Genomic DNA, 56,906 nt, shown 5'->3' with positions numbered 1-56,906 from the left:
CTGCATGTGCACGCGCGCGCTCGGCCAGGCCTTGCCCGCCCAGCGATCCGAGACGCCGGAGGCGACGCGGCGGCAGCACGACTCGTCGGGGCACGTCGAGGTCGCGCGCTTCTGCGTCTCGCGTCCGCGGAACCACCGCGCGTCGTCGAAGGGCACGCCCACCGTGATCGAGAACTCGCCCTCCGCGGTGGTGCCGGTCTGCGTCGAGCACCAGTAGGTGCCGGCGGGGGTGTCGGTGTACTGGTAGTGCTCGGTGGTGCGGTTCTGCTCCGAGAAGGCGGCGCGCGCCGAGAACTTTCGGCACGCGATCTGGCCGTCCACGGCGCCGGTGACGTCCATGGGGAGCGGCAGGTCGTCGTTCTCGTAGACACGCGAGATCGCCCCCGACCCGTCGACGCGCAGGAAGTGCAGCTTGATCCCCAGGTGGTGCGTCGCGAGGTTGGTCAGGCGCATGCCCGCCGCCTCGTGCGTCACGCCGAACGCGTCGCGGAAGTCCTCGACGGCGAGGTTGCGATCCTTCTTCGCCTGCTGCAGGAACGACACCGACGCGGTCTCGGGCATCAGGCAGCACGCGGCGTAGTAGTTGATCTCGAGCCGCTGCTGCAGGAAGTCGGCGTAGTCGGTGGGCCGCTTGTGGCCGAGCAGCCGGTGCGCCATAGCCTGCAGCGCCATCGACCGGAGGCCATGGCCGCCGGGGATGGACGCCGGGGGCAGGTAGATGCGCCCGTGCTCGAGGTCGGTGACCGAGCGCGTCGAGTGGGGCAGGTCGTTCACGTAGATCAGCTCGAAGCCGAGCTTCTCGGCCATGATGCTGACGGTGCGGTGGGTGAGGGCGCCCGACACGTGCCCCGCCGACTTCAGCTGCTTCTCGGCGAGCTTCTCGATGTCGGGGAGGTAGTTGTCGCGCTCGCGCATCATGAGGCGCAGTTCGGTGTTGGCGCGGCGCGCCTCCTCGGGCGTCGCGATGGCTTCGCGCTCACGACGCTGCAGCTCGCGGTGCAGGCCCAGGATCGACTCGATCGTGTCGTCGGACATGCCCTTGGTCACCTTGATCGGCGTGACGCCGAGCTGGCGGAAGACCGACCCCGACTGCGCGCGCTCGAGCTCGATCTCGAGCGCCGCGCGGCGATTGGGCGGCTCGGCCGAGAGGAGGTCGCCGACGTCGACACCCGTCGTCGAGGCGATCGCCTGCAGCAGCGACAGCTTCGGCTCACGCTTGCCGTTCTCGATGAGGCTGAGCTGGCTTCCGGCGACCCCGACCAGCGCGCCCAGCTCATCGAGCGTGTACCCGTGGGCGAGACGCTGATGACGGATGCGGTGGCCCAGGGTCGACAGTTCGAGTGACGTGGGGGGCATTCCTTGATGCTAGCGAAAGAATTGCAACTCTTGACACCAGATTTCGTGGGAAGACCCGCCTGTTACGTCCGAAAGTAGAGGAAGAGCACGAATCTGCATCAACGAGGAGCGACACCATGGCCCTTGCCGACATCTTCCCCCGAACCGAAGGCTCCACCACCGCCCGTCCCACCCTCACCCGGACGTATGGCGAGCTGCCCACCGTTCAGGGCGAAGGCATGGCCGGGCTGCGCGCGTGGGTCGACGAGATCGCCGCGCTCACGCAGCCGGCGCGCATCCACTGGGTCGACGGCTCGCGTGCCGAGAACGACATGCTCCTTCGCGAGATGGTCGACGAGGGCAAGCTCATCAAGCTCAACCCCGAGTGGCGCCCGGGCTCGTACCTCGCCCGCTCCCACCCGAGCGACGTGGCGCGCACCGAGGCGCGCACGTTCATCGCGTCGGAGCGCGAGGAGGACGCCGGCCCCACCAACAACTGGGCCGCGCCCGACGAGATCCGCGCCACCATCACCCCGCTGTTCGAGGGCTCGATGAAGGGCCGCACGATGTACGTCGTGCCCTTCTCGATGGGCCCGGTCGGCGGCCCCCTGTCGCACGTCGGCGTGCAGGTCACCGACAGTGCCTACGCCGTCACGTCGATCGGCATCATGACGCGCGTCGGCACCGACGTGCTGCGCGAGATCGCGGGTGGCGCCCACTGGGTCAAGACCGTGCATTCGGTCGGCGCCCCGCTGCAGCCGGGCCAGCAGGACGTCGCGTGGCCGTGCAACGACGAGAAGTACATCGTCCACTTCCCCGACACCCTCGAGGTCTGGTCGTTCGGCTCCGGCTACGGCGGCAACGCGATCCTCGCCAAGAAGTGCTTCGCGCTGCGCATCGCCTCGGTGATCGGCCGCGACGAGGGGTGGCTCGCCGAGCACATGCTCCTCATCCGCGTCATCGACCCGGCAGGTCGCGCCTACCACATCGCCGCCGCGTTCCCGTCGGCGTGCGGCAAGACGAACCTCGCCATGCTCCGCCCGACGATCCCGGGGTGGCGCGTCGAGACCCTCGGCGACGACATCGCGTGGCTGCGTCCCGGTGAGGACGGTCGCCTCTGGGCCATCAACCCCGAGGCCGGCTTCTTCGGCGTCGCACCCGGCACCGGCCAGTCCACCAACGTCACGGCGGTCGAGACGCTGTGGGGCAACACCATCTTCACGAACGTGGCGCTGCGCCCCGACGGCGACGTGTGGTGGGAGGGCCTCACCGACGAGCCGCCGGCACAGCTCACCGACTGGGAGGGCAACCCCTGGACGCCGGCATCCGGTCGTCCCGCCGCCCACCCGAACTCGCGCTTCACCGTCGCCGCGGCCCAGTGCCCGCAGATCGCCGACGACTGGGACGCCCCGCAGGGCGTGCCGCTCGACGCGATCCTGTTCGGCGGCCGCCGCGCCACCAACGTGCCGCTCGTCGTCGAGGCCACCGACTGGACGCACGGCGTCTTCATGGGCTCCAACATCTCGTCGGAGAAGACGGCGGCCCAGGAGGGCACCGTCGGCGAGCTGCGCCGCGACCCGTTCGCGATGCTCCCGTTCTGCGGCTACAACATGGCAGACTACTTCGGGCACTGGCTCAAGGTCGGCCAGCAGCTGCGCTTCGACCGCGCACCGCGCGTGTTCCAGGTGAACTGGTTCCGCAAGGGCACCGACGGACGCTTCCTGTGGCCGGGCTTCGGTGACAACTCGCGCGTCATCGACTGGATCATCCGCCGCATCGAGGGTGAGGTCGGCGCCGTCGAGAGCCCGATCGGCCGCCTGCCTCGCACCCAGGACCTCGACGTCGACGGCATCGACGTGCCGCAGGCCGACCTCGACGAGCTGTTCGCGGTCGACCCGCAGCTGTGGCTGCACGAGGCCGACCTCACCGAGGAGTTCTACCGCACCTTCGAAGGCCGCGTCCCCGCTCCGCTGTGGGCCGAGCTCGCGGCGCTCCGGTACCGCCTGCAGCGCGCCTGACCCGGTTCCGACGCCTCGGCCCCGCCTGTGCGAGGGGTCGAGGCTTCGGTCTCGGTTGCGACCGGCGAAAGTCGCACACAGACCGGCGCCCGGCCCTCTTCTTGGCAGAGGGGCCGGGCGCCTATTCCTTCTCCGACTCGGGCTGTTCCGCAGTCGCTTCCGGCGGGTCCGCGGCCCCGCCGAGCGCACAACGCGACTGCGGAACAGTGGGGATTCGGTCGGGCGGGGGCGAGGAGGATCAGACCAGCAGCTGGTGCTTGGCGAGGTCGCGGTAGAGCGGCGTGGTCTGTACGAGCTCGGAGTGCGTCCCCTGGCCGACGACGCGGCCGTGCTCCATGACGACGATGTGGTCGCTGTCGACGACGGTCGACAGGCGGTGCGCGATCACGACGAGCGTGCGGCCGGCCGCGACGGCGTCGATCGCCTCGCGCATGCGCTGCTCGTTGAGCCCGTCGAGCGACGACGTCGACTCGTCGAGCAGCAGGATCGGGGGAGCGGCCAGCAGCGCCCGCGCGATCGCGAGGCGCTGGCGCTCGCCGCCCGACAGCATCACGCCCGACTCGCCCACGGGCGCGTCGACGCCCAGCGGGTTGCGGTCGAGCACCTCGCCGAGGTTCACGGCGCGCAGCACGGCCTCGCACTCGGAATCGGATGCCTCGGGCGAGGCGAGTCGAAGGTTGTCGCCGATCGTCCCGGCCAGCGTCGGGGCGTCCTGCTCCACGTAGCCGAGCTGCGCGCGCAGCGCGTCGCGGTCGAGCGTGCGCACATCGGTGCCGTCGAGGAGGATCGCCCCGCCGGTCGGGTCGTAGAAGCGCTCGATCAGCGCGAGGGTCGTGCTCTTGCCGGCACCGGACGGTCCGACGAGGGCGACGCGCGCCCCGCGCGGGACCGAGAACGACACGCCCCGCAGCACATCGGCATCGGCGGAGACGGATGCCGCGGCATCCGCCAGTCCTTCGAGGCCGGTGTCGTCAGCCCCGTCGCCGAGCACGATGGTCGAGGTATCGACGTGGGCGCTCTCGAGCACCGCCAGCGCCTCGGACTCGGCCTTACGGCGCGCCTCGACGACGTTCGCGGGGTAGTGGAAGCGCACGTCTCGGAACTCGATCGCGGCGGGCTCACCCGGTGCTGCGGCCGGGGCCGAGGCGCTGCCGGCCACGCGTGCGGCGATCGCCGCGTCGTCCTGTGACTCGGTCGGGAGGTCGAGCACCTCCTGGATGCGGCCGAGGGCACCGAGAGCCTGGCTCACCGACGTGATCGCGCCGAAGAACGACCCGAGCGGGGCGATCAGCATGAAGAGGAACATGATGAAGGTCACGAGGCTCGCGATCGACAGGGCGCCGGTCGCGACGCGGAAGCCGCCGAGGCCGATGACCACCAGCAGCGACACCTGCAGCGCGATGTTGGCGATCGGCACCACGAGCGCCGACACCTTCGCGATGCGGACACCGACGTCGTAGGCATCGGTCGCCTGCGAGGTGACGGCGTCGATCTCGCGCTGCGTCGCGCCCGACGCGCGCACCGTGCGGATCGAGCCGACGGCTCGTTCGACCCCGGACGCGAGCGCGCCCACCTTCTCCTGCTGCTCCGTCGAGGCTGTGCGGATGCGACCGCTCAGCAGCACCACGCCGAGCACCGAGACGCCGATCACGAGCACGATGATCGCGAGCAGCACCGGATCGATGATCGCCATCGCGATGAGCGCACCGGCGAACAGCAGCCCGTTGCCGATGGAGTCGGCCAGGCCCTGCGTGAGCGCGGCGTAGAGGAGCGTGGTGTCGCTGCCGACGCGAGAGACGATGTCGCCTGTGCGGCGTGCATCGAACTCGCTGATCGGCAGGTGCAGGATGCGGGCGATGAGGCGGCGTCGGCTCGAGTACACGACAGCGGTGCCCGTGCGCTGCAGCAGGTAGTGCTGCCAGCCCGAGATGAGCGACGCGAGCAGCACGAAGCCGACGAGCGCCCAGACGAGCATGCCGAGGTCGAGGTTCTCCTGCACGCGCGTGATGACCTGGCCGACCAGCAGCGGCTGGATCAGCGACGCCCCGGCGCTCAGGATGCTCAGCACCACCACGACGGCGAGCGTGCGCTTGTGCTCGAAGAGATAGGGGAGCAGCTGCGAGAACGTCGCGCGCGGCCCCTCTTCTCCCTTGCCGCGGCGGGAGCGCCCGCGCCGGGCGCGGGGGGAGTCGGCAGGTGCGGGGGCGGGAGGGGCTTCGTCGAGATCGGCGGAGGGCATGGGTGTACCTCGTTCGTGAAGGGGGGCTTACCTTCGACCGTACTTCTTGTGGACGGCCTGTCGGCTCACGCCGAGGGCGCCCGCGATCGCCTGCCACGAGAAGCCCAGGTTGCGCGCCTTGCGCACCTGCACCTCCTCGGCGCGCGCGAGCTCGCGGCGCACCTCGGCAAGTCGGTGCAGCTCCGCGATCGGCTCGCGACCGCCTGCTGCCCCGATCAGGGCGGTCAGTTCGTCGCCGCTCATCGGGCAGCCTCTCGTTCGGCAGACACGGATGCTGCGGGCCGCGGCATCCGCGTCAACCGTAGTTGACAGTCAAGGAGGTGTCAACTCTTGTTGACGATCGGGCTGTCCGCGCGGCCACTGGGCGGTGTCGGAGCGGGGCGTTAGGGTAGTCCGGTGCCCGCCCCCGTGATCACCGCTGAGAACCTCGTCAAGGCCTACAAGGTCAAAGGCAAGCCCGACTTCCTCGCCGTCGACGGCCTGTCGTTCGAGGTGGCGCCGGGCGAGTCGTTCGGACTTCTGGGCCCGAACGGTGCAGGTAAGTCCACGACGATGAAGATGGTGGGCGCGGTGTCGACGCGCACCAGCGGAGAACTGTCGATCCTCGGGCTCGACCCCGACCGCTACGGCCCCGAGATCCGGTCGCGTCTGGGCGTCGTGCCCCAGCAGGACAACCTCGACGGCGAGCTCAACGCTCGCGAGAACCTCTACATCTACGGCCGCTACTTCGGCCTGCCTGGCAAGGTGTGCCACCAGAAGGCCGACGAGCTGCTCGCGTTCGCCCAGCTCGAAGACAAGGCCAAGAGCAAGGTCGAGCAGCTGTCGGGTGGCATGAAGCGGCGGCTCACGATCGCGCGCGGCCTCATCAACGACCCGCGCATCCTGCTGCTCGACGAGCCGACCACGGGTCTCGACCCGCAGGCGCGCCACGTGCTGTGGGACCGCCTGTTCCGCCTGAAGGAGCGCGGCACCACGCTCGTGCTGACGACGCACTACATGGACGAGGCCGAGCAGCTCTGCGACCGGCTGATCGTCGTCGACAAGGGGCGCATCATGGCCGAGGGCACTCCGGCCTCGCTCATCCGGGAGCACTCCAGCCGCGAGGTGCTCGAGGTGCGCTTCGGCTCCGACCGCAACGAGCAGGTCGCGCCGCAGCTCGAGGGCATCGGCGACCGCGTCGAGGTGCTGCCCGACCGCATCCTCGTCTACGCGAACGACGGCGAGGCCGCCCTCGAGACCGTGACGCACCGGGGGCTCACCCCGATCACGTCGCTCGTGCGCCGCTCGAGCCTCGAGGACGTCTTCCTCCGGCTCACCGGAAGGTCGCTGATCGAATGAGCCTTCCCTCCGAAGACGCCACGACCCGCGTGCAGCCCTCGCTCGACGAGCTGCGCGACGAGGCGATGCAGTGGGGCCGCAAGCCCCGCGCGTTCGGCACCTGGTACGTCACCGAGCACATGGTGCGCGCGATGCGTGCGTACGGCTGGACCATCATCGTCGGCGCGCTCGGCCAGCCGATCCTCTACCTGCTGGGGCTCGCCGTCGGCCTCGCCGCGCTCATCGACGCCCCGATCACGCAGAACGGCGTCGAGGTCTCGTACCTCGTGTTCGTCGCACCGGCCCTGCTGATGACCGCCGCGATCTCCGTCGCGTCGGAGGAGTTCTCGTACCCCGTCATGGCCGGCTTCAAGTGGCGCCGCTACTTCTTCGGCTTCAGCGCGACCGGGCTCTCGCCAGGGCAGATCGCGGGCGGCGTCATCTCCGGCGCCTCGGCCCGCATCATCGTCGTGGTGATCGCGTACTACCTGTTCCTGTGGCTGTTCCAGGCGGTGCCGAACCCCGAGACCGGCTGGCTCACCATTCCGATCGGCCTGCTCGCGGGCCTCGCGTTCGGCATCCCGTACATGGCGTACGCCGCGTCGATCACCGACGACAAAGGCCAGGTCGCGCTCGTCCAGCGCTTCATCTTCATGCCGATGTTCCTGTTCTCGGGCACCTTCTACCCGCTGGCCACGCTGCCGCTCTGGCTGCAGTGGATCGGGTGGGTGTCGCCGCTGTGGCACGCGACCGAGCTCGGCCGTGTCGCCACCTACGGCCTGCCCATGGACCCGTTCGTGATCGTCGTGCACGTCGGCTACCTGCTCCTGCTGTCGATCGGCGGCTACGTGATCGGCCGCCGCCTGTTCCAGAGGAGGCTCGGCGCATGAGCACCGCGGTCGGAACCGAGCCCGCCGCCGTCCGCGCGGGCGGCGTGCGCGCCCTGTGGGCGGGCAACCCGCAGTCCGTCGTGCAGCGCGGCCTCATCGCCGCGCGCTCGTCCAGCTGGGCCGTCGTCCTTTCGGGCTTCTTCGAGCCCGTGTTCTACCTCGCCTCGATGGGCATCGGCCTCGGCTCGCTCATCGGCGACGTGCAGACCTCCAGTGGCGTGGAGGTGCCGTACGCGGCCTTCATCGCGCCCGCACTGCTCGCCGTGTCGGCGATGAACGGCGCGATCTACGACTCGACGTGGAACGTCTTCTTCAAGCTCAACTACGGCAAGCTCTACGAGGGCATGCTCGCGACATCGCTCGGGCCGCTCGACGTCGCGCTGGGCGAGATCCTCTACGCGCTGCTGCGGGGCCTGCTGTACGCCACCGGCTTCATGATCATCATGCAGATCCTCGGGCTCAACCTGGCGTGGACCGCGATCCTGGCGCTGCCGGCGGTTTTGCTCATCGCCTTCGGGTTCGCGAGCCTCGGCATGGCCGTCACGAGCTACATGAAGACGTTCCAGCAGATGGACTGGATCAACTTCGTGCTGCTGCCGATGTTCCTGTTCTCGGCGACGCTGTACCCGATCACGATCTACCCCGAGTGGATCCAGCACATCATCATGGCGTTCCCGCTGTGGCACGGCGTCGAGCTCGTCCGCGGACTCACCACCGGCATCCTCACCCCCGAGATGTGGTGGCATGTCCTCTATTACGTCGTCATGATCGCCATCGGTCTGGTGTTCACGACGAAGCGTCTCCGCGCGCTGTTCCTCGACTGATTCTCGGTTGACGCGGATGCTGCAGCCCTCGCAGGCTGCAGCATCCGCGTCGTCACGTGCCTGCGTATGCGCTTCGCGCGTGCTGTCTCTTGAACATGTTCAGAAACGGCGGTACCTTTCTGAACATGTCCAGTTCTGTTGGCACCGCAACCAAGAGCGAGCGCACGAGAGCGCTCATCCGCGACGTCGCCCTGCGCTCGTTCCGGGAACGTGGATACGACCAGACCACGATCCGGCTCATCGCGTCCGAGGCCGGCGTTTCGGTGGGCACGACGAACTACCACTTCGCGTCGAAGAACGACCTCGTGCAGGAGCTCTACCTCGACGTGCAGCAGCAGCACCGCGCGGCGGCGCTCCCGCTCCTCGAGACGAGCGACGATCTCGTGGAGCGGCTCGGCATCGTCTTGCGCACGGGTCTCGCGCAGCTCGAGCCGTACCACCGGTTCGCCCCGGAGTTCCTCTCGGCGGCGGTCTCGCCGCGGTCGTCGATCAACCCGCTGTCGAGCGACTCCTCGCAATCGCGCGAGATCGTGGTCGGGCTCTTCCGCGAGGCGATCGCCGGTGCCGCAGACAAGCTCCCCGCGGAGTTCGACGAGGATCTGCCGTCGGCGCTGATGCTCGGCCATCTGCTGCTCGCCCTGTTCTGGGTCTATGACACGTCGGACGGTCGGGAGCGCACGAGTCGGCTGCTCGACCGCGGCCTGCGGCTCCTCAAGCTCTCGCTTCCCCTGGTGCGGCTGCGCGTGCTCCGCAAGCCGCTGCGCGAACTGCTCGACCTCATCACCGAGGTGCAGGCCTGATGACCCACGGCGAAGCCGAGGCGACCGCATCCGGGGGATCCTCGGCCCCGGCGGAGGTGGGACTCTGGAGTGAGCGGTGGTTCCGCGTTCTCACGCTGCTGAACGTGTTCATCGTCATCGCGTCGGCGTGCGTCTGGGCTGCGTCGCTGAGTGACGCGCTTCCCATGGCGGCGTCGTGGCTGATGTTCGCGGTGCCTGTCGTTCCCGCCACCGTCGCGATGCCGGCCGTCTCGGTGGTCGTCGTCGGGTCTGCTGCGGCCCTGTCCGCGCTGAACATGTTCGGCGAGAGGCAGAAGGGCCGGCGCTTCCTCCGCGCCATGACGGTGTGGGGCACCATCGCCCTCGGCGCGCCGGTGGCGTTCGCGGCGGTGTGGATCTTCGTCGCGGCGATCGGCGCGCTGCGGTGACCGGGCGTGCGATCTACGTCAGCATCCGCATCGCTGCGCCGATGGAGCGGGTGTGGCAGCTCACCCAGGACCCGGCGTTGCACGCGCGCTGGGACGTGCGTTTCAGCCGCATCACTCCGGCCGCACCCCTGGCCGGCGGCGGTACGCGCTTCATCTACGAACGACGCCTGCCCGGAGTGACGATCACGGGCGCCGGCACGACGATCGGCGAACGCGACCGTGCTGATGGATCGCGCACGTCCGCGCTCCGTTTCGACAGCGACAGCCGGCTCGCGCCGCTCGGCGCCGGTCGAGGGTACTGGCGGTATCGCCCGGACGGTGATGACATCGTCTTCACGACCGGGTACGACTACAGCCCGGGTTGGGGTCGCGCGCTGGATCTCATCGTTCGACCGCTGATCGGATGGGCGACCGCCTGGAGCTTCGATCGGCTGCGGATCTGGGCCGAGACCGGCACCCCGCCCGAGCGGTGGCCGCTGCGATCCGTGCTGCAGTTCTGGCGCGCACCGCGTCCTCGCGCCGCTCGCTGCCGGCGTCGCCCTGCGAACCGCCGGGTCATGGAGGACGCCCCGACGAGCCTGCACACTCTGGCGCACCCGTGAGCGCCGAGACCGCGATCGCGACGTCGCTCTTCGCGCGCGCCATGGGCGATGACTTCTCCCGCCTCCACCCGATGCTGCAACGGCGTTTCGGCGTCGGCCTCGCGTCCGGCTACGCGTGTGTCGGCCGCGGCACCATGATCTCGATTCGGCGAGGCCCCTGGTGGACGATCCCGTTCCTTCAGATCGGGCGCTTCCGCAACATCCTCATTCCCGAGACGGGGCAGGGCATCGCGTTCACGATCGAGAACTATCCCTACCGCGACCCGTTCGGACGCGAGACGGTCACCTTCGTGCGTCACTTCCGGATGCCGCGTGCCGTGCGCCGCTTCGACGCCACGATGATCCTCGGCGACGACGGCCGTGTCGTCGACTACCTCGGCAGTCATCAGCACCTCGCGGTCGACCTCCGGCTGACAGCGGAACCCGACGGCAGCCTCCTGCTGCGATCCGACCGGCAGCGCTTCTACGAGGGCCCGTTCGGCTTCCGGTTCCCCATGCTCTTCAGCGGCCGTGCCGAGCTCCGCGAGAGCTACGACGACCGCGCACAGGTCTTCCGCATCCGCCTCGAGGTGCGCAACCGGCTCTTCGGCTTCCTGTTCGGGTACGAGGGCGAGTTCCGCTGCGAGTTCCCCGAGGCGGCCGACGCGCCCTCGCACACGAAGCCCGTCCGGCACGAGCGACGCACGTGAGTGGCCGACGGATGCCGCGCCCGCTGTACTTCGCGCGTTCGCGTCGTAGCGGAACGGGGTGTCGTGGGGTCACAACTCAGGCAGGCCGCGGCGCCCGGTGCGGGCAGGGGCGGCAGCGCGGGCTTCTGCCTGAGTTGTGGGCCGAGACGGGGATGCCTCGACCCGGCCGGGTCGAGGCATCCGTCGTCCTGAACAACCGGGGCTAGAGCGAGCCGGTGGCTCCGACACCCAGGTCGGCGTCGTAGTCGACGTCCTTGGTCTCGGGCGAGAGGAGGAGCGCGATGAAGGTCAGCACGCCCATCGCCGAGAGGTACAGGCCGACGAGCCACGGGCTGCCGTCGGCTGCGGCCCACAGCGCCACCGCCACGATCGGGGCGAGCGCGGCGCCGAGGATCGACGACACGTTGTACGAGATGGCCGAGCCCGAGTAGCGGACATTCGTCGGGAAGAGCTCCGGCAGGACCGCGCCCATCGGGCCGAACGTCGAGCCCATCAGCATGAATCCGAAGATGAGGAACGCCTGGGTCAGGGCTCCGGTGAACTTCGGGTCGAGCTGGGGCGACAGGAACAAGTTGAACGTGAGGCCGAAAACGATGATGAGGCCCGTCACCCACAACAGCAGGCGCCGGCGGCCGATCGTGTCGGCGATCGGGCCCGACAGCAGCGTGAAGATGCCGAAGAACACGACGCCGATGATCTGCATCAGCACGAAGTCGGTGTAGCCGAAGCCGAGACCCGGATAGAACTGCGCGGCGAAGGCCGCCGGGTCGAACGCGGTGCCCGCGGCCTCGGCCGCCTTCTGCGCGGCCGCGGACGCGACCTCGAGGTCGGCCGCCTTCGTGCCGTACGAGAGCGTGAAGTTCGTCATCAGGTAGAACAGCACGTACGTCGCCAGCATGATGAACGTGCCGAGGATCAGGTGCCACCAGTGGTGACGCAGGACCGTGCCGAGCGGGAACTTGCGGATCGCCCCCTTCTTCTCGGCCTTGACGAAGGTGTCGGACTCGACGAGGCGCAGGCGCACCCACAGGCCGATGATCACCATGACGGCGGAGAACAGGAACGGAACGCGCCAGCCCCACGCGAGGAAGTCGGCCGAGCGCTGACCCGCGCCGTCGGGGTGGGGGAGCAGGAAGTTGATCGCGAGGAACACGGAGTTCGCGATGATGAAGCCGAGCGGTGCGCCGAGCTGCGGGAACGTGCCGTACCAGGCGCGCTTGCCCTTCGGGGCGTTCTCGGTCGCCACGAGCGCGGCGCCCGACCACTCGCCGCCGAGCGCGAAGCCCTGGAACAGGCGCAGGATCAGCAGCAGGATCGCAGCCCACACGCCGATGTCGTTGAACGTCGGCAGGCACCCGATGAGGAACGTCGCGATACCCATCGTGAGCAGTGACGCGACGAGCGTCGCCTTGCGGCCGAAGCGGTCGCCGAAGTGCCCGAACACGATCGCGCCGAGGGGGCGTGCGATCATCGCGGCGCCGAAGACGCTGAACGACAGCAGCAGCGACGTGGTGTCGTTGCCGGTCGGGAAGAAGAGGATCGGGAAGACGAGGACGGCGGCGGTCGCGTAGACGTAGAAGTCGTAGAACTCGATCGTGGTGCCGACGAGGCTCGCGAGGATCACGCGGGAGCGGGGGTTTGCGGGTGCCGCGGAGGTCGCGGCGGTCGTGCTGGGGGAGGACATATTCACCTGGGGCATGCGCGGAGCGAGGCATCCGGATGGGATGCGGCGGTGGGCGGACGCCGGGCGCAGGGTGACGCGTCAGGCGGCACTGCACTGGATCACCGTGGGTGCGGGCGTTGTCGCCCGGCACAACAGACCAGCCTACTCCCGGATCGCGTCCCGGTCGCAGAGACGGAGAACGGATGCTGCGGCCCAGGGCCGCAGCATCCGTCTCGCGTGTCAGAGGGTCAGCGCCAGAGCACCGCGATCGCGGCGTTGGCGAAGGTGAGCACACCGATCGACCAGAAGACGGCGCCGGGCACCGAGCCGGTCTTGCGCTGCCGGCCGGCGCCGATGCCCAGGAGTGCGCCGATGATGACGAGGATGACCAGCTTCACGCCGATCTTGGCGTAGTTGAGGTCGTACTCGATGCCCCACGGGGCGGCGAGGATGAGGCCGGCGAGACCGGCGATCGCGAGGCCCCAGTTCATGAGGCGCGTGATCTGGTGCTTTCCGTTCACCGCTTCGACGACCCAGGCGCCGAAGAGGATGGCGAAGCCCACGAGGTGGACGAGCACGACGACGTGGCGGAGGATTTCCATGCCATCAGCCTAGCTGAAGGTTGCCGTCGTGACCCGTCCGATTCGTCGCGCACCCGCGCCGTTCAGGCGCGCAGGTCGCGCAGCACCACGGCGGTGCGGATGGCCGCGTCGGCAGCCTCGAATCCCTTGTCTTCGACGGAGCCCTCGAGGCCGGCGCGGGCGATGCCCTGGGCCTCGTCGTCGAGCGTCAGCACGCCGAAGCCGACCGGCTTGCCGGTGTCGAGCGCGACGCGGGTCAGGCCGTCGGTCGCAGCGTTCGAGACGAACTCGAAGTGCGGCGTGCCGCCGCGGATGATGACACCGAGCGCCACGACCGCGTCGGCCCCGGCCTCCAGAGCAGCCTTCGCCACGACGGGGAGCTCGAACGAGCCGGGCACGCGGACGAGCCGGTGCGAGGCGCCCGCGGCATCGGCGGCGCGTGCGGCGCCGGCGATGAGACCCTCGGTGATCGTCTCGTGCCACGTGCCCGCGACGACGACCACGTCGAGTCCGCTGCCGTCGACGGGTGCAGTGGCCTCGGGTGCGCCCTTGCCGCTCATCGTTCTGCTCCTTCGTGCATGTGTGCGATGGCGTCCGCGAGGTCCGCCTCGTTGATGATGTGACCCATGCGATCGCGCTTGGTCTCCAAGTACTGGTGATTGTTCGGGCCGACGCCGACCAGGAGCGGCACCTGCTCGACGATGTCGAGGCCGAGCTCGCGCAGCTGCTTCACCTTGTCGGTGTTGTTGGTCAGCAGCCGCACCCTCTCGATACCCAGGTCGGTGAGGATGCCCGCGGCCGCCGCGTAGTCGCGGGCGTCGGCGGGGAGGCCCAGCGCGAGGTTGGCGTCGACGGTGTCGAGGCCGCGCTCCTGCAGCGAGTAGGCGCGCAGCTTGTTGATGAGGCCGATGCCGCGACCCTCATGGCCGCGCATGTAGATGACCACGCCGCCGTCCTGCTCGATGGCGTCGAGGGCGGCCTCCAGCTGCGGGCCGCACTCGCACTTGAGCGAGCCGAACGCCTCGCCCGTCAGGCACTCCGAGTGCACGCGCACGAGCGGTGCGTCAGAGAGCTCGCCCGAGACGACCGCGATGTGGTCGGTGCCGGTGACGCGGTCCTTGTACGCGAGGAAGCGGAACTCTCCGTGCCCGGTGGGCACGTGCGCCTCCGCGCGCAGGCTCACCCGGCGCTTGTGCGCGTTGCGGATCGCAGGATCGCACGGGACGTTCTCGTCGAGGTGGGCGGCGAGCTGCTCGATCGTGATGACCGGGATGCCGTACTCGGCGCCCAGCTCCTGGAGCCCGGGCAGGCGCATCATGCTGCCGTCCTCGGCGACGACCTCGCCGATGACGCCGACCGGCGCGAGGTCGGCGAGCTTCATGAGCTCGACGGCGGCCTCGGTGTGGCCGGCCCGCTCGCGCACGCCGCCGTCGACGGCGCGCAGCGGCAGGATGTGGCCGGGGCGGATGACGCTGGTGGGCGTCGACTCGGGGTTCGCGAGCACGTTGAGCGTGTGGGCGCGGTCCGCGGCGCTGATGCCGGTCGAGACGCGGTCGGCGGCGTCCACGCTCACCGTGTACGCGGTGCCGCGGGCGTCCTCGTTGTTCTCGACCATCGGCGGCAGGTCGAGGCGGTCGGCCCAGTCGGCGGGCATCGGCGCGCACAGGAAGCCGCTCGTCCAGCGGACCGTCCACGCGACCCACTCGGGCGTGGCGAGCTGGGCCGACAGGATGACGTCGCCCTCGTTCTCGCGGTTCTCATCGTCCGCGACGATGACCGGCCGGCCGGCGCGCAGCGCCTCCAGAGCCTCGGGGATCGTGGCAAGGCTCATTTCGAGCCTCCTTCCGTGGAAAAGGCCAGCAGCCGCTGTACGTGGCGAGCCAGGATGTCGGTCTCGAGGTTGACGCGGTCGCCCGGCACACGGGCGCCGAGGGTGGTCGCGGCGAGGGTCTCGGGGATGAGCGAGACCTCGAACCAGCCGTCGCCGGGGGCGGCGGCGCTGGCACCGCTCACGGTGAGCGAGACGCCGTCGACGGCGATCGAGCCCTTGTCGACGACGAGTGGGGCGAGCTCTGCGGGGATCGAGATGCGCAGCACCTGCCACTGTTCGCCGGGTCGCACGTCGAGCACCTCGCCGGTGCCGTCGATGTGGCCCTGCACGATGTGTCCGCCGAGGCGGCCGTGCGCGGCCGTCGCACGCTCGAGGTTGACGACGCGACCGGCGGAGACGCCCTCGAGGGTCGACATGTCGAGCGTCTGCTTCATCACGTCGGCGGTGAACCAGTCGGAGCCCTGGTCGACGACCGTGAGGCACACGCCGCTGACCGAGATCGAGTCGCCGTGCGCGGCATCCGACACGGCCTTCGGCCCGCGCACCGTCACGCGCACGCCGTCGCCCGACGGTTCGACCGCGGTGACCTCGCCGATCTCCTCGATGATTCCGGTGAACATCACTCGTCTCCTTCCGAAGCGGGGTGGGCGACGAACAGCAGATCGTCGCCGAGTGGGGTGACGGATGCCACGGCCAGGCGTCGCGCCTCGGCGATGGTGGACACCCCGATGTCCTGCACAGCGAGCCGGTCGCCGCCGAGCAGCACCGGAGCGACGTAGACGAGCAGTTCGTCGGCGAGCCGCTCGCGCAGGAACGACGCCGCGACGGCAGGACCGCCCTCGACGAACACGCGCTGCACCCCGCGGTGGCGCAGGTCTTCGAGCAGGGCGTGCAGCCCACCCGTGGCACCGTCGCCGGGGTACTGCAGGAACGGGTGCGGATGCTGCCGCACGGCCGCCGTCTCGGGCACGGCGCGCGCGCCCACGACGACCGGGATCGGCTGGTGGGGCAGCAGCGAGCCGTCCTCGGCGCGGGCGGTGAGCGCCGGGTCGTCGGCGAGCACCGTGCCGGTGCCGGCGACGATCGCGTCGGCTTCGGCGCGGCGGCGGTGGACGTCGGCGCGGGCCTGCGGTCCGGTGATCCACTGGCTGGTGCCGTCCGAGGCCGCGGCGCGGCCGTCGAGGCTCTGGGCCCACTTCACGGTGACGTGCGGCCGGCGCAGGCGCTGGACCGTCAGCCACGAGTCGAGGAGCGCGGTCGCCTCGTCGGCGAGCAGGCCGGCCTCGACCTCGACGCCGGCTGCGCGCAGCCGCGTGGCCCCGCCGGAGGAGTGGTCGCCGGGATCGGCGATCGCGTAGACGACTCGTGTGACGCCCGCGGCGATGAGGGCCTCGGAGCACGGTCCGGTGCGACCGGTGTGGTTGCAGGGTTCGAGGGTCACGATCGCGGTCGCGCCGCGCGCGGCGCCGGGCGCGAGCCTCGACAGCGCGTCCACCTCGGCATGCGGGGTGCCCGCGCCGCGGTGCCAGCCCTCGGCGAGCACATCGCCGTTCGGCGACAGCAGGAGCGCGCCGACCTGTGGGTTCACGCCACGCGGACCGCGTCGGGCGATCGTCAGCGCCCGACGCATCGCGTCGTGTTCCGCTGTGCTCGCCATCCGGCCCCTCGTCTCGTCGTTCTCGACGCCCCGGGGCATGGGAAGCGGAGGCGCGCACGGCGACGCCTCTGTGCTGCCTCCCATCCGGACTAGCGACCTGCTTCCCTCAGGAAACCTGTCGCATCACCGTCGGTTCCGGAATTCCACCGGATCGGCCGCGGCGGCATCCGAAACGGATGCTGAAGCCTTGGCTCGCGGACTGTCACCGCCGGTTCGGATTCTCACCGACCCCGGAGCACGTTGATGCTCTCGAGTGTAGTCAACGCGGCATCCGTCCATTCATTCCATGTCGTCGAATGAAGTCCGCCCCTCACTCCAGGAGCGCCCGCGCGGTGGCCTCGTCGACGATGAGGTCCGTCGCGATGCGCGCAGCGAGGGCACCTCGGAGGCTGGCGAGCTTCGACACCCCTGACACGATGCAGAGGCGCCGTGGGATGCCGCGCAAGAGATCGAGGCTCGGGCCGGTGGCGCGGTCGTTGAGGGCGATGGCGTCGCTCGACCCGTCCGCGCGGTAGAAGACCGTGGCCACGTCGCCGACGACGCCTTCGTCGGCGAGCTGATCGAGTTCAGCCGGCTCGAGGTAGCCGCCGCTGTAGACGTGGCTCGGCACGCGAGATCCCGCGGAGCCGGTGCTGAACACCACGAGGTCCATCGCGGGGAGCATGTCGAGGATGCGCCGCGTGCTGCGCTCGCGCCACATGGCGTCCTTCGTGGCTGGGTCGTCGAAGAAGGCCGGCACGGGGAACTGCTGCGCGCTCCCGTCGTAGGCGGCGGCGAACCGGCTGAGAATCTCGCTCGCGTAGAGGAGACCCGTCGAGTGGGTGTTGCCGGAGCCGTTCAGCTGCACGAATGTCGCGCCGTGCACCGTCTTGGGGACGAGGTGGCGGCTCACCGCCGCGGTCGTCGACCCCCAGGCGACGCCCACGATCATGTCGTCCTGCACGAGGTCCAGGAGCGCGTGCGCGGCGGCGATCGCGACGCGCTGCAGCCGGTCGACCTCGGTGGTGTCGTCGGGCACGGGAACGACTTGGGCGAGGATGCCGAAGCGCTCGGCCAGTCGCTCCTCGAGTCGCTGCGGCGCGGCGAAGGGCGACCGGATGCGGATGTCGACGATGCCCGTCGCCCGCGCGTGCGTGAGCAGCCGTGACACCGTCGAACGCGACGTGCCGAGCTCCTGGGCGATCGCATCCATGGTGCGATCCTGCACGTAGTAGAGGTGCGCGGCCGTGAGCGCGCGCTGCATCGTGCGGGCGTCGCCGATCTGGTCCATCCGCCTATCGTGCACGTATGTGCATATCGCCTGCAAGGACGTCCAGCGATGTCATGATGGGACGACAGCACGACGATGGGGGATGCGATGGCGGCGCGGGCAGCGGAACGAGGATGGGCGGCTCTCACCGAGCGGCCCTACGCCGACGTGCTGATCATCGGCGGCGGCATCAACGGTCTCGCCACGTTCCGCGATCTCGCGATGCAGGGCGTGGACGTCGCACTCGTCGAGCGCGACGACTTCATCAGCGGCGCGTCGGCGGCGTCGTCGCACATGATCCACGGCGGCATCCGCTATCTCGAGAACGGCGAGTTCCGGCTCGTGCACGAGGCCGTGACCGAGCGCAACGCGCTGCTGCGCACCGCGCCGCACTACGTCAGGCCGCTGCAGACCACCATCCCGATCTTCTCGACGTTCTCGGGAGTGCTGTCGGCGCCGCTGAAGTTCCTGCGCCACGGCGGCGGGAAGCACCGTGAGCGCGGGGCCGCGCTCATCAAGATCGGGCTCGTCATCTACGACTCCTTCTCCCGCGGGGGCGGCGTGTTCGGCAAGGGGACCGTCCCACGGCACACCTTCCACGGACGCAAGCGCTCGCTCGCGCAGCTGCCCGAGCTGAACCCCGACGTGAAGTACACCGCGACCTACTGGGACGCATCCCTCCACGACCCCGAGCGCCTCGCCATCGACGTGCTGCGTGACGGCCGCGCGGCGGGCGGCGATCGGGCACGAGCCGCCAACTACACCGCGGCCGTCGGGGTCGACGACGGGAGGGTCGTGCTGCGCGACGCTCTGACCGGCGAGGAGACCCGATTCTCGGCATCCGTCGTCGTGAACGCCAGCGGTCCGTGGACGGATCTCACCAATCTCGCCCTCGGCGACCCGACCCGGTACATGGGCGGAACGAAGGGCTCGCACGTCGTGCTCGACCACCCCGGGCTGCTTGCCGCGACCGGCGGGCGGGAGCTGTTCTTCGAGAACGAGGACGGGCGCATCGTCCTCATCTACCCGCTCAAGGGCCGCGTTCTGGTCGGCACCACCGACCTCGAGCACGACATGGCCGACCCGATCGTGTGCACCGAGGCGGAGGTCGACTACTTCATCGAGCTCATCGGCCAGGTGCTGCCGACGATCCCGGTCGAGCGCTCGCAGATCGTCTACCGGTTCGCGGGCGTGCGGCCACTCCCCGGCCACGACGATGTCTCGCCGGGGTTCGTCTCGCGCGACTACCGCGTCGAGTCCGCACCGCTGATCGGTGGGGATGCCACGGTCCTGAGCCTCATCGGCGGAAAGTGGACCACCTTCCGCGCGTCGGCCGAGCATCTCGCCGACCGCGCCCTCGAGCTGCTGGCCCGCCCGCGCCGCGGCTCGACCCGCGGAGTGCCGATCGGCGGTGGCCGCGGATACCCGATGACCGAGCGCGCTCGCCGGCAGTGGATCGCGGCTCACGCCGCCGACGTGCCTGCCGGCCGCGTCGCGGTGCTGCTCGACCGCTACGGCACCGTCGCCGAAGCCGTCGTGGACGCGATCGCCGCGGATGCCGACGACGCCCTGCTCGAGCACCTGCCGGACTACAGCTCGGGTGAGCTGCGCCACCTTGCCGCGACGGAGGACGTCACGCATCTCGACGACCTGCTGCTGCGGCGCACCAGCATCGCGTTCATCGGCGAGGCGACGGCGGAGGCGGTCGCGGAGGCGGCCGACGCGGTCGCGCCCGTGCTCGACTGGGACACCGCACGCACCGCGCTCGAAGTGGGACGTGCGCTGGACCGGATCCACGCCGCGGACCCGTCCTGGATCCCCGCCGGCGCGCGATAGCCTGACCGCACGCGCGCTCGCCGCGCGGCCGACCCGCGCGGGCGATGTCGCCCGCCGAGCAAGGAGACGACGTTGCCCGAGCACGTGCTGTCCATCGACCAGGGCACGACGTCGACGCGCGCCATCGTGTTCGACGCCGCCGGTTCCATGGTCGCCGCATCGCAGCGTGAGCACGAGCAGATCTTCCCCCGGGCCGGTCGCGTGGAGCACGATCCGGTCGAGATCTGGACCAGCACCGAGTGGGTCATCGCGTCGTGTCTCTCGCGCGCCGGGCTCGCAGCATCCGACGTCGCTGCAATCGGCGTGACGAACCAGCGCGAGACGGTGATCGTGTGGGAGAAGCGCACCGGGCGTCCGGTGCACAACGCGCTCGTGTGGCAGGACACCCGCACCCAGCCCCGGATCGACGAGCTCGCGGCCGAGGGTGGCGCGGATCGGTTCGCCGAGGCTACCGGGCTGCCGCTCGCCACGTACTTCTCGGCGTCGAAGGTCGCGTGGATCCTCGACAACGTGGACGGAGCGCGAGCGGCCGCCGAAGCGGGAGAGCTGCTGTTCGGCACGCCCGACACCTGGGTCGTGTGGAACCTCACGGGCGGCGCGCGCGGCGGCATCCACGTCACCGACGTCACCAACGCGTCGCGCACGCTGCTCATGGACCTGCGCACGCTCGACTGGTCGGACGACCTGCTCGCCGTGTGGGGCATCCCGCGCGCGATGATGCCTGAGATCCGCTCCTCATCCGAGGTGGTCGGACACTCCTCGCTGCCCTCGGTGCTCGACGGGGTGCCGATCGCCGGGATCCTCGGCGACCAGCAGGCGGCGACCTTCGGGCAGGCGGCCTTCGAGGCGGGGGAGTCGAAGAACACCTACGGCACCGGCAACTTCCTGCTCGTGAACACCGGTACCGAGATCGTGCGATCCGGCAGCGGCCTCATCACCACGGTCGGCTACCGGATCGGCGACGAGCCCGCCCGCTACGCGCTCGAGGGATCCATCGCGGTGACCGGCTCGCTCGTGCAGTGGCTCCGCGACAACCTGGGCATCATCCAGCGTTCCGAGGACGTCGAGACCCTCGCCGCGAGCGTCGACGACAACGGCGGCGCCTACTTCGTGCCGGCGTTCTCCGGGCTCTTCGCGCCGTACTGGCGACCCGACGCGCGCGGCGCGCTCGTCGGGCTCACGCGCTACGTCAACAAGGCGCACATCGCCCGCGCGGCCCTCGAGTCGACGGCATTCCAAACGCGTGACGTGATCGACGCCGTCGTCGCCGATACCGGCCGCACGCTCGACGAGCTGCGCGTCGACGGTGGCATGACCCGCGACGACCTCCTCATGCAGTTCCAGGCCGACATCCTCGGCATCCCGGTCGTCCGTCCCGAGGTCGTCGAGACCACCGCGCTCGGCGCCGCGTACGCCGCGGGTCTCGCGACCGGCGTGTGGAGCGACCTCGATGAGCTTCGATCGCACTGGCGGGAGGACGTCCGCTTCGAGCCGCGGATGCCCGAGGACGAGCGCGAGCGCCGCTATCGCCAGTGGCGCAAGGCCGTGTCGAAGTCCCTCGACTGGGTCGACGACGACGCTCGCGTGCTCATGGGCACGACCGGCGACTGACGCCTCATTTCAGCAGGCGCGAGAGGCGGCGGTCGGCGAGGATCTTGCCGCCGGTCTGGCAGGTGGGGCAGTACTCGAGCGAGTTGTCGGCGAAGAAGACGCTCCGCACCTCGTCGCCGCAGACCGGGCATTTCTCGCCGCGACGCCCGTGGACCTGCATGCCCCGGCGTTTCGCGTCCTTGAGCTCGGCCGGTGGCTTTCCGGATGCCTCCGCGACAGCATCCGTCAGCGTCTCGGTCATCGCGTCGAACAGGCGCGTGATGTCGTCGTCGGACAGGGAGGAGGCCAGTGCGTACGGCGACATCTTCGCCGCGTGCAGGATCTCATCGGAGTAGGCGTTGCCCACGCCCGCGATGATCATCTGGTCGCGCAGCACCCCCTTGATCTGCGTGCGACGGCCGGCGAGGAGCTCGGCGAACGTATCGCGGGTGAAGGCGGCATCCAGAGGGTCGGGGCCGAGCCGTGCGACGCCGGGGACGTCCGACGGGTCGCGCACGACATAGACCGCGAGCGACTTCTTCGTGCCCGCCTCGGTGAGATCGAACCCGGCGCCGTCCGAGAGCGCGACGCGCAGGGCGATCGGGGTCTTGCCCGGGCGGATGATCGTCTTCGGCAGCTCGTCGTACCAGCGCAGCCACCCGGCCTTGGCGAGGTGGAACACGAGGTGCGGGCCGGTCGTGGCGAGGTCGATGAACTTGCCGTGGCGCGAGGCGCCCATGATCTCCTGCCCATGGAGCGCATCGATCGGCGGGTCGTACGTCTTCAGCGCCGCGATGTTCGCGACGCTCGCCCGCGTGATCTGCACGCCGGTGAGCCGCTCGCGGAGGAAGTCGACGAGTCCCTGCACCTCGGGCATCTCGGGCATGCGCTCATCCTGCCATGCCGTGGCGACACGCGGGCCGGCCGTCAGCGGTCGGGATGACGCGGCCACGCGACTCGGTCGGGCCGGTCGTCAGGCGTCGAGGACGGGCCAGGGCTGAGGCATCCGTTCGTCCGTCTTCAGGAGTCCCGCGATCCAGCCGTCGTCGCGATGCTTCGCGCTCACGAGCGCCTGGCGCAGAGTGCCCTCGAAGCGGAAGCCCAGCGCGCGGGCGACGCGCGCCGACGGCTCGTTGCCCACCACGGCGCGCCACTCGATGCGGGTGAGGTCTGCGCCGTCAGACGAGAAGGCCCAGGCGATCACCGCGTTCGCCGCTTCGCGGAGGCGTCCGCCGCCGCGCTGATCCGGGGCGATCCAGTACCCGATCTCCCCGTTGCCCTGCCCGTCGAGGCGGTAGAACCCGATGGTTCCGACGAGGGTGGCACCGTCGCGGATCACCCAGGTGCGGTGCAGCTCGCCCGACCACTGCTCTGCGACCGCGTCGATGAACTTCTCGGCATCCTCCCGCGCGTAAGGCGAGGGCACCCGCGTCTACCGCTGGATGTCGGGGTCCTGGCACGCCGCGTAGACGGCGTCCACGTCCTCCGCGCGCGGCGCAGACAGCTCGAGGCGCGCGGTGCGCAGGGTCACGGGCTCCATCCGGACAGCCTAAGTGCCGGACAAGCCCCTCCGTTCGCAACTCAGGACGGGCGTGATCTCTGCGCGCGGGGTCAGCGCGATTCCGGGTGATGGGCGTCGGCCGTGGAGCGATGATCCTGAATTGTGAACATGCCGGCTCCTCCACAAGTCGCGGGGAACGATGGCCATCCCCAGATTCAACGCGCCCGACGACCGCCGGTGCGCGACGGCGCGAGGGTCGGTGATCATGTGGACGACTCACCGGACCCGTCGCGATCTGATGGCCGATGGCATGACCGCGCGTGACATCACGGCGGCCGTCCGCGCGGGCGCGCTGATCCGTGCCCGACGTGACCGCTATCTTCCGCCGGAGACGCCGGATGCTGTGGTCCGGGCGGTCCGCGTCGGCGGACGTCTGACCTGCCTGTCCCTCCTCCAGCATCTCGAAGTCTTCGTGGAGACGAATGCGCGTCTGCACGTGCACCTCGACACACGAATGAGCCGTATGCGTTCGCCGCACGACCGCCGAAGGAAGCTGGACCTGAAGAAGCTTCACGGCACGCGCTTGCACTGGCTCGCCATGCCGAATGACCCCGGTGCCGCAACGTGCACCGACCTTGTGGTCGCTTTGGCGCACGCGGTGCTCTGCCAGCCGCCACGCGCGGCGATCGCGTCGATCGACAGCGCGCTCAACAAGAAGCTGATCCGCTCCGAGCAGCTGTCGTCAATCTTCGAGATCCTGCCCGCGAAGTATGCGGTGCTGGCATCGCTCGTCGACGGCCGGGCACAGTCAGGTCCTGAGACCCTCGTGCGACTGATGCTCGCCGGCCTCGGTTGCTCGACACGCTTGCAGGTGGAGTTCGAGAATGTCGGGTTCGTCGATCTCGTCGCAGACGGCTGGCTCGTCATCGAGTGCGACAGCAAGGAGTTCCACTCGGACTGGGATCAGCAGGTCAAGGACTACCAGCGTGACCTAGAGCTGGCGCGGCAGGGCTACGCCGTCCTCAGACTCACGGCGAGTGACATCCTCTTTCGCCCGGATGATGTGCTGGCCGCATTGCGGGGTTTGCTCACGCAGCGCACCAAGCGCTGACCGCCCCATCGAGGTCTCAAGCGGCTGTCGCGGTTCGCAACTCAGGACCGATGCGCGGAGCGAGAACACGAAGCGCCTGAACGCCGTATCCATCCTGAGTTGCGAACCGGGGAGGGCCTCGGGTGGCAAGGCTTGTGAACTCGCTCGCCCGGGCGCGGGGCCCACCCCTGATGCTCGCAACTCAGGATGGTCACGACCTGGGGGGTCCCCGCGTCGCCGGGCGACGGAATCATCCTGAGTTGCGAACGCAGCGAACCGGACCGAAGACGCCCAGGCAGCCCGGGGGATGCTGCAGCCCGGGGCCGCAGCATCCGTCCAGGGTCAGCGGGAGCGGCGGAGGAGGCCGACCTTGTCGTAGACGTCGGCGAGGGTGCGCTCGGCGACCTCGGACGCCTTGCCGGCGTTGACGGCGAGGACGCGGTCGAGCTCGGAGGGGTCGTCGAGCATCTGCAGCGCGCGCTCGCGCACCGGGCCGAACTCGTTGACGACGACCTCGGCGAGGCCCTTCTTGAAGTCGCCGTAGCCGCGGCCCGCGTACTCGTCCTCGATCGACGGGATCTGGCGGCCGGTCAGGGCCGCGTAGATCACGAGCAGGTTCGAGACGCCGGGCTTGGCCTCACGGTCGTAGCGGACCGAGCCCTCGGAGTCGGTGACGGCGCGCATGATCTTCTTCGCCGAGACCGCCGGGTCGTCGAGCAGCCACAGCACGCCGGCATCGGACTCCGCGGACTTCGACATCTTCGCGGTGGGGTTCTGCAGGTCGTAGATGCGGGCCGTCTCCTGCTGGATGACCGGCATCGGCACCCTGAACGTCTCGCCGAAGCGGCTGTTGAAGCGCTCCGCCAGGTCGCGGGTCAGCTCGACGTGCTGCTTCTGGTCGTCGCCGACGGGCACGATGTCGGTCTGGTACAGCAGGATGTCGGCGGCCATCAGCACGGGATACGTGAAGAGCCCGACCGACGTGGCGTCCGAGCCGTAGCGCGAGGACTTGTCCTTGAACTGCGTCATGCGCCCGGCCTCGCCGAAGCCCGTGATCGTCGACAGGATCCACGCCAGCTCGGGGTGCGCGGGCACGTGCGACTGCACGTACAGCGTCGACTTCGACGGCTCGATGCCGGCGGCGATGTACTGGGCGGCGGTGCGGCGCGTCTTCTCACGCAGGTGTTCGGGGTCCTGCGCAACGGTGATCGCGTGCAGGTCGACCACCGAGAAGAACGCGTCGTACGACTCCTGCAGGTCGCGCCACTGCATGAGAGCCCCGATGTAGTTGCCGATCTGAAGCGAGTCGGCGGAGGGCTGCATGCCGGAGTACAGGCGCGATCTACTCATCCGAAAAGTCTATAGAGCGGATGCTGCGCCTCAGTGCCCGATCGAGTAGTCGGCGACGACGGGGGAGTGGTCGCTCCAGCGCGTGTCCCACGAGGGCGCGCGCACCACGCGGTAGTCGGCGACCCGGGCGCCGAGCTCGGGCGTGGCGAGGTGGTAGTCGATGCGCCACCCGGTGTCGTTGTCGAACGCGCGCCCGCGCATCGACCACCACGTGTACGGGCCGTCGACGTCGCCGTGGAAGCGGCGGCCGATGTCGACCCAGCCGAGACCGGGGCCCGTCGAGCCGTCCGCGCCGGTGACCTCCGCGCCCTCCTCGCCGAAGAACCGGTCGAAGTAGGCGCGCTCGCGGGGGAGGAACCCGGCCTTCTTGACGTTGCCCTTCCAATTGCGGATGTCGAACTCGCGGTGGCCGACGTTGAGGTCGCCCATGACGAGCGCGAGCGGGGAAGCGGCCTCGAGCTGCGGCATCCGCGCCTCCATCGCATCGAGGAAGGCCCACTTGGCGTCCTGCTTGGGGGTGTCGGCCTCGCCGGTGTGCACGTAGGCGCTCACGACGATCAGGCGCTCGCCGTCGATGTCGAAGTCGGCCTCGATCCAGCGGCCGGCGCTGTCGAGCACATCGGCCGCGTCCTCGGCGGCGGGGCCGAGCACGCGGCGCACCTCCACCGACGGGATGCGGCTGGCCACGGCCACACCGGCACGGCCCTTCGCGAGAGCCTCGTCGTTGACGATCTCCCACCCCGGCAGCGCAGCGCGCAGCTCGTCTTCGGTCGCGCGGACCTCCTGGAGGGCCATCACGTCGATGTCGGCGGCGTCGAGCCACTCGAGCATGCCTTTGCGCGTCGCCGCGCGGATTCCGTTGACGTTGACAGAGGCGATGCGAACACGGCGAGACACGACGGCAAGACTATCCGGGGCCACCGACACCGCTGGACGCGTCAGTCGTTGTGCGGGACGCGCGGCGACCGCCCGCGCTTGGACGGCTTGCTCGGCGTCGCGGCGGCCGACGGAACGGGGGTCGACGCCCGCCCCGGCGCGGCCCCGTTCCGAACCGGCGCCGCCGGCGTCGCCGCCTCCACCTGGCTCAGCTCGTCCTCGGCCTCCCGCACGGCGCGGTCGGCGACCCACGCGCGGTACCAGGGCGCCTGGTCGCGCGCGTCCTGCGCGGTGCGCAGCCGCACCCGTGCGGCCACGAGCAGAGCCGCGTGCTCGGCCGCGACGCGCTCGGCATCGGTCTGCGGCAGCATCACGACATCGCGGTCCTTCGCCGCGACGGCGATCCACGCCGCCGCGACGAGCATGACGATCCCGAGCAGCCGGAACCACAGCAGCATCCCGATGAAGATCGCGAACGTCGCCAGCAGCGGGTTGGAGGGCGTGTAGCTCAGCAGCAGACCGGCACCGAGCTGGAGCACCGAGATGCCGAGTCCGCCGAGCAGGGCGCCTGGCCAGATGCGGCGCCACGGCAGCTTCGTGCCGGTCAGGAATCGGAACAGACCGACGAGCGCCGTGGAGGTCACCGCGAAACCGATGAGGAGCGAGCCGATGCTGACGCTGATGTCGGTGAGGGCGCTCGTGTCCTTCAACCCGAACAGGGAGAAGATCCATTCGACGGCGTAGGTGCCCACGGTGCTGAGCGCAAAGCCGAAGATCAGCGCCGCGCCGAAGATGAGCGCCGCGAGGAAGTCTCTGGCCTTGAGCAGGAAATAGCTTCGTCGATCCGGCGGGATGGCGAACAGCTCGCGGACCGCGCGACGGGAGTAGGTGACCCAGTCGATCGCCGTCCAGATGAGGGCGCCGAGCGCGATGACGCCCGTCCAGCCGAGGACGCCGGAGTTCGAGGATGCGATCTCCTGCACCGCTTCGGGGGTGGCGAGTCCGCCTGAATCGGAGATCAGGCCCGGGATGTAGCTGTTGATCAGGTCGATGAGGGCGTTGACGGCATCCGGGCTCCCGCCCAGCCAGATGCCGACGATCGCGAACACGACGTAGATCGCGGCGAAGCAGGCGAACAGCGCGACGTAGCTGACGCCGGCCGCGAGCAGGAACCCGTTCTCGATGAGGAAGTGGCGCCACACCCGGACGGGGAACCACGCCATCGTCGCCTGCGTCAGCCGCGTCGCACGGCTGATCGGCGCGTCGAATCGCTGCCGGAGGCTGTGCTCCGTCGCCTCCCAGCGCTCCCGGAGCGACTCCTCCTCGCGCTGCGCGGCGTCCGCTGCCGCACGGGCATCGGGCGGGGGAGTGTGCGTCACGGTGTTCAGATTAGCGACAGACGGATGCCGCATCGCTGAGCGATGCGGCATCCGTCTGCCTGAAAGAGAACCGGGGTTACGGGCGTCCGCGCAGGACCGCCTGCTTGACCTCGGCGATCGCCTTGGTGACCTCGATGCCGCGCGGGCACGCCTCGGTGCAGTTGAAGGTCGTGCGGCAGCGCCACACGCCCTCTTTGTCGTTGAGGATGTCGAGGCGCACATCGCCGGCGTCGTCGCGCGAGTCGAAGATGAAGCGGTGCGCGTTGACGATGGCCGCAGGGCCGAAGTACTGGCCGTCGGTCCAGAAGACGGGGCACGACGACGTGCACGCGGCGCAGAGGATGCACTTCGTGGTGTCGTCGAAGACTTCGCGGTCCACGATCGACTGGATGCGCTCCTTGCCCTTCTCGGGCGTCGAGTTCGCGATGAGGAACGGCTGGACCTCGCGGTACGACGCGAAGAACGGCTCCATGTCGACGACGAGGTCCTTCTCGAGCGGCAGGCCCTTGATGGCCTCGACATAGATCGGCTGCGAGATGTCGAGGTCCTTGATGAGCGTCTTGCACGCGAGCCGGTTGCGGCCGTTGATGCGCATCGCGTCGGAGCCGCAGATGCCGTGGGCGCACGAGCGGCGGAAGGTCAGCGAGCCGTCGACCTCCCACTTGATCTTGTGCAGGGCGTCGAGCACGCGGTCGGTCGAGTAGAGCTCGACGTCGTAGTCGACCCAGCGCGGCTCCTCGTCGACCTCGGGGTCGAAGCGCCGGATGATGAAGGTGACGAGGAACGACTGGATGCCGGTGTCGTTGGTGACCTCGGTAGCGGAATCCGCGTCGGCGACGAGCGTCATCAGTACTTCCTCTCCATCGGCGGGTAGTTCAACTCGCCCTTTTCGTTCTTCGTGAAGACGACGGGCTTCCAGCCCAGGCGGATGTGGTCCTCGGCGTTCGACGAGTGCGGGTCGCCCGACAGGTACGCCATGGTGTGCTGCATGTAGTTCTCGTCGTCGCGCTTCGGGAAGTCGTCGCGCATGTGGCCGCCGCGGCTCTCTTTGCGGTTCTTCGCGGTCACGACGACCACCTCGGCGATGTCGAGGAGGAAGCCGAGCTCGACGGCCTCGAGCAGGTCGGTGTTGAACCGCTTGCCCTTGTCGTCGACGTGCACGTTCTTGAAGCGTTCCCGCAGCTCTTCGATGGTGAGGAGCACCTCGCCGAGCGACTCGTCGGTGCGGAACACCTGGGCCTTGCGGTCCATCTCGTCCTGCAGCGTCTTGCGGAGCACTGCGATGCGCTCGGTGCCCGGGTTGTTGCGGAGGCCCTCGATGAGGTCGCGCACCTCGGCGGCGGGGTCTTCGGGCAGCGGCACGAAGTCGGCGGTCTTGACGTACTCGACGGCGTTGCGGCCGGCGCGCTTGCCGAAGACGTTGATGTCGAGCAGCGAGTTGGTGCCGAGGCGGTTCGAGCCGTGCACCGAGACGCACGCGCACTCGCCCGCGGCGTACAGGCCCGGGACGACGGTCGTGTTGTCGCTCAGCACCTGCGCGTCGTTGTTGGTGGGGATCCCGCCCATCGCGTAGTGCGCGGTCGGCATGACGGGCACCGGCTCGACCACCGGGTCGACGCCGAGATACGTGCGTGCGAACTCGGTGATGTCGGGGAGCTTCGTCTCGAGCACCTCGGCGCCCAGGTGCGTGCAGTCCAGGAGCACGTAGTCGCGGTGGGGTCCGGCGCCGCGGCCCTCTGCGACCTCCTGCACCATGCACCGGCTGACGATGTCGCGCGGGGCGAGGTCCTTGATGGTCGGGGCGTAGCGCTCCATGAACCGCTCGCCGCTCACGTTGCGCAGGATCGCGCCTTCACCGCGGGCACCTTCGGTGAGAAGGATGCCGAGCCCGGCGAGACCGGTCGGGTGGAACTGGAAGAACTCCATGTCCTCCAGCGGCAGGCCCTTGCGCCAGATGATGCCGACGCCGTCGCCGGTGAGGGTGTGCGCGTTCGAGGTCGTCTTGAAGATCTTGCCGAAGCCGCCCGTCGCGAAGATGACGGCCTTCGACTGGAAGACGTGCAGGTCGCCCGTGGCGAGCTCGTAGGCGACGACGCCCGCGATCTGCTTGTCGGTGCCCTCGCCGACCGTGATGAGGTCGAGCACGTAGAACTCGTTGAAGAAGTTGATGCCGAGCTTGACGCAGTTCTGGAACAGCGTCTGCAGGATCATGTGTCCGGTGCGGTCGGCGGCGTAGCAGGCGCGACGCACTGGGGTCTTGCCGTGGTCGGCGGTGTGCCCGCCGAAGCGGCGCTGGTCGATCTTGCCCTCGGGCGTGCGGTTGAACGGCAGGCCCATGTTCTCGAGGTCGATGACCGCGTCGATGGCCTCCTTCGCGAGGATCTCGGCCGCGTCCTGGTCGACGAGGTAGTCGCCGCCCTTGACGGTGTCGAAGGTGTGCCACTCCCACGAGTCCTCTTCGACGTTCGCCAGGGCCGCCGCCATGCCGCCCTGCGCCGCGCCGGTGTGCGAGCGGGTGGGGTACAGCTTCGAGATGACGGCCGTCCTCGCCCCGGGGCCCGCCTCGATGGCAGCGCGCATGCCGGCGCCGCCGGCGCCCACGATGACGATGTCGAACTGGTGGTAGTGGACGCCGTCCTTGACGTAGCTGTCGGTGGTCTCAGTGCTCACGCTGTGTGCTTTCGATGGTCGATGCTCGGGGGTCGCCCGAACGCTAGCCGCAGATGCTGATGATGGTGTCGGACGCGGTCTCGGCGTCGAAGCCGATGCACGGGTCGAACGTGAAGACGACGAGCGTGCCGAGCACGATGAGGAACGCCGCCGCGAGGCCGAGCGCCCAGACCAGCACGCGGCGGGTGCCGGCGTGGGTCACGTAGTCGTTGACGATCGTGCGCATGCCGTTCGCGCCGTGGATCAGCGCGAGCCACAGCATGAGGACGTCCCACCACTGCCAGAACGGCGTGGCGTACTTGCCGGCGACGAACGCGAAGTCGATGCCGTGGATGCCTTCGCCGACCATCAGGTTCACGAAGAGGTGGCCGAAGATGAGGACCACGAGCAGCACGCCCGAGGCGCGCATGTAGACCCAGCCCCACTTCTCGAGGTTGGCACCCCGGCGGCGGACGGCGGCGCGCGGAGCGCGCGGATCGGCGATGGCGGTCATCAGTGGCCCCCTCCCGGTGCGAAGGCGAGCATGAGGTGACGCGGGACGAAGCCCAGCATCGTCACGGCCCACAGGCCCAGCACGCCCCACCACAGCTGGCGCTGGTGGCGGGTGGCCCACGACCACATGTCGACCAGGATGATGCGCAGGCCGTTGTACGCGTGGTACGCGATGGCGCCGACCAGGGCGACCTCGCCCAGGGCCATCACCGGGTTCTTGTACGTGCCGATCACCGCGTCGTACGCCTCGGGCGACACCCGGATGAGCGCCGTGTCGAGGATGTGGACGAGCAGGAAGAAGAAGATGGCGACGCCGGTGATGCGGTGCAGCACCCACGACCACATGCCTTCGTTCCCGCGGTACAGGGTGCCGCGAGGAACTCGGGAGGTGGTCTCGGATACCGACGGTGTGACGCGTGCTGGTGCAGACACGTCCGTCCTCCTTGGATCGAAACACGATGGGGCTGGCCTCGGACTGCGAGGACGGCCCCCGAAGAGGGCCCGGAACCGTGGGCTTCGGGCCGTCGGCGTCACGCGGGCGCTGCGACCATCCTATTCCCGCATTTCGGGGACCGGCGACGAAGGCGACCCTTACGGCCCCTCCATCCGGAGGGATCTTCGCGAGCGACAAGAACCGCGGTTGTTTCGCCGATCCGGCTAGCCTGGGTGCCATGCCCGGACCCATCGACGACTTCTACGCCGTGATCCCCGCCGGCGGCATCGGCAGCCGGCTGTGGCCGCTGTCGCGCGCCGACGCGCCGAAGTTCCTCCACGATCTCACCGGCTCGGGGCACACGCTCCTCGGCGACACGTGGAACCGGCTGGAGCCGCTCGCCGGACCAGACCGCATCGCCGTCGTGACCGGGCGCGCACACCGTGCGGCGGTGGAGAAGGAGCTGCCCGACATCCCCGACAAGAACGTCTTCCTGGAGTCGGAACCCCGCGATTCCACGGCCGCGATCGGCTTGGCCGCCGCGATCCTCTCGCGTCGCGAGCCCGACGTGATCATCGGCTCGTTCGCCGCCGACCACGTCATCCGCGTGCCGCAGCTGTTCGAGTGGGCGGTGAACCAGGCGGTCTCCACCGCGCGCGAGGGCTACATCTGCACGATCGGCATCCAGCCGTCCGAGCCGTCCGTCGGGTTCGGCTACATCAAGAAGGGCGACGCGCTGAAGGTCGAGGGGGCCCCCGAGGCCGCGCTGGTCGAGAGCTTCGTCGAGAAGCCCGACCTCGAGACGGCGAAGGAGTACTTCGCCGACCGCAACTACTTGTGGAACGCCGGCATGTTCATCTCGCGCGCCGACGTGCTGCTCGGCGAGATCGCCGAGAACGAGCCTCACCTCTACGCAGGCCTCATGGACCTCGCTGAGGCCTGGGACGACCGCGACGAGCGCGGGCCGGTGGTCGACCGGGTCTGGCCGACGCTCAAGAAGATCGCGATCGACTACACCGTCGCCGAGCCCGCGGCCGCGAAGGGGCGCCTCGCCGTCATCCCCGGGCACTTCGACTGGGACGACGTGGGCGACTTCGCGAGCCTCGCCAAGCTCAACTCCCACGGCCGCAAGAACGACCTCGCCATCCTCGGCGAGAACGCCCGCATCCTCTCCGATGCGGCCAGCGGCATCGTCGTCAGCCAGACCCGACGGGTCATCAGCCTCATCGGTGTCCGCGACATCGTCGTGGTCGACACCGAGGACGCGCTCCTGGTCACCACGAGCGAGCACGCGCAGCGCGTGAAGGGCGTCGTCGACGCGCTCAAGCTCAGCGGGCGCGGCGAAGTTCTGTGAAAACGGATGCTGCGGCCCGCGGCTGGGCCCACGCGCCCGGAGGCTCCGCGGATCGCGCCAGCGATGCGTGGAGTGGGCGTGGGGACCGTTTTCCCTGATCCTCTGCTCATCTGAGCGGGATATTGCGTCTTTGTAACCTTTCGCGAACGACGCCTCACGATGCATGCAACCGCGCCGTCACAGTGGGTAACTTTGTGCAGTCCCCGTGAAGGACGCGGGGGAACGTAGTGGAGGCTGAGTTGACCATCTCACGCACCAAGAAGCTCGTCGGCGTCACCGTCGCCGCGGGCATGCTGATCGCCCTCGCCGGCTGCGGCTCCGCCCCTGAGGAGACGGAATCCACGGGAGACGCCGGAAACGTCGTCGAGGGCTTCACCCCCTGCCTCGTGTCGGACGACGGCGGCTTCAACGACAAGTCGTTCAACCAGTCCGCGAAGGAAGGCATGGACCGCGCCGCCGAGGAACTCGGCGTCGAGCCCATCGAGGTCGAGTCCAGCTCGGCGAACGACTACGCCCCGAACCTCGAGAACCTCATCGCCGAGGGCTGCACGTTCATCATCGCGGTCGGCTTCAAGCTGTCGGCCGACACGGTCGCCTCCGCGCTCGCGAACCCCGACGTGAACTACGCCATCATCGACGACCGGGCCGACAACAGCGGCGCGACCGGCGACGACGGCAAGGAGACCGGCGACGGCGAGACCGACGCGCCGAACATCAAGCCGCTCCTGTTCGACACCGTCCAGGCCGCGTACCTCGGCGGCTACGCCGCGGCCGCGTGGTCGGCGGAGGCCGGCGTCAACAAGGTCGGCACCTTCGGCGGCATCCCGATCCCGCCCGTCACCATCTTCATGGACGGCTTCATCGACGGCGTCGAGAAGTACAACGAAGACAAGGGCGCCGCGGTCGAGACCTACGGCTGGGACGTCGACGCCCAGGAGGGCTCGATGACCGGTGGCTTCGCCGCCAACGACACCGCCAAGCAGACCGCGCAGGGCATCCTCGACCAGGGCGTCGACGTGATCCTCCCGGTCGGCGGACCGATCTACCAGAGCGCGCGCGACGCCATCACCGACGCCGGCAGCGGCACGGTCATGCTGGGTGTCGACTCCGATCTCGCCAAGGCCGACCCCTCGGTCGCCGACATGGTGCTGGTCTCGATCATGAAGCGCATCGACGAGGCCGTCTACCAGGCGACCATGGAGGCGTCGTCGGGCGACTTCGACCCGGCCACCTACATCGGCACGCTCGAGAACGAGGGCGTGGGCCTGTCGGGCTTCGGCTCGTTCGAGTCGCAGCTGCCGGAGGGCCTGCTCGATGAGCTCGCCGCCCTCCAGGAGCAGATCATCTCGGGCGACCTCGAGGTGACCTCGCCCAGCTCGCCGTAAGGCAGCAGGAACAGCGGAACGCGGCCGGGTGGACGACTCCACCCGGCCGCGTTCTTCCCCGCCGCCACCACATGGATGGCGCCGCGGCCGACAGCATATATAGGGTGCACATATGAAGCTCGAGCTCCGTGGGATCACGAAGCGTTTCGGGTCCCTCGTCGCGAACGACCACATCGATCTCGTGGTCCAGCCGGGTGAGATCCATGCCCTTCTCGGCGAGAACGGCGCCGGCAAATCCACACTCATGAACGTGCTCTACGGCCTCTACCAGGCCGACGAGGGCGAGATCCTGCTGGACGACGTCGTCCAGCACTTCCGCGGTCCCGGCGACGCGATGAACTCGGGCATCGGCATGGTGCACCAGCACTTCATGCTCATCCCGGTCTTCACCGTCGCCGAGAACGTGATGCTCGGGCACGAGAGCACGAAGGCGCTCGGCGCCCTCGACCTCGCCAAGGCCCGCCAGCACGTGCGCTCGGTCGCCGACCGCTTCGGGTTCGAGGTCGATCCCGACGCCGTCGTCGGCGATCTCCCCGTGGGCGTGCAGCAGCGGGTCGAGATCATCAAGGCCCTGTCGCGCGACGCGAAGGTGCTCGTGTTCGACGAGCCGACCGCGGTGCTGACCCCGCAGGAGACCGACGAGCTCATGACGATCATGAAGCAGCTGCGTGATGAGGGCACCTCGATCGTCTTCATCACCCACAAGCTGCGCGAGGTGCGCGCCGTCGCCGACCGCATCACCGTCATCCGGCTCGGCAAGGTCGTGGGCGAGGCCTCGCCGACCGCCTCCAACGCGGAACTCGCCTCCCTCATGGTCGGCCGCGCGGTCGAGCTCACCGTCCACAAGAACCCGCCCCAGCGCGGCGAGGGCGGACTCGAGGTGCGAGACCTCCGTGTCGTCACCGCGAACGGCACCGTCGTCGTGGACGACGTGAGCTTCGACGTCCGGCCGGGCGAGATCCTCGCGGTCGCGGGCGTCCAGGGCAACGGCCAGACCGAGCTCATCGAGGCCATGGTGGGCCTCGGGGAGCGTGTGAGCGGCTCGATCGAGCTCGGCGGTGTCGAGCTCGTGGGCAAGAGCGTTCGCGGCATCCTCGACGAGGGGGTCGGGTTCGTGCCCGAGGACCGCACCGAGGACGGCCTGGTGGGCACGTTCACCGTGGCCGAGAACCTCATCCTCGACCGGTCCGGCGACAAGGCGTTCATGTCGGGCGGCACGATCCGCCGCGGGGTGCTCGACGACTTCGCCAAGGCGCGCATCACCGAGTACGACATCCGCACGCAGGGCCCGGACGTCCCCGCCGGGACGCTGTCCGGCGGAAACCAGCAGAAGGTCGTGATCGCCCGCGAGATGAGCCGCGAGCTGAAGCTGCTCGTCGCGGCGCAGCCCACGCGCGGCGTCGACGTCGGCTCGATCGAGTTCATCCACAAACGCATCGTCGAGACGCGGGATGCCGGCATCCCCGTCGTCGTCGTCTCCACCGAGCTCGACGAGGTCGCGGCCCTCGCCGACCGCATCGTGGTGATGTACCGCGGAGCGATCGTCGGCATCGTGCCCGGCGACACCCCCCGAGACGTTCTCGGCCTCATGATGGCCGGCGAGAAGCCCGAGGAGGCCGTCGCGTGAACGACCAGAACCCCGCTGCGAGCGGTGACCCGCTCAAGGGGCTGCCGGCAGATCAGCTCCCGTCCGTGTCGGGCCCCCTCACGGGTTCTCCGGACCTCCCTGCCCCCACCCCCGACGCGCCCGGTGCCGTCGACGGCGAGGTGCCACCGCCCCCGCGGCAGAACGTCTTCATCAAGGAGCTGCTGCGCAGCAACTGGGTGACCACCGTGCTCGCGATCGTCGTGGCGATGGTCGTGGGCGGCATCCTGATGGCGATCACGAACGAGGACGTCCAGGCGGCGTCCGGCTACTTCTTCGCGCGACCCGGCGACACGCTCGGCGCCGTCTGGAATGCGGTGTACGGCGGCTACGAGGCGCTCTTCCGCGGGGCGATCTACAACCCCCGGGCGAATGACTTCGCGACGCAGATCCGGCCGCTCACCAACACGCTCGGCTTCGCCGCCCCGCTGATCGCCGCAGGCCTCGGTGTGGCGCTCGCGTTCCGCGTGGGCCTGTTCAACATCGGTGGCCGTGGCCAGATCCTCATCGCGTGTGCGACCGCGGCGCTGTTCACCTTCAACCTGAACCTGCCGATGTTCCTCCAGCTGCCCCTCACTCTGGCGGCGGGTATCGCCGGCGGTGCGATCTGGGGTGGCATCGTCGGTGTGCTGAAGGCGCGCACCGGCGCCCACGAGGTCATCCTCACCATCATGCTCAACTACGTCGCGTTCTACCTCGTGACGTGGATGGTGCGCACCCCCGGCATCCTGCAGCGCCCGGCGGGCGACCAGCCGATCTCGTCGGCGACGCCGGCGAACGCGCAGTTCCCCGACCTGCTCGGGCCCCGGTTCCCCCTGCTCGACTGGGGCTTCGTGATCGTCATCGCGGCCACCGTTTTCGTGTGGTGGCTGGTCGAGCGGTCGAGCCTCGGCTTCCGGCTCCGCGCCGTCGGCGAGAACCCGCACGCCGCGCGGGCCTCCGGCATCTCCGTGCAGCGGATGTACATCTACGCGATGCTCTTCGCCGGTGGCCTCGCGGGTCTGGCCGGCATGAACCAGATCCAGGGCTCGGTGACCACGGGCTTCGACGGCTACATCGACGCGGGCATCGGCTTCGACGCCATCACCGTCGCCCTCCTCGGCCGCAGCCGGGCCTGGGGCGTGTTCGCCGCCGGCATCCTGTTCGGCGCGCTGAAGGCCGGTTCGTTCACGATGCAGGCCTCGCAGGGCATCCCCGTCGACATCGTGCTCGTGGTGCAGTCGCTCATCGTCCTGTTCATCGCGGCGCCGCCGCTCATCCGCACGATCTTCTTCCTGCCGAAGACCGATGCCGAGAAGGCCGCCAAGGCGAGAGCCAAGGCTGCGAAGAAGGCGGTGTCCGCATGACCGCGCTCGCTCCTGCTCCCGACGGAACGATCCAGCTGGCCACCGTGAAGGTGCGCCACCTGAAGCTGCCGGTGACCCTCGCGATCGCGACGGCCCTGCTGGCGCTCCTCTTCCTGTTCGTCCCGCGCAACGGCATCAGCACCTTCCGGCTGAGCGACCCGAGCTCGTCGATCGGCCTGCCGAACGTGAGCTTCCCGACCGCCGTGACCTGCTGGGTCCTGATCGGCATCCTCGTGCTCCTGACGCTCTGGGCGTTCTGGGACTCGGCGAACTACCGCCGCACCGGCCTCTGGCTGCCGATCGTGTTCAGCCTCCTCGCCGTGTTCGCGTTTCTCGTGTGGGCCTCCGCCGGTGGGCTCGTGCCCGTCACGGGCCTCCTGTTCGGCGCGCTGTCGCTGTCTGTCCCGCTGATCTTCGGTGCGCTCGGAGGCGTCATCGGCGAGCGGGTCGGCGTCGTCAATGTCGCGATCGAGGGTCAGTTCCTGTTCGGCGCGTTCAGCGCCGCACTTCTGGCGAGCATCACCCACAACCCGTTCGTCGGGCTCGTGGGCGCGATGGTGGGCGGCGTGCTCGTGGCGTTCGTGCTGGCGGCGTTCTCGATCAAGTACCTCGTCGACCAGGTGATCGTCGGCGTCGTGCTCAACGTCCTCGTGACCGGCCTGACCGGCTTCCTCTACGGCGCGCTGCTCGTGCCGAACGAGGCCGATCTCAACCGCCCGGTGCGCTTCACGCGGTGGGAGATCCCGCTGCTCAGCGACATCCCGATCATCGGACCCGTGCTGTTCAACCAGACGTTCATCGTCTACCTCATGTACATCACTGTCGCGCTCGTCGCCTGGGGCCTCTACCGCACCCGCTGGGGCCTGCGGCTCCGCGCGGTCGGCGAGCACCCGCAGGCGGCCGACACGGTGGGCATCAAGGTGAACACCAGCAGGTTCTGGAACGTCTCGCTCGCCGGCGCGATCGCCGGCATCGGCGGTGCGTATTTCACCCTCGTCTCGGTGGGCCAGTTCACCAAGGAGATGACGGCGGGCCTCGGCTTCATCGCCCTCGCCGCGGTCATCTTCGGCCGCTGGGACCCGATCCGCGCGACCCTCGCGGCGCTGCTGTTCGGATTCGCGACCAACCTGCAGAACCTCCTGACCGTGCTGCGGACGCCGATCCCCAGCGAGTTCATGCTGATGCTTCCGTACCTCGTGACGATCATCGCCGTCGCCGGCTTCGCGGGTCAGATCCGCGGTCCCGCCGCCGCCGGCAAGCCATACATCAAGGGATGACGCGGTGCCTGCCGTGCGTGTGAAGGGCGACGGATGCCGGGCCGCGGCATCCGTCGACCCTCCTGATACCCCACCCGACGCGAACGGAGCGCGCTCATGACCGATATCGACTGGGATGAGCTGCGCGCCGCGGCGACCGACGCGATGCGGCGGGCCTACGCCCCCTACTCTCGCTACAAGGTCGGCGCCGCCGCCCTCGTGACCGACGGGCGCATCGTCACCGGCTGCAACGTCGAGAACGCGTCGTACGGCGTCACCCTCTGCGCCGAGTGCGGTCTCGTCAGCGAGCTGGCGAACTCGGGCGGCGGAAGCCTCGTCGCATTCGTCTGCGTCAACGGCCATGGCGACACGATCATGCCGTGCGGCCGCTGCCGGCAGCTGCTGTTCGAATTCGCGATCCCCGGCATGCTGCTCGAGACGGTGTCGGGAATCCGCACCATCGACGAGGTGCTGCCCGACGCGTTCGGACCCCGCGACCTCGAGGAGGCGACCCGATGAGCGATCCGACGGGCGTCGAGCCGTTCGACGCGGTCGACGTGATACGCACCAAGCGCGATGGCGGTGCGGTGCTGGAGCAGGCGCTGCGCTGGATGGTCGACGCCTACACCCGCGGGTACGTCGCCGACTCGCAGATGGCCTCGTTCGCGATGGCCGTCCTCCTCAACGGCATGACGCGCGACGAGATCCGCGTCATGACCGACGCGATGATCGCCTCGGGGGAGCGGATGAGCTTCTCGGGGCTCGGCAAGCCCACGGTCGACAAGCACTCGACGGGCGGCGTGGGCGACAAGATCACGCTGCCGCTGGCTCCGCTCGTCGCCAGCTTCGGCGTCGCGGTGCCCCAGCTGTCGGGCCGCGGACTCGGCCACACCGGCGGCACGCTCGACAAGCTCGAGTCGATCCCGGGGTGGCGCGCGGCGCTCTCGAACGACGAGATGTTCGCGCAGCTCCGCGACGTCGGCGCTGTGATCTGCGCCGCCGGCTCCGGTCTCGCGCCGGCCGACAAGAAGCTCTACGCGCTGCGTGACGTCACCGGCACGGTCGAAGCCATCCCGCTCATCGCGTCGAGCATCATGTCGAAGAAGATCGCGGAGGGTACCGACGCGCTCGTGCTCGATGTGAAGTTCGGCTCCGGCGCCTTCATGCGCGACGTCGACCGGGCCCGCGAGCTCGCCCGCACGATGGTCGCCCTCGGCACCGACTCGGGCGTCTCGACGACCGCGCTCCTCACCGACATGAACACCCCGCTCGGCCTCGCCATCGGCAACGCCAACGAGGTGCGCGAGTCGGTCGAGGTGCTCGCCGGCGGCGGCCCCGCCGACGTCGTCGAGCTGACGGTGGCGCTCGCCCGCGAGATGCTCGCGCTCGCCGGCCAGCCGGACGCCGATGTCGAGGCGGCGCTGCAGGACGGCCGCGCGATGGATGCCTGGCGCGCGATGATCATCGCGCAGGACGGCGATCCGGATGCTGCGCTGCGCGCCCCGAACGAGACGCACACCGTCACCGCGACCGAAGGCGGCTACGTCACCGGCATGGAGGCGCTCCCGTTCGGCATCGCCGCGTGGCGCCTGGGAGCCGGACGCGCACGCGCGCAGGACCCCGTGCTGCACGCGGCGGGCATCGATCTTCACGTGAAGCCCGGCGATCAGGTGACCGCCGGCCAGCCGCTGTTCACCCTTCTCGGCGAGGATGCCTCCCGGTTCGACCGCGCCCTCGAAGCCCTCGACGGGGCGTGGGAGATCGGCCCCGACGCACCCGAGCGCACTCCTCTCGTCCTGGAACGCATCACCGCCTAGGCTGAGTCAGTCCCGCGCCGGGCCCGACGCGGCCGCCCGGACCGCAGCATCCGTCCGCACCCCCTGACTCGCGATCGCACCCGAGGAGAATCTCAATGCCCATCGACCAGCACGGCGACGCCATCCTCGACGGAGTGTCGCTCCGGAGCCTCCCCAAGGTCTCGCTGCACGATCACCTCGACGGCGGCGTGCGCCCCGCGACGATCATCGAACTGGCCGACGCGATCGGGTTCGAGGTCCCCGAGTCCGACCCGGACGACCTCGCGGACTGGTTCGCAGACAAGAGCGACTCGGGCTCTCTCGTCGAGTACCTCAAGACCTTCGACCTGACGATCGGCGTCATGCAGACGCGTGAGGGCCTCACGCGCGTCGCCCGCGAGTTCGTCGAGGACCTCGCCGCCGACGGCGTCATCTACGGCGAGGTGCGCTGGGCACCCGAGCAGCACCTCGGCCGCGGGCTGTCGCTCGACGAGGTCGTCGCGGCGGTGCAGGAGGGCATCGAGGAGGGCGAGGACGCGGCCGAGAGCCGCGGCCACGACATCCGTGTCGGCCAGCTGATCTCGGCCATGCGCCACAGTGACCGCTCGCTCGAGATCGCGCGGCTGGCCGTGGACTGGCGCAACCGGGGCGCGGTCGGGTTCGACATCGCGGGTCCTGAGGACGGGTTCCCGCCGTCGCGCCTGCGCGAGGCGTTCGACTACCTGGCGTCGGAGTTCTTCCCGGCCACCGTGCACGCGGGCGAGGCTGCCGGCCTGGACTCGATCCGTTCGGCGCTGATCGACGGCCGCGCGCTGCGCCTCGGCCACGGCGTGCGCCTCGCCGAAGACCTCGAGGTCGTCTCGCGTGCCGGCGAAGAGGTGCTCGTCCAGTTCGGCGACCTGGCGCGCTGGGTGCGCGACCGCGAGATCCCGCTCGAGCTGTCGCCGTCGTCGAACCTGCAGACAGGTGCCATCGAGCGCTGGGGCACGACGCTGGAGGACCACCCCTTCGACCTGCTCTACCAGCTCGGCTTCGCGGTCACCGTGAACGTCGACAACCGCACCATGAGCCGCACGTCGCTGACGCGCGAGCTCGCGCTGCTGGCCGAGACCTTCGAGTACGGCCTCGACGACCTCGAGGCCTTCCAGCTCAACGCCGCCGCCGGCGCCTTCCTCCCGGTGGAGGAGCGCGAGGAGCTCATCGACCTCATCGCCGACGGCTTCGACGCGTAGCCCCTGACCGGTTCCGGAGCGGATGCCGCAGCCCGCGGCATCCGCTCGGCCCGCGGCATCCGCTCGGCCCGCGGCATCCGCTCGGCCCGCGGCATCCGCTCCCTCCTTCCCGCTCGACGCGTGCCAGATGCTGTGCGGCCGCGGCGGTCGATTCGCTGCGAAGTCCGGACTTCGCCGGATGCGGCCCCCTGGCTTATGCGTTGTCCGGACGGCGCGGACCAGATTGCACACGGCCCGTTGTGCGAGGTCCGGACTTCGCCGGTTCCGGATGCCGCGTTCCCGCGTTGTCCGGACGGCACAGAATCCTCCACAGCGGGCCCGTCGCTCGGGTTGTGCACAGGACTCGCCATCTGACGAGAATCAGCAACCGGCCCTGCGTGAAATGGGTTGGTGACGAGGAAGCGCCTTTCGATCGGAAGCCAGCCGTTCACGGTTGCCAGAGCCCTCGAGGACGGAATCGGCCGTGGAACCCTCGACGGCCCGCGGTTCGAGCGACCGTTCCACGGGGTGCGCCAGCTCAAGGAGCAGGAGGCGAAGTCCGACGCCGCGATGCGGCCCCGCAACGGCATCGAGCTGCGCGCGTACAAGAAGCGCTGTGCTCAGCTCGCCGTCCGCATGGGGGCCGACGACTTCTTCAGTCACAGCTCTGCGCTCGTGCTGTGGGGCGCGCCCGTTCCGCGCGACTGGGACCAGGCCATCCATGTCTCCGGAATACGACCGCGCAACCCCATCCGCACACGCGGGGTGGTGTCGCATCGCCTGGCTCGCCGGGAGGCAGCGTTTGCGGTTCGGGGCGGCCTCCGGGTCGAGACTCCAGCGCGAGCGTGGGTGCAGGCATCGGCTCAACTCTCCGACATCGACCTCATCGCTGCGGCAGACTTCCTCGTGGCGCGGCGGCGACGACTCGTCACCGTGGAGGAGCTCCGGGGCGAGGCTGCACGAATGCGCCGTCCGCGCCTTGAGCGCTTGATCGACCGCGTCCGGGACGGCGCGGAGTCGGCCAAGGAGACGGAACTGCGGATCCGACTGGTCGACGGCGGCCTCCCAGAACCAGACCTCGCCCACGAGCTCTTCACGTCATCCGGGACCTTCGTCGCGCGGCTCGATCAGGTGTACCTGCGATACCGGGTCGCCGTGGAGTACGACGGCCGCCAGCACGCCGAGGACGTAGGCCAATTCGCTCGCGATGCCGATCGGTGGCGTGCGATCGGCGACGAGGGGTGGCATCTCGTTCGAATCCTGAACCACCACCTCGAACCCGACCCGATGGTGGCGGTGGATATCGTGCGGCGCGCTCTCATCCGTGCCGGTTGGCGTCCCTGACCGACGGGCCACCGAGTCCGGACTTCGCAGGTTCGGGACGCTGGTTTGCTGTGCGTTCTGGACCGCAGGGTGTCCGTTGTCTCCGGGCGACGGGGTGAAGTCCGGACTTCGCAGGTTCGGGACGCTGGTTTGCTGTGCTTTCTGGACCGCAGGGTGTCCGTTGTCTCCGGGCGACGGGGTGACGTCCGGACTTCGCAGGTGCGCGACGCCCCCGCGCCGCGAAGTCCGGACTTCGCAGGAGGCCGGTCAGCGGCGCGCCACGCCGGGGTGTGACGCCAGGTACGCCTCGAAGGCCTCGGCCGAGGTCTTCGACGGGGTGAAGCCGAAGTCGTCCTTCAGCTTCGCATTCGCCAGAACGGGGCGGTAGCGGAGGAAGCGCACCTGTTCCGGGCCGTGGACGGTGAGGCGCAGCATCCGTCCCATCCGCAGGCCGAAGCCCAGCACCGCGGCGGGCACCGTCACGACCGGCTTGCCGAGGCGCCGGGCGATCTCGGGCACGGTCACGCGGCCGTCGCCGGCGACGTTGTAGATGCCGGGCGGGCCGTCGGTGGCGGCGCGTGCCATCGCGGCGGCGACGTCGTCGACCCACACGAAGACGAAGGGCGACTCCGAGCCGCGCACCTTCAGGAGGGCAGGCCCGTCCCAGAGCGCCGTGATCTGGTTCTGCACCGTCGGGCCCAGGATCGTGCCGATGCGGAACACGACCTGCTCGAGCTCGGGGCGCGCCTCGCGGTATCCGGCGAGCAGCTGCTCGACGAGGCGCTTGTGCTTCGAATAGGGGAACTCGTCGTTGCCGCGTACGGGGTCGCTCTCGCGCAGCCACTCGGGGTTGTCGGGGTGGTAGCCGTAGGCGGCGCCCGACGACGACACCACGATCCGCTTCACGCCGGCCTCGACGCACGCCTCGAGCACGTGCCGCGATCCGTCCACATCCACCCGGTACTCGAGATCGTGGTCGCGGCCGGGGTTGACGATGGCGGCGAGGTGCACGACGACGTCGATCCGGTGGCGGCGCAGCAGCGGCACGAGGCCGTCGGGACGGGTGACGTCGCACTCGTCGTAGACGACGCCGTCGACGGGATGCTGCGGCCGCCGCAGATCGCCGGCCACGACGAGCTCGACATCGGGGCGGCAGGCGAGGGCAGCGGCCACGTGGGATCCGAGAAATCCGGCGCCACCGGTGACGAGGACGCGGATGCTCATGCGGCGGGCTCCGCGGGATCGGCCGACCCCGTCGTCGCGGACCCGGTCGCGCCGTCCGTCGCCCGCACCGCGTGGCGCGACGCGTCGCCCTTGGCCGACCCCGTGCGCTTCTTCGTGTGCCGGGCCCAGAGGGCGGCGACGATGAGCCCCGCGATGATGTCCCAGATGCCCCACCAGCCGGCGACGATCGCCATGCCGCCGAGGCCGCCGAAGAAGGCGAACACCAGCCCGAGGCCGAGGCCCGCGTTGCGGATGCCGACCTCGAACGTCATCGCCTTGCGCTCGCGGGTGCCGAGGCCGCCGACGACAGCGGTGCTGTACCCGATCGCCAGTGCGACGGCGTCGTGGATCGTGACGACGAGGATGATGACGCCGAGGAATGCGACGAAATAGGCCCAGTTGCCCGCCAGCGCGGCGACGATGAAGCCGACGAGCGCGAGCAGCGAGAACCACTTGACGAACGGCTGCACGCGCTTCGCGAACGCGGGGAAGCGGTGGCGGATGAACAGACCCAAGGCGAACGGCAGACCGATGATGAGAAGGATGTCGCCGAGCATCGCCCACGCGTCGAGCGACACGGCCTCGAGCAGCGTGCGTGCGGTCGGATGCAGCGAACCCCAGAACGCGATCGACAGCGGCAGCACGAAGATGTAGATGATGTTCGAGACGGCGGTCATCGACACCGAGAGGGCCACATTGCCGCCGGAGCGATGCGTGAGCACCTGCGAGATGTTGCCCGGAGGGCAGCAGGCGACGAGGATCATGCCGAGCGCCATGGACGGCGTCACCGGCAGGACCAGGGTCAGCGCGAAGGTCACCGCGGGCAGCACGATGAGCTGCGCGAGGATCGCGATGACGAAGGGCTTCGGCTTGCGCGCCACGACCTTGAAGTCGTCCAGCGTCGTGTCCAGCGCGATGCCGAACATGATCAGCCCGAGCACGACGTTGAGGATCACGAGCGTGCCCGGATTGAAGTTGAGCACGACGTCGTCGGGGTTCACGCCGTCACCTCCCGGCGGGCGGCACCGCGCGCCCGTCGCGGGCCGCGGGAGGCGGCATCCGTCTTCAGCGCCTGCGTGGCGGTGCGGACAGCGCCGCGGTACGCGTCCTTGTTGACGTAATACGACATGCGCTCGAGGCCGAGGTAGTTGTAGCCGCCGGTGAGATCCGGCCACGGCTCGCCCGTCACGCGCGTCCGGAACGCCGCGGCGCGATCGGGGTGGCGCTCGAGCGCCGCGAGGTAGGCGGCGATGAGCTCGGCCTGCTCGTACCGGCCCTGCCAGCCGATTCCGGATGCCTCGATCATGCCCATCACGTAGAGCCCGTTGAACGTCGGGGTGAAGGTGTTGAGGAAGAGGCGCGGGGCCATGCCCGACCAGTCCAGTGCGGCGCGGTCGACGAACGGGTAGTCGAGCTTGTAGCCGGTGGCGAGCAGCACCGTGTCGTACTCGGCCGACGAGCCGTCGCGGAAGTGCACCGTGCGCCCGTCGAAACGGTCGATGTCGGGCACGATCCGCAGGTCGCCCTGCCCCAGGTGGTTGAGGATGAGCGTGTTGACGATGGGGTGCGACTCGTAGATCTTGTAGTCGGGCTGGGGGAACCCGAACCGCACGGGGTCGCCGGTGAAGGCGCGGAGCACCCGAGTGTCGACGAACTGTTTGATGCGCGCCGGGAGCGGCTTGCCCTGGTTGAGGGTGTCGGAGGGCTTGCCGAACAGGTAGCGCGGGACGAAGTAGTAGCCGCGGCGCACGCTCATGTCGACGGAGGCCGCGTGGTGCACCGCGTCGACCGCGATGTCGCAGCCGGAATTGCCGGCGCCGATGATGAGCACCCGCTTGCCGGTGAGCTGGGTCGCGGACTTGTAGGCGCTGGTGTGGAGGAGCTCACCTGTGAACTCGCCACGGAACGCGGGGACGTTCGGCTCGGCCAGCGTGCCGTTCGCGAGGATCACCCCGTCGTAGCGCTGCTCGACCTGGCCGTCGCCGCCGGTCGCTGAGGCTGTCGAGGGGCCTTCGGCACGCAGCATCCACCCGCCGTCGTCCGTGGGCGTGAGCGAGGTGACCTTCGTGTCGAAGCGGAATCGGGCGGTCAGCCCGAAGTGATCGGCGAAGTCGCGGAAGTACGTGATGAGCTCGCGGTGGCTCGGGTAGTCGGCCTTCGTGCGCATCGGGAACTCGGCGAACTCGGTCGTGGTGCGCGACGAGATGAGGTGCGCCGACTCGTACATCGTGGAGCGCGGGTTCTCGATGTCCCAGAGGCCACCGACCCCGCGCGACGCCTCGAAGCCGTCGAACTCGATCCCGGCCTTCTGCAGCGCCCGAGCGGCGGAGAGGCCCGATGGCCCGGCGCCGATGATGGCATAGCGGTGCGCGCTCATGCGTCCTTCATTCCGTCTCCACACGTCGTCGTGTCGTCGGCGCGACGGTGCCGACCCCAGTTTCGAGAGCAACCCTAAGCGTTAGTCGGAATTAACCGAAATCCCGCGTCGCCTCACACGAAGACTGCCAGGACGCCCCGCACCAGCACCACTGTCGCACCGGCCCACGCGATGGCGAGCATCGCCACCCGGGCGATCCGCGGCGACACGTTGCGCGAGAGGATCGTGCCGATCGCGATGCCGGCGATCGTCGCGACCACGAGGGTGCCGACGTCTTCGACCGGCGAGGTCGGCAGCCCGCGCAGCGCCACGGACGCGATGCCGAACGCCAGGAAGATCACCTGCACGCTGGCGGCGAAACGGCGCTGCGGCCACTTGTCGCCGACCGCGTACGCGGCCAGTGCGGGGCCGGAGAGACCGCTCGCGGCGTTCATGAAGCCGGCGGCCGACCCCGCGACGATCGCGCCGGTGCGACCTGACAGTGAGGCCGAGAGTGCGGGGATGTGACTCGCCACGAGCGCGAAGTACGCCATCGCCGCGATCAGCAGCAGGAGGGCGGCCTCGGGCAGCAGGTGCACCAGCAGCACGCCGAACGGCGAGGCGATGAGGCCCGGCCAGATGAGCCACCAGGTGCGCCGCCACTCGACGTGCTTCCAGACGAACGGTACCGCGGTGCACGCAGCCACGAGGGCGAGCAGCACGGCGATCGTGACCCCTTCGACCGGTCCGTAGAGCAGAACGATCGGCCCCACGAGCACGAGCACGAACCCGAGTCCGGTGATGCGCTGGATCACCGCCGCGACGAAGGCCGCGATCGCCGCGAGCACCAGGGTGAGAGCCACAGCTCAGCTCTGCGCGAGCGCGAAGGCCCCGACGAGCTCGGTGAGCTGGTCGCGCATGTCCTCGTCGGAGATCGTCGGGGTGTTGTCGCCGGCCTGCGGGCCGTAGTCGCCGAACGAGGAGTGGCTCGCGCCCTCGATCTCGTGCATCTCGGCGTCTTCGGGCAGCAGGTGGCGGGCGTCCGCGATCTTCTCCGGCGTCGAGAGCCCGTCCTCGCTGCCGGAGACGCTGATCACCGGCAGACCCGACTCCGACAGGTCGTTCGAGCAGTAGGAGCCGAACAGGGCCAGGCCGTCGGCATCCGTCGCGAGCTGGCACGCCCGCACGCCGCCGAGCGAGTGCCCGCCCACCAGCCAGGTGTCGACGTCGGGCGCGAGACCGGTGAACGTCGAGAGCGGCCTGACATCGAAGAACGCGAGGTTGAGCCACGGCTTGGTGATGACGACGGTGACGCCGTCCTCGGCCACGAGGCCCGAGACCTTGTACGCGTACGCCCACGGGTCGACCTTCGCCCCCGGGATGTACACCAGTCCCACGTCGGCGGACTCGCCGGTGGGGGAGAGCACGATGCCCGCGTCGGTGTCGGTGATCTCGATGCCGGGGTCGGCCTTGACCTCCGCGAGCGGATCCGCCTCGGCGCCCATGACCCCCACCTGGCTCCAGATGAGGATGCCGACCACGGCGAGCACAATGAGCGCCCCGATCGAGCCGAGGATCCACCACAGGACCCGCAACCCGCGCCGGCGGGGCTTGGCCGTGGGCTCGGGAGTGGTTTCGGGCGAAGTCTCGGGATCAGGGCCGGGCTGAGTCACCGACTCAGCGTACGCGGTCGCCGCCGATCATCGCTGGTTCGGGGCGCACGACGCGCGTTCGGGGCGCGCGCGTCGCGCCCCGAACGATCGCGGCGCCCCGAACCCCGAAAGTCACCCGAGCTCCGCCTGCCGCGCCGCCACGATCGCCTCGACCTTCGGGAAGAGTGGATGCTGCGGCTCGAGGCCCGTGACCGACTCGGTGAAGGACGCGGCATCCTGTTCCCGCAGCATCCGCTGCAGGTCCACCGACTGGGCGTCCTCGGGGTCGTCGAATGCGAGCGCCGCACCCATCGCCGCGACCAGGGCGTCGACGCCGAGCCCGCGCTCGGCGGCCTCCGCCGCCGGCCCCACGAACCTCTCGTGGCGCGAGAGCTTGCGCAGCGGCTGACGTCCGACGCGCCACACCGTGTCGGGGAGCGCCCTGTTGCGGAACCGGCCGAGGATCGTCGCGCGGTAGTCCGCCAGCGAGGCCGCGTCGAGCCCGTGCTTCGCTTCCAGCAGCGCCGATGTCTCTTCGAGCGCAGCCTCGACCCGCGACGCGATCGCCGGGTCGGCCAGTGCTCCGGCGATCCCCTCGACCCCGGACTGCGCGCCGAAGTAGGCCGTGGCCGCGTGCCCGGTGTTGACCGTGAACAGCTTTCGCTCGATGTACGGCGCGAGGTCGTCGACGAAGTGCGCGCCGGGGATGTCAGGCGGGTCGTCGCCGAACGGCGGTCGCTCGATCGCCCACTCGAAGAACGGCTCGACGGTGACGTCGACGCCCGCGCCCTCAGGCTGGGCCGGCACGATGCGGTCGACGGCGGTGTTGGCGAACACGGCCCGCGACGAGAGCGCGTCCCATGCGTCGCCGGCGAGGGCCTTGATCTGGTCTCGCAGCAGGTCGGTGGCGTTGATCGCGTTCTCGCACGCCATGATCTGCAGCGGGGGGCTCGACGGGTCCCGCAGCGCGAGCCCGGCGACGATGTGCGGTGCGACGAACTTCAGGATCGTCGGCCCCACGGCCGTCGTGACGACGTTGGCTCCGGCGATCTCATCGATCACCTTGTCGGGGTGCTCCGCGCTGTTGATGGCGGTGAAGCCCGTCACCACCGTGTCGCGACCGCCCTCGCCCACCTCGTGCACCGTGTAGCGGGACACGTGGTTGATCGCGTCGACCAGCGGGGCGGCGACGTCCGAGAAGACGAGGTCGTACCCGCCCTCGTGCAGGAGCAGCCCGACGAACCCTCGCCCGATGTTGCCGGCCCCGAAGTGGACGGCCTTCATCACACGCCCGCCGCCGACACCAGGCCGAACAGCTCCTCCGGCGTCTGGGCGGTCTTGAGGCGTTCGACCTCGTCCTCGTCCGAGAACAGGATCGCGATCTGCGACAGGATCTCGAGGTGCTCGTCGCCCTTGCCCGCGATGCCGACCACGAACGTCACCGGGTTGCCGTCCCAGTCCACGCCGCCGTCGTAGCGCACGACCGACAGCGCCGATTCGAGGATCTCGCCCTTGGTCTCATTGGTGCCGTGGGGGATCGCGAGCTCGTTGCCCATGTACGTCGACACGGTCTGCTCGCGCTGGAGCATCGCGTCGTAGTAGGCGCCGGTGACCGCGCCCGCCGAGTGGAGGATGTCGGCCGCCTCCCGCATCGCCTCGTCGCGTGTCGCGCTCCCGGAGTGGATGCGCACCTGCCCGATGCTCAGGACCTCGCGTGCCATGTTCTCGCCTTTCTCGTCGTTCGTCTGCAGATGTCGTCGGAGGAGATACGGATGCCGCGACCCGCCGCCCGTATGGAGCAGCGGGGCGCGGCCGTGCCGAGGGCGGTGGGGCCGGGGGCTTCTCGCCCGCCCGGCCCCACCGCGGTCTCAGCTACGCACCATCCTCGTGCTGGGCGCGGACGAGGTCCACGACCTCGTCGTAGCGCGGCGAGTTCATGAAGTTGTCGACCGACACGTGCACCGAGTTCGGCGTCTTCTGCCGCGCCCGGTCGGTGAGCTGGTTCTGCGTGATCACGAGATCCGCCGACGCGTCCAGGGCCGCGATCGCCTTGTTGGTGACTGTGACGTCCTCGATGCCCGCCTTCTTGATCTTGTTGCGCAGGACGCTCGCGCCCATGGCCGACGAGCCCATGCCCGCGTCGCACGCGAACACGATGTTCTTGATCTCGCGCTCGGTCATGGTGGCCGGCTCGATGCCGCCGTCGGCGCTGGTCGCAGCGCCGCTGCGCAGGCCGTCCAGTGCTGCCGACGACTTGCCCTTGGCCGCCGCGGTCTGCGTGATCGCCGCGCCGAACGCGTCGTCGGTCGCCGCCATCGCCTCGAGGTCGCGCTTGCGCGAGGCGCGCAGGATGACCCACGAGATGAGGAACGTCACGGTGGCGGCCAGCACCACCGAGAGCAGGACCGCGACGTACGAGTTGTTCGCGACTTGGGCGACCACCGCGAAGATGCTGCCTGGTGCCGCGGGTGCTCTCAGGGCGCCCCCGAGGAGCATGTTCGTCGTGACGCCGGTCATGCCGCCCGCGATCAGCGCGAGGATCAGCATCGGCTTCATGAGCGCGTACGGGAAGTACACCTCGTGGATGCCGCCGAAGAACTGGATCACTGCGGCGCCCGGGGCGGAGGCGCGCGCGGCGCCGATGCCGAAGAACGTGAACGCGAGCAGAAGACCCACACCGGGGCCCGGGTTGGCCTCGAGGAGGAACAGGATCGACGAACCGGTGTCGGCGGACTCCTGGATGCCGAGCGGCGTCAGCACGCCGTGGTTGATGGCGTTGTTGAGGAAGAACACCTTCGCCGGCTCGATGATGATGCTCGTCAGGGGAAGCAGGTTGTAGCCGACCAGCCAGTCCACGGCCGCGCTGAGCGCCTGCATGATGCCGTTGACGACCCACGCGATCGGGTAGAAGCCGATGATCGCGAGGACGAAGCCCCAGATGCCCGCCGAGAACATGTTCACGAGCATCTCGAAGCCCGCCTTGATCTTGCCCTCCCACAGGCTGTCCAGCCATCGCATGGAGTAGGCGCAGATCGGGGCCATGATCATCGCGCCGATGAACATGTGCACCTGGCCGAGCTGGTTGTCGGCCGGCAGGTCGGCGTTGATCTGCGCGATCAGGTAGTCCGACCCCGCGATCGCGCCGAACGTGCCGATCGAGGCCACCACTCCGCCGCGCACACCGTAGATGATGCTGCCGCCCGTGTACGCGATCAGGATCGGCAGCAGATAGTGGATGAAGGGCCCCACCAGCGTCGCGAGCGCCGGCACCGGGGTCCACCCGACCGCGATGAAGAACGCGGTGAAGATGCCCCACGCGATGAGCGCGGGGATGTTCGGCATGATCATGCCGGACAGGAACGTGCCGAAGCGCTGGACTCCGACTCGCGCCTTGCTGGTGCCCGTGGCGGGCACTGACGCCGTTGTCATTTTGCTGTCTCCCTTGTGTATGGGTGTCCCGGCCGCCGGGGCGACCTATCGGGCGGCCGCCTGCTGGGCGGCGGACCGGGCGGATGCCGCGTCGTTCGCGGCGAGGGCGGCCGTGGCGATGTCGCGTGCCTCGGCGATGGTGTGCTGGAGAAGGGTGGCGCGCACGTCGGCGAGGGCTGTGGGTGCCATGGACAGGCTCGTGGCGCCGAGGCCCACGAGCACGACGGCGAGCAGGGGATCTGCCGCCGCCTCACCGCAGATGCCCACCGGCTTGCCGTTCGCGCGGCCGGCGTCGCCGACCTCGCGGATCAGGCGCAGCACCGCAGGGTGCCACGGATCCTGGAACGACGCGACCGATCCGAGGAGCCGGTCTGCGGCGAGCGTGTACTGCGTGAGGTCGTTGGTGCCGATGGAGGCGAAGTCCGCGTCCACCAGGATGCGGTCGGCGAGGAGCGCCGACGAGGGCACCTCCACCATGACGCCGGCGGTCTTGATGCCGTAGTCGCGCGCGAGGTCTGTGAAGTAGGTCGTCTCCTCGACCGTGGCGACCATAGGGGCCATGACCCACAGGTCGGCGTCGGTGGCGGCATCCGCTTCGGCGAGGGCGGTGAGCTGTTCGCGCAGGATGTCCTCGCTGGCGCGGAGCGCACGGATGCCTCGGAGCCCGAGTGCCGGATTCTCCTCGTGTGCGTCGTTCAGGAACGCGAGCGGCTTGTCGGCACCGGCGTCGAGCACTCGCACGACGACCTTCTTGCCGGGGAACGCCGCGAGGAGCTTCGTGTACGCCTCGCGCTGCTGCTCGACCGTGGGCGCCTGGTTGGAGCTCAGGAACAGGAACTCGGTGCGGAACAGGCCCACGCCCTCGGCGCCCAGCGCGACCGCGTCGGCGGCGCCGTCGGGGTTGCCGAGGTTCGCCAGCAGCGGCACCGCGGTGCCGTCGGCGAGCGCGCCGTCGGTGATCGGGGCGGATGCCGCGGACGCGCGTGCGTCCGCGCGGTTCTGCGCCCGTTCGAGCTCGTCGGCGGTGGGGTCGGTCGTCACGACGCCGGCGGCGGCATCCACGATCACCGTCTCGCCCTCGCGCAGACCGGTCGCCGACGTCGCGCCCACGATCGCGACGATGGACTTCTCGCGCGCGAGGATCGCGGTGTGCGAGGTCGGACCGCCCTCGGTCGTCACGAGCGCGAGCACCTTGTCGAGGTCAAGGAGCGCCGTGTCGGCCGGCGCGAGATCCTTCGCGACGAGGACGAACGGATGCCCCGGATCCGGCACCCCCGGAGCCGGTACGCCGCGGAGGCGGGCGATCACCCGCTGTGCGACGTCGTCGAGGTCGGCGGCGCGCTCGCCGAGGTAGCCGCCCATCGCCGTGAGCTGATCGCGGAACGACGCGAACGCGTCGTACACCGCGAACTCGCCGGTCTTGCCCTGCGCCAGCCGCGTGCCGATCTCGTCAGCGAGGGTCGGGTCCTCGGCCATCATGGCCTGCGCCTCGAGCACCTCCTGCGCGGCTCCGCCGGCCTGCGCCCCACGGGCCTCGAGCTCGCGCGCGACGGCGGCGACGGCATCCGTCACCCGCGCCTTCTCCTCGTCGGCGCTGATCGTGCTCGGCGCGTCCGACGGCGCCGGCGCCGGCTCCGCCATGCGCGCGACGGGCCCCTGGGCGACGCCCAGTCCGATTCCCACACCCCGCAGTTCAGTCATGGTTCAGGCCTCCGCGTCGTGGTCGGTGGTGAGCAGTTCCGCGAGCGTGTCGAGGGTCGACTCCGCCCCGTCGCCGTCTGCCGTGAGGGTCACGTAGTCGCCCTGCTCGATCCCGAGCGCGATCACGCCGAGGATGCTCGCCGCGTTGACGGGGCTCCCCGCGTCTTTGGCGATCGTGATCGGGATGCCGGCATCCTTCGCCGCCTGCGCGAACAGCTTCGCCGGACGCGCGTGCAGACCGTGCGCCGATCCGATCCGGACGGTGCGTGAGATGGGTGGCATGTCGTGACCTCTCTGTCTGTTCCTGGTTCGTCGCGGTGTTGTTCAGTCCTGCAGTGGCGGCGCCGCATCCGCGGCCGGGAGCGGCCCCCCGGGGCTCCCGATCGCGGCGCGGACCAGCGCGAGTGTCCGCGTGCCGTCCCGGTCTCCGAAGATGTCGGACGGCAGCAGCACCACCGTCGTGCCTCGCGCGGCGGCATCCCGTTCGATGCGCTCGAGCGCATGGACCAGGTGCGGACCCACGAGGACGACGTCGGCGGCATCGAGATCGATCGGAAGCGACTGCTCGGTGCCGGCGAAGGCGGAATAGTCGAGTCCCTCTGCGTGGGCCGCGTGACGCACACGCTGAGCGACGAAGGTGCTCGAGGCACCCGCTCCGCAGACCACCAGGATCCTCATCGATCCGCCTCCTCTTCTGGCCATTCTTGTGAGAACGCTGGGAGCGGCACAACCACTCCTTCTTCCGCAGGGGCGGAAACGCCGTGTGGCGGCACCCGGTCGGCGTCCCTGTTCTCGCTCGGGGTTTGGGGCGCGCCACGAACGTTCGGGGCGCGCGCCGTGCGCCCCGAACGCCTCTCATGCGCCCCAGAACCGGGTGGCACCGGATGCTGCAGCCCCGGGCCGCGGCAGACCGCCTCGGCATCGACTGCGCGTGGTTGACTGGGCGTGTGACCCGAGCCCGGCAAGATCGTGTGCTCGGACTGCTCCTGCGCGACGGCGATTGGGTCACGGCATCCGCTCTCGCCGACGCGCTGGGCGTGACTCCCCGCAGCATCCGCTCCTACGTCACCGCCGCGAACGCGCGGGTGGCGCCGGGCGTCGCGGTCGAATCCGGGCCGCAGGGCTACCGCGCCGGATCCGATGCCGCGGCGGCGCTCCGGGCGGGCGGCGACACCGGCACCCCGCGCGACCGGCTGCACACGCTGGTGCGGGCGCTCCTCGACGCTCCCGACGGCATCGACGTCTTCGAGACCGCCGATGCGCTGCACGTCTCGCCGGCCACCCTCGACGCCGACCTCGCCCGCGTCCGCGGACTGCTCGGCGGAACCGAGCTCACCCTCGAGCGCTCCGCGTCCCGCGCCCGGTTGCGCGGCACCGAGGGCGCGCAGCGACGCCTGCTGAGCAAGCTCGCCCACGACGAGATGGACGCCGGAAGCTTCGACCTCGCCGCCCTCCGCCGCACGCTCGGCGAGGGATCGGTCGGGGCACAGGCCTTCGGCCCGTTCAAGACCGAGCTCGTCGCGCGGCTCGGCGAACTGGGTTGGTTCGTCAACGAGTTCGGCATCGCCGACGTCGTCATGCACATCGCGATCGCCGCCGACCGCACGTCGCGCGACCGCCCGCTCGACGCGGCCGGCGGCACTTCGCGGGAGCGGCCGACCCAGAGCCAGGTCGCCGAGATCATCGCGGAGCTGTCCGAGCGGCACCTCGGCGTGCGGCTCGGCAGCGCCGATCTGCAGCACCTCGCGACGCTGGTGCTCACACGCGTCGTCGCGCCCGACGGGCATGAGGACGCCGCATCCGTTACCGTGCCGTCCTCCCTCGATCCCGAGATCGAGGCGGTGGTGCGCGAGGTCGTGACGGCGGCCGCGGACGAGTTCCTCGTCGACATCGCGCACGACGACTTCGTGGCGCGGCTCGCGCTGCACGTGCAGAACCTGCTGCACCGTGCGCGCGAGCAGGCGTGGTCGCGCAATCCGCTGACACGGTCGCTGAAGTCGACGTACCCGATGATCTTCGAGGTCGCGGTGTTCATCGCGAGCAGGCTGCAGCAGCGGCTCGGCATTCCGCTCCCCGACGACGAGATCGCCTACATCGCGATGCATGTCGGCGGCCGGCTCGAGCGCAGCCGCCGCGCGGACCAGCTCCTCACCGCGACGATCGTGTGCCCCGGCTACTACGACCTGCACGAGCTGCTGCGCTCGAGCGTCGACCGTTCGCTCGGGCAGGCGATCGAGGTCGTGGGCGTCGAGACCCGCGTCGATCCCGACTGGGCCTCGATCGACACCGCCCTCGTCCTGACGACGATCGACCCGCCCACGACGAACGACCGGATCGTGCGCATCCAGCCGTTCCTCACCGACGCCGACGTCGAACGCGTGCAGGCCGCGGCCGGGAGGATCCGCCGCTCGCGCCGCCTCGCGCGGCTGCGCGCGGAGCTGGAGCGCTACTTCGAGCCGTCCGCGTTCCTCCGAGGCCTCGATGAGGCCGCCGGCGAAGAGGGCGTGATCCGAGGGCTGGGCGCCCTGCTCCAGGCCCGCGGGGTCATCGATGCCGAGTACGTCGAGCGCACCATCGAGCGCGAGCGTCTCTCATCCACCGCGTTCACCGACGCGCTGGCGGTGCCGCACGCGCTCGAGATGACGGCATCCCGCACCGCCATCGCCATCGGCATCGCCGACCCGTCGATCCCGTGGGGCGACGGGCGCGTGCAGGTCGTGGCGCTGGTGGCGTTCTCCGAGACCGACCGTGAGGCCTTCCAGACGGTGTTCGAGCAGTTCGTCGAGGTGTTCAGCGAGCGCGACAGCGTGCAGCGCCTCGTCCGCCGGGGCACCGACTTCAACGCCTTCCTCGACGAGCTCGTCGCCGTCATCGACGGCTGAGCCGCAGCATCCGTCTCCGGCGTCTGTCGTCTGTGACGGGTTCGGGGCGCGTATTGTCCGTTGGGGCGCGGATTCTGCGCCCCAACGGAGCGTTCACGCCCCAAGACCCTTCATCCGTGCGTCATCGCGAAGGCCGGATGCCGAAGGCCTCGAGACGTGCACCGAGCTCGGACGCTGTCGCCAGGTGCGGCCAGCCCCATCGTGCGTATCGGCGCTGGGTCGTGCCACGGATCCAATCCTCGCGTTGCTTCTCCTCGTCGAGCGCCTGGGAGGAGGTCCGGCCGTCGAGGAGCTTTCCGTCGACGTACTTGATCGCTCCGTCGAACTCGCCGAATGCGGCGATCTCCTCGAGTCCGAAGTCCACGTAGTAGGGCTGTCCGCGCGGTCCAGGAACGGCCACCTGAAGCTCGAGGATGCGGAACCCGAGCTCTCGCAGCCGGATCCGGCTGATGCTCTCACCAGGCAGTTGCGCTCGACCGTCGGCGAAGTCCAGGACTCGTCGTGCGCGCGTCTGACCGTGTGCGGATCGCCTGACGATCTCGGCGACCCTGTCGCGAAAGGCTTGGGCTCCCTCCACGTCGTACTCGCCTGGTCCCGCCACGAACTGCTTGCGCAGTGCCGCATCGGCGATCGTCACCGCCTGCTCGAACGTCGCGGTGCGCGCGACATCCGCGACCGTGCGCGCGAGCGAGGTGATCCGCAGGCCGTCGGCTTCCACGACGTCCTCGTCGCACAATTCACCACGATGACGGACGACGCCGAAGGCGGCGCCAGGGCGCTCCGCCGCCGCGATGATGTGGATGCGCTCGCGATCGGCGCGATAGAGGGGCAGTCCATGCGCGGCTGCCGCGGTTTCGTGCGACACGACCGGCGAGCTCGCCGACACTTCGGTCAGGGCCTGCGCGCGGGCGATGGCCCGAGCTTCGGGTTTCGCCGCGGTCCACGCGTCGCCGCGAACGAAGACACCCGGTCGGATCTTCACGAGCTGTCCCGCGCGCAGCGCCTGAGCGAGACGCCGTGGGCTCAC

53 protein-coding genes (2 of these 53 cut by a window edge) are annotated in these 56,906 nt (G+C 69.8%); 22 read left to right on the top strand and 31 right to left on the bottom strand.

Annotated elements, in window-relative coordinates:
- Positions 1–1,356 carry the 5' portion of an XRE family transcriptional regulator gene (locus Q9R33_RS01695; protein ID WP_056370691.1) on the bottom strand. The gene continues 81 nt to the left of window position 1, outside the view, so only the first 1,356 of its 1,437 coding nucleotides appear in the window; the start codon lies at positions 1,354–1,356; its stop codon lies off the left edge, out of view.
- A gap of 116 nt (positions 1,357–1,472) precedes the next feature.
- Between Q9R33_RS01695 and Q9R33_RS01690 the strand changes: the two genes are divergently transcribed.
- Positions 1,473–3,353, top strand: coding sequence for a phosphoenolpyruvate carboxykinase (GTP) (locus Q9R33_RS01690; RefSeq protein WP_311292657.1), 1,881 nt, complete (start codon positions 1,473–1,475; stop codon positions 3,351–3,353).
- Positions 3,354–3,591: 238 nt separating this feature from the next.
- On the opposite strand, the gene Q9R33_RS01685 is transcribed toward Q9R33_RS01690, so the two are convergent.
- Positions 3,592–5,592, bottom strand: coding sequence for an ABC transporter ATP-binding protein (locus Q9R33_RS01685; RefSeq protein ID WP_311292655.1), 2,001 nt, complete (start codon positions 5,590–5,592; stop codon positions 3,592–3,594).
- Between the two features lie 27 nt (positions 5,593–5,619).
- Positions 5,620–5,835 carry an AsnC family protein gene (locus tag Q9R33_RS01680; protein ID WP_311292654.1) on the bottom strand — a complete coding sequence of 72 codons (216 nt, stop codon included), beginning with the start codon at positions 5,833–5,835 and terminating at the stop codon, positions 5,620–5,622.
- 153 nt (positions 5,836–5,988) lie between these two features.
- Here Q9R33_RS01680 and Q9R33_RS01675 point away from each other — a divergent pair, with 153 nt between their 5' ends.
- From Q9R33_RS01675 to Q9R33_RS01645, 7 genes are all read left to right on the top strand, one after another.
- Complete coding sequence (locus Q9R33_RS01675) at positions 5,989–6,930, top strand: ABC transporter ATP-binding protein (protein ID WP_056370683.1); 942 nt, start codon at positions 5,989–5,991, stop codon at positions 6,928–6,930.
- A complete protein-coding gene (locus Q9R33_RS01670; protein WP_311292653.1) occupies positions 6,927–7,799 on the top strand; it encodes an ABC transporter permease in 873 nt (290 codons plus the stop codon). Before Q9R33_RS01675 ends, Q9R33_RS01670 begins: the two co-directional genes overlap by 4 nt.
- The gene (locus Q9R33_RS01665; RefSeq protein ID WP_056370681.1) at positions 7,796–8,623 is read left to right on the top strand and encodes an ABC transporter permease; all 828 of its coding nucleotides are present in this window, start codon (positions 7,796–7,798) and stop codon (positions 8,621–8,623) included. Before Q9R33_RS01670 ends, Q9R33_RS01665 begins: the two co-directional genes overlap by 4 nt.
- 125 nt (positions 8,624–8,748) lie before the next feature.
- Positions 8,749–9,423: a TetR family transcriptional regulator gene (locus Q9R33_RS01660; RefSeq protein WP_311292652.1), complete on the top strand. Its 675-nt coding sequence runs from the start codon at positions 8,749–8,751 to the stop codon at positions 9,421–9,423.
- On the top strand, positions 9,423–9,830 hold the full coding sequence (locus tag Q9R33_RS01655) for a hypothetical protein (protein ID WP_311292651.1): 408 nt from the start codon (positions 9,423–9,425) through the stop codon (positions 9,828–9,830). The genes Q9R33_RS01660 and Q9R33_RS01655 overlap by 1 nt, the downstream gene beginning before the upstream one ends.
- A complete protein-coding gene (locus Q9R33_RS01650; protein ID WP_311292650.1) occupies positions 9,827–10,432 on the top strand; it encodes an SRPBCC family protein in 606 nt (201 codons plus the stop codon). The genes Q9R33_RS01655 and Q9R33_RS01650 overlap by 4 nt, the downstream gene beginning before the upstream one ends.
- Positions 10,429–11,121 (top strand): DUF4166 domain-containing protein, encoded by a 693-nt coding sequence (locus Q9R33_RS01645; protein WP_311292649.1) that lies wholly within the window; start codon positions 10,429–10,431, stop codon positions 11,119–11,121. The genes Q9R33_RS01650 and Q9R33_RS01645 overlap by 4 nt, the downstream gene beginning before the upstream one ends.
- Positions 11,122–11,323: 202 nt before the next feature.
- Here the strand turns inward: Q9R33_RS01645 and Q9R33_RS01640 are convergent, their stop codons facing one another.
- From Q9R33_RS01640 to Q9R33_RS01610, 7 genes are all read right to left on the bottom strand, one after another.
- The gene (locus Q9R33_RS01640) at positions 11,324–12,805 is read right to left on the bottom strand and encodes an MFS transporter (protein ID WP_056370677.1); all 1,482 of its coding nucleotides are present in this window, start codon (positions 12,803–12,805) and stop codon (positions 11,324–11,326) included.
- A gap of 227 nt (positions 12,806–13,032) precedes the next feature.
- The gene (locus tag Q9R33_RS01635) at positions 13,033–13,386 is read right to left on the bottom strand and encodes a hypothetical protein (RefSeq protein WP_056370675.1); all 354 of its coding nucleotides are present in this window, start codon (positions 13,384–13,386) and stop codon (positions 13,033–13,035) included.
- Positions 13,387–13,448: 62 nt separating this feature from the next.
- On the bottom strand, positions 13,449–13,925 hold the full coding sequence (gene ribH, locus Q9R33_RS01630; protein ID WP_056370670.1) for a 6,7-dimethyl-8-ribityllumazine synthase: 477 nt from the start codon (positions 13,923–13,925) through the stop codon (positions 13,449–13,451).
- The gene (locus Q9R33_RS01625) at positions 13,922–15,196 is read right to left on the bottom strand and encodes a bifunctional 3,4-dihydroxy-2-butanone-4-phosphate synthase/GTP cyclohydrolase II (protein WP_056370668.1); all 1,275 of its coding nucleotides are present in this window, start codon (positions 15,194–15,196) and stop codon (positions 13,922–13,924) included. Before Q9R33_RS01625 ends, ribH begins: the two co-directional genes overlap by 4 nt.
- The gene (locus Q9R33_RS01620) at positions 15,193–15,816 is read right to left on the bottom strand and encodes a riboflavin synthase (protein WP_311292648.1); all 624 of its coding nucleotides are present in this window, start codon (positions 15,814–15,816) and stop codon (positions 15,193–15,195) included. The genes Q9R33_RS01625 and Q9R33_RS01620 overlap by 4 nt, the downstream gene beginning before the upstream one ends.
- Positions 15,816–16,853, bottom strand: coding sequence for a bifunctional diaminohydroxyphosphoribosylaminopyrimidine deaminase/5-amino-6-(5-phosphoribosylamino)uracil reductase RibD (gene ribD, locus Q9R33_RS01615; RefSeq protein WP_056370664.1), 1,038 nt, complete (start codon positions 16,851–16,853; stop codon positions 15,816–15,818). Before ribD ends, Q9R33_RS01620 begins: the two co-directional genes overlap by 1 nt.
- A gap of 310 nt (positions 16,854–17,163) precedes the next feature.
- The gene (locus Q9R33_RS01610; RefSeq protein ID WP_056370662.1) at positions 17,164–18,123 is read right to left on the bottom strand and encodes a sugar-binding transcriptional regulator; all 960 of its coding nucleotides are present in this window, start codon (positions 18,121–18,123) and stop codon (positions 17,164–17,166) included.
- 87 nt (positions 18,124–18,210) lie between these two features.
- Between Q9R33_RS01610 and Q9R33_RS01605 the strand changes: the two genes are divergently transcribed.
- Together Q9R33_RS01605 and glpK are read left to right on the top strand one after the other, a co-directional pair.
- Positions 18,211–19,938, top strand: a complete 1,728-nt coding sequence (locus Q9R33_RS01605; RefSeq protein WP_311292647.1) for a glycerol-3-phosphate dehydrogenase/oxidase — start codon at positions 18,211–18,213, stop codon at positions 19,936–19,938.
- Between the two features lie 72 nt (positions 19,939–20,010).
- A complete protein-coding gene (gene glpK / locus Q9R33_RS01600; RefSeq protein WP_311292646.1) occupies positions 20,011–21,549 on the top strand; it encodes a glycerol kinase GlpK in 1,539 nt (512 codons plus the stop codon).
- Between the two features lie 4 nt (positions 21,550–21,553).
- Here the strand turns inward: glpK and Q9R33_RS01595 are convergent, their stop codons facing one another.
- Together Q9R33_RS01595 and Q9R33_RS01590 are read right to left on the bottom strand one after the other, a co-directional pair.
- On the bottom strand, positions 21,554–22,414 hold the full coding sequence (locus Q9R33_RS01595) for a DNA-formamidopyrimidine glycosylase family protein (protein WP_311292645.1): 861 nt from the start codon (positions 22,412–22,414) through the stop codon (positions 21,554–21,556).
- 87 nt (positions 22,415–22,501) lie between these two features.
- The gene (locus Q9R33_RS01590; protein WP_311292644.1) at positions 22,502–22,954 is read right to left on the bottom strand and encodes a GNAT family protein; all 453 of its coding nucleotides are present in this window, start codon (positions 22,952–22,954) and stop codon (positions 22,502–22,504) included.
- A gap of 274 nt (positions 22,955–23,228) precedes the next feature.
- Here Q9R33_RS01590 and Q9R33_RS01585 point away from each other — a divergent pair, with 274 nt between their 5' ends.
- Positions 23,229–24,140 carry a DUF559 domain-containing protein gene (locus Q9R33_RS01585; protein ID WP_311292643.1) on the top strand — a complete coding sequence of 304 codons (912 nt, stop codon included), beginning with the start codon at positions 23,229–23,231 and terminating at the stop codon, positions 24,138–24,140.
- Positions 24,141–24,461: 321 nt separating this feature from the next.
- Here the strand turns inward: Q9R33_RS01585 and trpS are convergent, their stop codons facing one another.
- The 7 genes from trpS to sdhC all read right to left on the bottom strand — a co-directional run bounded on the left by trpS (position 24,462) and on the right by sdhC (position 31,318).
- Positions 24,462–25,469, bottom strand: coding sequence for a tryptophan--tRNA ligase (gene trpS / locus Q9R33_RS01580; RefSeq protein ID WP_311292642.1), 1,008 nt, complete (start codon positions 25,467–25,469; stop codon positions 24,462–24,464).
- A gap of 30 nt (positions 25,470–25,499) precedes the next feature.
- Positions 25,500–26,366: an exodeoxyribonuclease III gene (locus tag Q9R33_RS01575; RefSeq protein ID WP_311292641.1), complete on the bottom strand. Its 867-nt coding sequence runs from the start codon at positions 26,364–26,366 to the stop codon at positions 25,500–25,502.
- 41 nt (positions 26,367–26,407) lie between these two features.
- Complete coding sequence (locus Q9R33_RS01570) at positions 26,408–27,724, bottom strand: YihY/virulence factor BrkB family protein (RefSeq protein ID WP_235560256.1); 1,317 nt, start codon at positions 27,722–27,724, stop codon at positions 26,408–26,410.
- 76 nt (positions 27,725–27,800) lie between these two features.
- Positions 27,801–28,571: a succinate dehydrogenase iron-sulfur subunit gene (locus tag Q9R33_RS01565; protein ID WP_056370652.1), complete on the bottom strand. Its 771-nt coding sequence runs from the start codon at positions 28,569–28,571 to the stop codon at positions 27,801–27,803.
- The gene (gene sdhA, locus Q9R33_RS01560) at positions 28,571–30,394 is read right to left on the bottom strand and encodes a succinate dehydrogenase flavoprotein subunit (RefSeq protein WP_056370649.1); all 1,824 of its coding nucleotides are present in this window, start codon (positions 30,392–30,394) and stop codon (positions 28,571–28,573) included. Before sdhA ends, Q9R33_RS01565 begins: the two co-directional genes overlap by 1 nt.
- A 43-nt stretch (positions 30,395–30,437) precedes the next feature.
- Positions 30,438–30,887 (bottom strand): succinate dehydrogenase hydrophobic membrane anchor subunit, encoded by a 450-nt coding sequence (locus tag Q9R33_RS01555; RefSeq protein WP_056370644.1) that lies wholly within the window; start codon positions 30,885–30,887, stop codon positions 30,438–30,440.
- The gene (sdhC, locus tag Q9R33_RS01550) at positions 30,887–31,318 is read right to left on the bottom strand and encodes a succinate dehydrogenase, cytochrome b556 subunit (protein ID WP_082497100.1); all 432 of its coding nucleotides are present in this window, start codon (positions 31,316–31,318) and stop codon (positions 30,887–30,889) included. Before sdhC ends, Q9R33_RS01555 begins: the two co-directional genes overlap by 1 nt.
- Positions 31,319–31,557: 239 nt before the next feature.
- Here sdhC and Q9R33_RS01545 point away from each other — a divergent pair, with 239 nt between their 5' ends.
- From Q9R33_RS01545 to Q9R33_RS01505, 9 genes are all read left to right on the top strand, one after another.
- On the top strand, positions 31,558–32,673 hold the full coding sequence (locus Q9R33_RS01545) for a mannose-1-phosphate guanylyltransferase (RefSeq protein ID WP_056370643.1): 1,116 nt from the start codon (positions 31,558–31,560) through the stop codon (positions 32,671–32,673).
- A gap of 239 nt (positions 32,674–32,912) precedes the next feature.
- Positions 32,913–34,058: a BMP family protein gene (locus Q9R33_RS01540; RefSeq protein WP_056370642.1), complete on the top strand. Its 1,146-nt coding sequence runs from the start codon at positions 32,913–32,915 to the stop codon at positions 34,056–34,058.
- A 112-nt stretch (positions 34,059–34,170) separates the two neighbouring features.
- Complete coding sequence (locus Q9R33_RS01535) at positions 34,171–35,685, top strand: ABC transporter ATP-binding protein (protein ID WP_311292640.1); 1,515 nt, start codon at positions 34,171–34,173, stop codon at positions 35,683–35,685.
- Positions 35,682–37,049, top strand: coding sequence for an ABC transporter permease (locus Q9R33_RS01530; protein ID WP_056370639.1), 1,368 nt, complete (start codon positions 35,682–35,684; stop codon positions 37,047–37,049). Before Q9R33_RS01535 ends, Q9R33_RS01530 begins: the two co-directional genes overlap by 4 nt.
- Positions 37,046–38,326: an ABC transporter permease gene (locus Q9R33_RS01525; RefSeq protein WP_056370638.1), complete on the top strand. Its 1,281-nt coding sequence runs from the start codon at positions 37,046–37,048 to the stop codon at positions 38,324–38,326. The genes Q9R33_RS01530 and Q9R33_RS01525 overlap by 4 nt, the downstream gene beginning before the upstream one ends.
- Positions 38,327–38,422: 96 nt before the next feature.
- Positions 38,423–38,824: a cytidine deaminase gene (locus Q9R33_RS01520; protein ID WP_056370636.1), complete on the top strand. Its 402-nt coding sequence runs from the start codon at positions 38,423–38,425 to the stop codon at positions 38,822–38,824.
- On the top strand, positions 38,821–40,122 hold the full coding sequence (locus Q9R33_RS01515; RefSeq protein ID WP_311292639.1) for a thymidine phosphorylase: 1,302 nt from the start codon (positions 38,821–38,823) through the stop codon (positions 40,120–40,122). Before Q9R33_RS01520 ends, Q9R33_RS01515 begins: the two co-directional genes overlap by 4 nt.
- Positions 40,123–40,217: 95 nt before the next feature.
- On the top strand, positions 40,218–41,333 hold the full coding sequence (locus Q9R33_RS01510; RefSeq protein ID WP_310247792.1) for an adenosine deaminase: 1,116 nt from the start codon (positions 40,218–40,220) through the stop codon (positions 41,331–41,333).
- A 390-nt stretch (positions 41,334–41,723) separates the two neighbouring features.
- On the top strand, positions 41,724–42,656 hold the full coding sequence (locus tag Q9R33_RS01505; protein ID WP_311292638.1) for a DUF559 domain-containing protein: 933 nt from the start codon (positions 41,724–41,726) through the stop codon (positions 42,654–42,656).
- Positions 42,657–42,902: 246 nt separating this feature from the next.
- On the opposite strand, the gene Q9R33_RS01500 is transcribed toward Q9R33_RS01505, so the two are convergent.
- The 11 genes from Q9R33_RS01500 to Q9R33_RS01450 all read right to left on the bottom strand — a co-directional run bounded on the left by Q9R33_RS01500 (position 42,903) and on the right by Q9R33_RS01450 (position 53,675).
- The gene (locus Q9R33_RS01500) at positions 42,903–43,859 is read right to left on the bottom strand and encodes an SDR family oxidoreductase (protein ID WP_311292637.1); all 957 of its coding nucleotides are present in this window, start codon (positions 43,857–43,859) and stop codon (positions 42,903–42,905) included.
- Positions 43,856–44,860, bottom strand: coding sequence for a bile acid:sodium symporter family protein (locus Q9R33_RS01495; RefSeq protein WP_310247799.1), 1,005 nt, complete (start codon positions 44,858–44,860; stop codon positions 43,856–43,858). Before Q9R33_RS01495 ends, Q9R33_RS01500 begins: the two co-directional genes overlap by 4 nt.
- The gene (locus tag Q9R33_RS01490) at positions 44,857–46,236 is read right to left on the bottom strand and encodes an NAD(P)/FAD-dependent oxidoreductase (RefSeq protein ID WP_311292636.1); all 1,380 of its coding nucleotides are present in this window, start codon (positions 46,234–46,236) and stop codon (positions 44,857–44,859) included. Before Q9R33_RS01490 ends, Q9R33_RS01495 begins: the two co-directional genes overlap by 4 nt.
- 113 nt (positions 46,237–46,349) lie before the next feature.
- A complete protein-coding gene (locus tag Q9R33_RS01485; RefSeq protein WP_311292635.1) occupies positions 46,350–47,078 on the bottom strand; it encodes a TSUP family transporter in 729 nt (242 codons plus the stop codon).
- 3 nt (positions 47,079–47,081) lie between these two features.
- The gene (locus tag Q9R33_RS01480; protein WP_310247809.1) at positions 47,082–47,888 is read right to left on the bottom strand and encodes an alpha/beta hydrolase; all 807 of its coding nucleotides are present in this window, start codon (positions 47,886–47,888) and stop codon (positions 47,082–47,084) included.
- 111 nt (positions 47,889–47,999) lie between these two features.
- Positions 48,000–49,151 (bottom strand): mannitol-1-phosphate 5-dehydrogenase, encoded by a 1,152-nt coding sequence (locus Q9R33_RS01475; RefSeq protein WP_310247813.1) that lies wholly within the window; start codon positions 49,149–49,151, stop codon positions 48,000–48,002.
- A complete protein-coding gene (locus Q9R33_RS01470) occupies positions 49,151–49,588 on the bottom strand; it encodes a PTS sugar transporter subunit IIA (RefSeq protein ID WP_311292634.1) in 438 nt (145 codons plus the stop codon). Before Q9R33_RS01470 ends, Q9R33_RS01475 begins: the two co-directional genes overlap by 1 nt.
- Before the next feature lie 151 nt (positions 49,589–49,739).
- Positions 49,740–51,296, bottom strand: coding sequence for a PTS mannitol transporter subunit IICB (locus tag Q9R33_RS01465; protein WP_056370614.1), 1,557 nt, complete (start codon positions 51,294–51,296; stop codon positions 49,740–49,742).
- Between the two features lie 45 nt (positions 51,297–51,341).
- On the bottom strand, positions 51,342–52,997 hold the full coding sequence (ptsP, locus tag Q9R33_RS01460; protein WP_311292633.1) for a phosphoenolpyruvate--protein phosphotransferase: 1,656 nt from the start codon (positions 52,995–52,997) through the stop codon (positions 51,342–51,344).
- Positions 52,998–53,000: 3 nt separating this feature from the next.
- Complete coding sequence (locus Q9R33_RS01455) at positions 53,001–53,279, bottom strand: HPr family phosphocarrier protein (protein ID WP_045300983.1); 279 nt, start codon at positions 53,277–53,279, stop codon at positions 53,001–53,003.
- A gap of 42 nt (positions 53,280–53,321) precedes the next feature.
- Positions 53,322–53,675, bottom strand: coding sequence for a PTS sugar transporter subunit IIB (locus Q9R33_RS01450; RefSeq protein ID WP_056370611.1), 354 nt, complete (start codon positions 53,673–53,675; stop codon positions 53,322–53,324).
- 269 nt (positions 53,676–53,944) lie between these two features.
- Between Q9R33_RS01450 and Q9R33_RS01445 the strand changes: the two genes are divergently transcribed.
- Positions 53,945–55,879: a PRD domain-containing protein gene (locus Q9R33_RS01445; RefSeq protein WP_311292632.1), complete on the top strand. Its 1,935-nt coding sequence runs from the start codon at positions 53,945–53,947 to the stop codon at positions 55,877–55,879.
- A 121-nt stretch (positions 55,880–56,000) separates the two neighbouring features.
- Here Q9R33_RS01445 and Q9R33_RS01440 read toward each other — a convergent pair whose 3' ends face one another.
- Positions 56,001–56,597, bottom strand: coding sequence for a hypothetical protein (locus Q9R33_RS01440; protein WP_311292631.1), 597 nt, complete (start codon positions 56,595–56,597; stop codon positions 56,001–56,003).
- A 27-nt stretch (positions 56,598–56,624) separates the two neighbouring features.
- On the opposite strand from Q9R33_RS01440, the gene Q9R33_RS01435 reads away from it, so the two are divergent.
- A protein-coding gene (locus Q9R33_RS01435) for a hypothetical protein (RefSeq protein ID WP_311292630.1) crosses the window boundary here: on the top strand, positions 56,625–56,906 show its 5' portion. Its footprint extends 93 nt past the window's final position; the window shows 282 of its 375 coding nt (coding positions 1–282); the start codon lies at positions 56,625–56,627; the stop codon falls past the right edge of the window.

Source organism: Microbacterium sp. PRC9, assembly GCF_031844125.1.
Lineage (GTDB): Bacteria > Actinomycetota > Actinomycetes > Actinomycetales > Microbacteriaceae > Microbacterium.
Note: the sequence above shows the minus strand (reverse complement) of the source record. Positions and strands in the feature narration are given on the sequence as shown.

What these genes read in the sequence shown, in the direction of transcription:
- Q9R33_RS01690 (WP_311292657.1), top strand. Translation starts at nt 1,473, where the DNA reads ATGGCCCTTGCCGACATCTTCCCCCGAACCGAAGGCTCCACCACCGCC.
- Q9R33_RS01685 (WP_311292655.1), bottom strand. Translation starts at nt 5,592, where the DNA reads ATGCCCTCCGCCGATCTCGACGAAGCCCCTCCCGCCCCCGCACCTGCC.
- Q9R33_RS01680 (WP_311292654.1), bottom strand. Translation starts at nt 5,835, where the DNA reads ATGAGCGGCGACGAACTGACCGCCCTGATCGGGGCAGCAGGCGGTCGC.
- Q9R33_RS01670 (WP_311292653.1), top strand. Translation starts at nt 6,927, where the DNA reads ATGAGCCTTCCCTCCGAAGACGCCACGACCCGCGTGCAGCCCTCGCTC.
- Q9R33_RS01665 (WP_056370681.1), top strand. Translation starts at nt 7,796, where the DNA reads ATGAGCACCGCGGTCGGAACCGAGCCCGCCGCCGTCCGCGCGGGCGGC.
- Q9R33_RS01660 (WP_311292652.1), top strand. Translation starts at nt 8,749, where the DNA reads ATGTCCAGTTCTGTTGGCACCGCAACCAAGAGCGAGCGCACGAGAGCG.
- Q9R33_RS01655 (WP_311292651.1), top strand. Translation starts at nt 9,423, where the DNA reads ATGACCCACGGCGAAGCCGAGGCGACCGCATCCGGGGGATCCTCGGCC.
- Q9R33_RS01640 (WP_056370677.1), bottom strand. Translation starts at nt 12,805, where the DNA reads ATGTCCTCCCCCAGCACGACCGCCGCGACCTCCGCGGCACCCGCAAAC.
- Q9R33_RS01635 (WP_056370675.1), bottom strand. Translation starts at nt 13,386, where the DNA reads ATGGAAATCCTCCGCCACGTCGTCGTGCTCGTCCACCTCGTGGGCTTC.
- ribH (WP_056370670.1), bottom strand. Translation starts at nt 13,925, where the DNA reads ATGAGCGGCAAGGGCGCACCCGAGGCCACTGCACCCGTCGACGGCAGC.
- Q9R33_RS01625 (WP_056370668.1), bottom strand. Translation starts at nt 15,196, where the DNA reads ATGAGCCTTGCCACGATCCCCGAGGCTCTGGAGGCGCTGCGCGCCGGC.
- Q9R33_RS01620 (WP_311292648.1), bottom strand. Translation starts at nt 15,816, where the DNA reads ATGTTCACCGGAATCATCGAGGAGATCGGCGAGGTCACCGCGGTCGAA.
- ribD (WP_056370664.1), bottom strand. Translation starts at nt 16,853, where the DNA reads ATGGCGAGCACAGCGGAACACGACGCGATGCGTCGGGCGCTGACGATC.
- Q9R33_RS01610 (WP_056370662.1), bottom strand. Translation starts at nt 18,123, where the DNA reads ATGGACCAGATCGGCGACGCCCGCACGATGCAGCGCGCGCTCACGGCC.
- Q9R33_RS01605 (WP_311292647.1), top strand. Translation starts at nt 18,211, where the DNA reads ATGGCGGCGCGGGCAGCGGAACGAGGATGGGCGGCTCTCACCGAGCGG.
- Q9R33_RS01595 (WP_311292645.1), bottom strand. Translation starts at nt 22,414, where the DNA reads ATGCCCGAGATGCCCGAGGTGCAGGGACTCGTCGACTTCCTCCGCGAG.
- Q9R33_RS01585 (WP_311292643.1), top strand. Translation starts at nt 23,229, where the DNA reads ATGGCCATCCCCAGATTCAACGCGCCCGACGACCGCCGGTGCGCGACG.
- trpS (WP_311292642.1), bottom strand. Translation starts at nt 25,469, where the DNA reads ATGAGTAGATCGCGCCTGTACTCCGGCATGCAGCCCTCCGCCGACTCG.
- Q9R33_RS01565 (WP_056370652.1), bottom strand. Translation starts at nt 28,571, where the DNA reads ATGACGCTCGTCGCCGACGCGGATTCCGCTACCGAGGTCACCAACGAC.
- Q9R33_RS01555 (WP_056370644.1), bottom strand. Translation starts at nt 30,887, where the DNA reads ATGACCGCCATCGCCGATCCGCGCGCTCCGCGCGCCGCCGTCCGCCGC.
- Q9R33_RS01545 (WP_056370643.1), top strand. Translation starts at nt 31,558, where the DNA reads ATGCCCGGACCCATCGACGACTTCTACGCCGTGATCCCCGCCGGCGGC.
- Q9R33_RS01535 (WP_311292640.1), top strand. Translation starts at nt 34,171, where the DNA reads ATGAAGCTCGAGCTCCGTGGGATCACGAAGCGTTTCGGGTCCCTCGTC.
- Q9R33_RS01525 (WP_056370638.1), top strand. Translation starts at nt 37,046, where the DNA reads ATGACCGCGCTCGCTCCTGCTCCCGACGGAACGATCCAGCTGGCCACC.
- Q9R33_RS01520 (WP_056370636.1), top strand. Translation starts at nt 38,423, where the DNA reads ATGACCGATATCGACTGGGATGAGCTGCGCGCCGCGGCGACCGACGCG.
- Q9R33_RS01515 (WP_311292639.1), top strand. Translation starts at nt 38,821, where the DNA reads ATGAGCGATCCGACGGGCGTCGAGCCGTTCGACGCGGTCGACGTGATA.
- Q9R33_RS01510 (WP_310247792.1), top strand. Translation starts at nt 40,218, where the DNA reads ATGCCCATCGACCAGCACGGCGACGCCATCCTCGACGGAGTGTCGCTC.
- Q9R33_RS01500 (WP_311292637.1), bottom strand. Translation starts at nt 43,859, where the DNA reads ATGAGCATCCGCGTCCTCGTCACCGGTGGCGCCGGATTTCTCGGATCC.
- Q9R33_RS01490 (WP_311292636.1), bottom strand. Translation starts at nt 46,236, where the DNA reads ATGAGCGCGCACCGCTATGCCATCATCGGCGCCGGGCCATCGGGCCTC.
- Q9R33_RS01475 (WP_310247813.1), bottom strand. Translation starts at nt 49,151, where the DNA reads ATGAAGGCCGTCCACTTCGGGGCCGGCAACATCGGGCGAGGGTTCGTC.
- Q9R33_RS01470 (WP_311292634.1), bottom strand. Translation starts at nt 49,588, where the DNA reads ATGGCACGCGAGGTCCTGAGCATCGGGCAGGTGCGCATCCACTCCGGG.
- Q9R33_RS01465 (WP_056370614.1), bottom strand. Translation starts at nt 51,296, where the DNA reads ATGACAACGGCGTCAGTGCCCGCCACGGGCACCAGCAAGGCGCGAGTC.
- ptsP (WP_311292633.1), bottom strand. Translation starts at nt 52,997, where the DNA reads ATGACTGAACTGCGGGGTGTGGGAATCGGACTGGGCGTCGCCCAGGGG.
- Q9R33_RS01455 (WP_045300983.1), bottom strand. Translation starts at nt 53,279, where the DNA reads ATGCCACCCATCTCACGCACCGTCCGGATCGGATCGGCGCACGGTCTG.
- Q9R33_RS01450 (WP_056370611.1), bottom strand. Translation starts at nt 53,675, where the DNA reads ATGAGGATCCTGGTGGTCTGCGGAGCGGGTGCCTCGAGCACCTTCGTC.